The sequence below is a fragment of the Dyadobacter sp. 3J3 genome, assembly GCF_009801115.1.
In the GTDB taxonomy this organism is placed as follows: Bacteria; Bacteroidota; Bacteroidia; order Cytophagales; family Spirosomataceae; genus Dyadobacter.
Genome location: NZ_VTOL01000003.1, coordinates 403,701 through 461,371, shown reverse-complemented (window position 1 = coordinate 461,371; position 57,671 = coordinate 403,701). Strand labels below are relative to the sequence as shown.

The following is a 57,671-nucleotide window of genomic DNA, read 5'->3' as shown; positions in this document are numbered from 1 at the left end:
GATTATGCATCATCTGGAAAAAGATCATGTTGCGGATAAACACCAGAAAAAGATTAAGGAAATGCCGAAAAATAACTTTCAGCTTAGCATTTTCGAACCTACGGATCCGAGACTTGAAAAGTTAAAAGAAGACCTTGCGTTAATTGATGTAAACACATTATCACCAATTGAGGCACTTTTAAAACTGAATGAATTTCAGAAAATGTTACAAAAAAAATAATTTGACCACAGTGAAAACTGCATTTTAAGTTAATAACTCCTAATCTTTTTTATGAAAAATTTGACCCGTTATCAATTAATGGCCATGATGTTTCTCCTATATTTTATTTGGGGATCTTGGTACGGCCAGATGAGTAAATACATGTTTAATTCTTTGCATGCAACCGGTGTTCAGGTGGGCGGTGCTTATGCGGCTTTTTCTATCGCAATGATTATTGCACCGTTTTTTGTGGGGATGATTGCTGACAGGTATTTTGCGGCGCAGAAGGTGTTGGGTGTACTGAGTCTGGCGGGTGCAGCTCTTTTGTATTTGATAACAGGAATTACCGATGCTGACACATTTTTCTGGGTGATTTTGGCATATTGTATCACGTTTGCCCCGACCATGGCTTTGACAACTTCCATCGCGATGCAGCATGTAAAAGATACTGAAAAAGACTTTCCAACGATTCGTGTGATGGGAACTGTGGCCTGGATTGTGGTTTCGAATATTATCGGTTATTACGGTTTTGGTGACAGTGTGATGATTTTCAAAATTTCTATGGTTGCTGCTGCAATTTTGGGTGTATATTCTTTTTTCCTTCCAAATACGCCGCCTAAGCCAAATACAAGTACTACTTTTTCTGACATTTTAGGTTTGGATGCGTTCAAGCTTTTTAAAGATCGCTCTTTCGCTATTTTCTTTATTTCGTCTTTGCTGATCTGTATTCCTTTGTCATTTTATTACGCCATGGCCAATCCGTCTCTGACAGATTCGGGAATGACCAATGTGGAAAATAAGATGTCGCTTGGACAGGCTTCGGAGGTGATTTTTATGCTTTTGATTCCTTTTGCTTTCCGCAAATTTGGTGTGAAATGGATACTGATCGTGGGATTAATTGCCTGGATTGTTCGTTTTATAGGCTTTGGTTACGGCGATGCAAGCAGCGAATGGTTGCTTTATATGGCAATTGTTTTGCATGGTGTTTGTTATGATTTCTTCTTCGTTACAGGTCAGATTTACACGGATAGCAAGGCAGGGGAGAAATACAGATCTTCGGCTCAAGGTTTAATTACTATCGCTACTTACGGTATCGGAATGGGAATTGGATCCTGGATTGCAGGTATTGTAGCTGACAAATATACGGTGAATGGCATTAAAGACTGGACGAGTATCTGGATGGTTCCGGCTGCTATTGCTGCTTTGGTTCTGGTTTTATTTGTATTGTTCTTTAAGGATAATAAGGTTAAGGCTGAGAGTTAATTTCTTTTAAGATTTCACGCAGAGCCAAAAAGTTTTAAAAAGGAAAGGTCGCAAAGTTTGATTTGCGGCCTTTCCTTTTTATTTTAGATATAGCTATTTTTTTGTAAAGGTAAATTTTAGATTAATTAAGTCTTGAATTGTCAATAATCCCGATGGTGGAGCCATCTCCTGTTTATAGAAAAATAGTGAATTCCAATTCTCCCGACTCCTTCGGAGTCTCCTGATTTATGCCAGATAAGAATTTGATTGAAATGCGAGGAGGCTCCGAAGGAGCCTGGAAGATTGTCGATGATTCAAATTTCTATAAACAGGAGGCTCTGATGGAGCCGGCGCGATTTGCCCCCTTGTTTTTATGATATGGAATGTTTTTGAGCGTATTGTTTTGTAGAATTTATAAATTAGAAAAGGTCATCAGGTTCGAAAACCTGATGACCTTTTGCACTAATTATATTTCATCTATTGAGCTCCACGCTCAACCATTTCTCACCAATCGTCTCTGTCTCTGGAATCACCTCTTTTGGATCCGCCGCCTTTTTTGTAATCTCCGCCATCTCTTCCGCTGCGGCCGTAATCAGATTTTGGTTTTCCGCCATATCCGCTTCCGCCTCCGCTGTAACCTCCACCGCCACCGGCAGGTTTGTTTCTTCCGAAATTAGCACTTCTGTCACTTCCTCCCGTATTATTGCTGCCACCACTTCCTCCTGAATTGCTGCTACTGCTGCTTCTATCCGTTCTTGGCTGGTCTCCGGGTGTTCTTTCTTTTTTCTGCGATTCGTTTACTACCAACGGTCTGCCGTACATTTCAATCCCGTTCAACTCACTTATGGCTAGTTTAGCCTGCTCTTCATCAGGCATTTCTACAAACCCAAACCCCTTGCTTTGACGTGTAATTTTGTCAATAATAATTTTTGCGGAGCTTACCTCACCAAATTTTTCGAAAGCTTCACGCAACTCGCTTTCTTTTAACTTAAAAGAAAGACTCCCAACAAAAATGTCCATAGAAATGCCTGTTTTTTAAAATTCTGTTTTGTTATGATAAATATATTATTTTAACTGATAAGCTACTACACTATTTTTCAAAAATGTTGGAACATATACAATCTTTTTCTTGGCGTCGTACCCAATATCAGCTGTATTGCTACCCGCTGCCTTTGTATCCAGCATCAATTCTTTAGATCCGTCCGACTTTACGTAATAGATAACCCCAGCCCAGCAAGACACAATATATTCTCCGGGTTTTACTTCCACAATGCCATCCGTACTTTTATCCATACCCTCCGCTATGGTCGTTGGTTTCTTACTTGTGTCCAGTTTTATCAGTGATCCGCTGTCAAGTATGAGTAAATCATTACCTATGGCCAATAGTCCATTTGGACGTGTTAATGTTTCATAATAGGTCGACACTTTCCCATTTTTCAGAAGATGAACTTTATGTGTGTCCGAATCAGATACATAAATATTTCCTTTTGAGTCAATGGTCAGGTCATTCAGGAATTTGGAATCTTCAACCGGGTATTTCTGTAATATCTTTCCTGATTTAAAATCAATTTCAACGATATCGGTGACATCGGCAACATAAAATTTAGACCCTAATTTTCCCATTCCTTTGGGCGCATTCAGGCCAGTAACCCAGTTTAAATCAATAATTTTACCATCCAGCCCAACTTTTCCAATACCACCTTTTCCATCTTTTTCTCCCGACTTTCCGTCAATTTGTGCTACATACAAAATTTTATCTCCTTCGCTGTAAAACACAGATTCTGGCACAGGAATTGTTCCTTCCGTGGCCCAGATTTCTGTCAAGGTATTTTGTGCCTGAACAGATAAAAGAGGAGCTATGAATAAGGCGGTAAATAATAGATGTTTGATTTTCATCGGGCTAAGGTTTGTTAGAAATTTAGGTTGGAATGTTTAGAAAGCATTATTATATCAAAGCTAAATAAAAAAAGACAAAAAAAGTCCGGTCGGAAGTGACCGGACTTTTTAAATTTTTTACAAAAATATTTTCACTTCTTTTTCTTAGCTTTTTTCTTTCCTGTTGCAACAGGCTCTTCCATTACTTTGGATAAATCCTTGATGCGGATATTTCTAAATTTTAGGGGAGCGCCGTGTCCAAGAAAACCAAGATGGCCTGTTGTGTTTTTAAGTCCCGGATGATCTCTGTGATCAGGAGTTCCGTCTTTACTGGATTCTGCAAGATCGCCTTCTGTGATCACGGTACCATTCAGCGTTACTTTGATTTTTGAGCCTTTAAGATAGACCTCTTCGTAGTTCCATTCGCCCAGTGGTTTCAGATATCCGCGTTTTGCAGGAATAATTCCATAGGCAGAACCGTGATACTGATATTCTTTCAAATTTTTATAAATGTCGGCATCATTATCAAGGATTTGTATTTCTGTTCCAACATAAGCGGCGTCACCTTCCATAGGCGTACGAACTCCCAGACCATTATTTGCGCCTGGCGTTAATTGGAATTCAAAACGGAAAACAAAGTCGCTGTATTCGTCTTTTGAATATAGATTTCCTTTTCCGCCACCATTTGGATTGCAAACCATATCACCATTTTCACTGGTGTAGTCGATTGTATTTCCAACCCATTCGTGCATGTTTGTTCCGTCGAAAAGAACTTTATAACCTTCTTTTTTCTCTTCGTCAGAAAGCATGAAAGGTTCCGGACGAGCGATTTCACGAACATAAATATCACGATAGTAAACGATGTTTCCATGAGCCTGCAATTCAAGCTGCTCTTTTACAAAAATCGGTAGTTTACGATCCCAATAGTTTTCAAGAATAACATTATCAACCACTTTCTCTCCGTTCAGTTCAACTGTAACACGGTCGCCGATCATTGTAATGTGGAAATTATTCCAGTCGCCAATGGCGTTATCAGCAAGTTTAGTAGGGTTTTTGGGATTTTTTGCATTGTTGTACAATCCTCCTGAACCTACCTGAGCACCAACATCTACGCGGGAAGTATCCCAGATCTGCACCTGAGGCGTACCGCGAAGATAAATCCCTGCATCACCTTTTGATTCAATTTTCCAATCAACATACATTTCAAAATCTCCGTATTGTTTAATCGTACAAAGGTTGTCACCATGACCGGAGAAAACCAGATCTCCGTCTTTTGCAGCCCAACCGGTTTTCATAATTTCGTCCGCTTTTTTCTGTTTAAGTGCCAGAGTATCGGCGCTCATTTTGCCACGTGCAATCGGGTTTTCTACTAAACCTTTCCAGCCTGTAAGATCTTTTCCGTTAAATAAAGAGACAAAACCATCACCAGCCGGTATTTCAGCTAAATATTTACGGATAGATTCCTTTTGATATTCGCTATCCTGACCTGTCAAAACCGAAGACGTTTTTGACATCAATTCACGAACTTCCGCACCGCTGAAATTCTTGTTAGCCAAACCGATATTCATCACAGCCTGAGCCGCAGCCTGCTGAACAGCGCCAGAATTGTCAAGATATTTTCCTGCCAAAAGCATGGCGTTGAATGTCTTGTATCTTTGCAATTCTTTCAATATCAATTCTTTTTGCGCATCCGTTTTTGCAATGTCAATGGCATTATGAAGCATCAAAACTTTGTTAACAGGTGTTTTCGGAGACTTTGTGATTCCTGAAACATAACCAGTCAACGCAAGATTGAAATCTTCTGCATCCGTTGATTTTTTTGCAATAGCCAAAAGTTCATTCGCTGCACTGGCGTCGGTCCAGTTTGAAAGCGCTGAAATCGCTGCTTTTTTCGAAACTGCGTCTCCATTGGTGTAAGAAGAAACAACCGAAGTCAACGCTTTATTTCCACCGATACTGGCTAAAACTGCTAAATAACGAGATTGTTTATCAGCAGGAGAAGCAGTGATTTGTTTCAAAATAAGATCACTTTGCGCCGAAGCGTTGCCTGATCCTTTCACACCTGTGATGATCGCATTTTGAACGGCAGTGATCTCGTCCGCATTACTTACGGAATTTAAAAGTGTAAATAATTGAGGAAGATCAGTTGAAGTTGCCAGCGATTTTAAGGCATTAAAAGCCGTCGTTTTTACTTCCGGATTTGTACTTGTAAGCTGAGCGGACACAATACTCATTTTGGAACTGGCAGCTCTCGCAGCCAATACGTCAATGACCGCTGGCTGTGCAGTAGCAGGCAAAGTTGGTAAAGCCGCAGCAAGCTGATCCACAACCGAATTTCCTTTTAAAGTCAAAAGCGTATTTTTTACGGCTTTAATTTCATCCGCATTCCCTTTTTTCAAAATTGGAAGTAAGGCAGGAAGACTGCTTTCTCCTCCGATTTTACCGGCTGCCCAGATAGCCGCCGTTTTCACTTTGGCATCTTTTGAAGTAAGAGATTTGGTAATAGTTGGTAATGCATCTTTTGATTCAGCGCGGCCCAGCATATAAATGATTTCAGCCTGAACTTCCGGTTTTGCCTTTTTCAAAGCATTTAACCAGGGCGTTGTTCCATCGGCCATTGTATATTTTTGTCCCAATTTCAATGCTGCTGCGCGGTATTCAGGATCAGTACTATCCAGCGCTTTCACCAAAACGGGAACACTTTCACGTTTTTTGCTATCCGCATATATCTTCAAAGCAGATGAACGCGTATCGGTTTGTTTTGCATCAACCAAAGAAGAAGTAAGCATCAAAGCTGCTTTTTCGGCAGTCGGAGCATTTCCTGTTAATGACAAACGTGACAAATAATTCAGGTAAGCAGCAGTCGAATTTGCTTCATCATAAAGATAATTTGCTTTCGTTGCAGCAGCAGCCAGAATCGATTCCGAAGAAGGTGAAGCGATTTCTGAAAGAGCGAACAAACTCACTTTACGTAAATTCAAATCTTCGCTGGTAGCGGTTTTTTCAATGGTGCCGGCAGCTTCTTTGAAACGGCTCATGCCCAATGCTTCTGTAATGGAAATCTGAGGTTTGCCTTTTGCGGAAGCCAAAGCTTGTAAAAGCGCTTTTCCGGCACTTTCTGTTCCGATTCTTGCCAAAGTTCTCGCAGCCGGTCCTGATAAATATTCATCTGAAAGGTAAGTAGCTACGGTTGGGACTGCCTCATCTTTACCAATTGTTTGTAACTGATAAATTAAAAACTGCTTGCTTTCCGGCGATTGTGCCATTGGCAAAGCTTCAACATAAGCTTCGGCGGCATTTTTGCGCCATGCTTCTTTTCCAGCCTGAGATGAGTAATAAGTAAAGCCACCCAGCGCATACTGAGCTTTGGCATCGTTTCCTTTGCCTGGTGCTACCAGCATCGATGCGATTTGAACCAATCCCGGCTTTCCAAGATCGGCCAGTTCGTCCATGCTTTTCTTTAATTGAGCGGCATTGTCAGCCGGAAGTTGCGCGAGTAAATCGGCAACCCGCGTCGATAGTGTTCTGTTTTTATCCAATTGAGCTATTGCACCCGTATGAAGCATACAGCAGGCAAGCAGCGCATATATAATTTTTTTCATGATCTGTTTTAAATGAATGAAACGTTTTTTGCATTTCTCTTTTTCACAATTTGAATAAAGATCAATACAGAAATTACTGTGTAAGCACGGGTTTGGGCTATTTCCAATTCCGCAACGAAAAGTTTACATAGTCCATGGGCCACGCATTGGCTGGTCAATAAGACGGTTTGCACCTTCGTCGTCTATAAATTCCTGTTTAACAGGATCATATTTTAACGAACGGCCCAGACGCAAAGCGATCAGCCCCATGTTCACAATGGTACAGGAACGATGTCCGTTTTCTTCATTTAAAGCAAATTTCTGACGACTTTTTACCGCGTCAACGAAATTCGTAACCTGTGGTTCCGGATCCGGGAATGCGGCCAGTTTCTTTTCAAGATCCTGAATGTCCGATTTGAAATTTGGGTAAAGTTTTCCTTTGGGTCCTTCAATATAAGCCACATTTTCATCCTTGCCTTCTCCATCCAGAACAATCTGGCAGCCATCAGCATAGGTATACGTAATCCGTCTCCAGGTACCAACCGCTTCCGTGTGCTGTTGCGGAGCATCCACTTCCACACTCACCGGACTGGTATCATCTTTTCCCAGGAAATATTGAATCGGATCAATATAATGTTGTCCCATATCACCTAATCCGCCGCCATCATAATCCCAGTATCCACGGAAAGTCTGATGCACACGGTGTTCGCTATATGGTTTGTACGGAGCCGGGCCGAGCCACATGTCATAATCCAGTTCTGCCGGTACGGGCATTGGCTGGTTATCTGTTTTTCCTACCCAGTAAAACTTCCAGTCAAACCCGGTATGTTTGCTCACTGTAACTTTCAAAGGCCATCCAAGCAATCCACTCTGAACCAATTTCTTGATCGGTTTCACGGTCGTTTTCATACCATAAAAATTATCTTCGAAACGGAACCAGGTATTCAGACGGAAAATTCTTCCATGCTGCTGAACTGCTTCAACCAAACGTTTTCCTTCTCCGATCGTCCGTGTCATCGGTTTTTCACACCATACATCTTTTCCTGCACGCGCAGCATCCGCGGCAATGATCCCATGCCAGTGCGGAGGCGTTGCCACGTGAACGATATCTACTTCGGGCAATTGAATTAATTCGCGATAATCAGAAAAAGTCTTAACACCTTTATCCACAAGTGCTACCGCTTTTTGAAGGTGCGTTTTATCAACATCACAAAGAGCGACAACTTTGGTTCCAGCATAGGGAATGTGGCCGCGGCCCATAGAACCTACGCCGACAATTGCTTTGGTAAGCTGGTCACTTGGTGCAATAAAACCTTTACCCAGTACGTGACGGGGTACAATGGAAAATGTGGCGAGCGTCGCCAGCGAACCTTTGATAAAGTTACGCCTGGACGAAGAAGTGCCTTTCTTTTCTTTCATTAGTTAAGGGATAATTTAGGAATTGAAAACTTTGGGATCGTAAATAATATTATTAAATACTTGTGAAATTATGACATTATTTATAATGGAACAATTGGAGTTGTCTTATTCGAAGTTTTATTTCACATTAACTTCTTATGCCACAATTATTTGGTGTATTTAATTATCTGCAACTTTTCAAATGGGTGTTTGTTTCAGATACGGAATAAAATAAAAGCTGCAATCCGGTTTATGGATTGCAGCTTTTATTTTATAATCCAAAAATGTCAAATCTATTTTTTCAAATCAGCAGACAAATTATCCACAAAACTTTTTTGTGCCGCTACTTTTTCTACATCTTCCGTTTTTCTTGGCGCGGAGGATGAAAGGATTTCCAATTTATCTTTTTTGATTAAAACGTCGTCTTCAACCCTTACCGCAATTCCCCACCATTTTTTATCGCATTTGCTGCCTTCCGGAATGTAAATTCCCGGCTCAACGGTAACGATCATGTTTTCAAGCAGTTTGTCATAAATTCCTTTGTCATGCACATCAAGCCCGAGGAAATGTGAGCATCCGTGAGGAAAATAAGTCCGGCTTTCGGATTCATCTTTAAGAATACCAAGTTTCACTAAACCTTTTGCAACAACATCACGCGCTGCTTTTTCAATTTCCTCGAACGATGTCCCTTCTTTACAAATTTTGAAAACGGCTTCCTGTGCGTCTATTACAATATCATATATCTGTTTTTGCTCTGGGGTGAATTTTCCGTTAGACGGGAAAGTTCTGGTTATATCGGCAGAATATCCGTGGTATTCAGCGCCGATATCCATTAGTATCATTTTGTTGTTTCCAATACTGGTTGCGTTGTTTTCAATATAATGCAGTACACAGCCATTGGCACCAGCTCCTGCGATGGAAGGATATCCAACATATTCAGCACCGAGTTTTTTATGGATAAATTCCTGAACACCTTGCAATTCAAGTTCTGACATATCGGGCTTTATAGCCTTCATCGCTTCACGATGCGCCAATGCGGAAATTTCAATGGTTTTTCGCATCAAAACCAACTCTTCGGCAGTTTTTATTTGCCTTAGTTGTTTCGTATAAAGACTGTAAAGAGCAGGATTGTATTTCATCGCATCCATTTCTGCCAGCAGCTTCGTCACTTCTGCGGAGTCTTTTACCTGAATGATTTTTGTAACAAGCGAATTCTTTTTATAACGTTCGCTTTTTTCAGCCATAGCCTTATAATAGGAGGTAAGTCTTGGAATAGAAGCTAGCAATTTAGGATATTGACGGAGTGACATTAAATCGCCAAGTACTTCATCATCAAAATCTTCCGATATTGCCGATTTATTTTTAAAGATTTTTACCAAATCATAAATGTCATCCGGCTCGTTAATTCTGTCAGAAATATCCAGTGGGAATTCAAAAATAACTTTGTCAAATTTTGAAAGATCTGGTGCATAACGATCAAAGTCCTATGCATTGTAGGCATGCGAAAAACCCGATGCTTTCACACCTTCAATACCAAGTCGTTTGCCGGTCCATTGCTCTCTTCGCGCATCTTTTTTCTGTACAAAAAACAGCTCGTTATAAGACTGGCTAGCAGAATCTTTCTGGTTTTCTTTAAAAATCAGCAGTACCGAATTCGGTTCTGTATATCCGCTGAAATAATACAGATCGGGATTTGGATGATATTTATAATCAACGTCGTTGGAGAAATTCCGGACCGGATAAGCAAAAATGGCCATTACGGAATTTGCGGGAAGTAATTTCCTGAGTGCATCTCTTCTCCCTTTGTGAAAGTCTTTGGTAAGATAATCCGCAGGAACTGGTCCTTGGGCGAAGCAGACCGTAATACAAACGGATAAAAACAGGAAGGTGATTTTCGTTTTGATCAAAGCCTTTTGGAGGTGTAATTTTTTCAATGTTTCTGGTATATTTATATTGAATAGACTGAAATACAAATTGTTGTGATTTTATTCGGGTTGAACTTCGAATTGTTTCAGCATTTGATAAGATCGAAAATACTGAATTGTTTTCTTTTTTCCTTTTTTTACGACTATCCGGTTGATCATCAGTAAATTTATTTATCATGGGAAATTTTAAATCAACGGCAGAACTGGATTTTCAAAATTTGATCAAATCGGAATATTTCCCCTCGCCGGATGCCTGGGAAGATCAGGTTCTATATTTTTTGCTGCTTGACCGTTTTTCTGATGGACAAGAAAAGGGATTTGTTGATAACGATGGTCATGTTGTAAACGTCGGGAATACTGCCAAATATCTGCCAACAGATTTTGAAAATGCAATTCAAACCACTCAGGATGCGGAAATTTGGAGTGAAGCCGGACAGAAATTTGTCGGAGGAAATCTTTCAGGTTTAAAAAGTAAAATCGGATATCTGAAACGCTTGGGGATTTCGGCAATCTGGATCAGTCCGGTGTTCAAACAAGTAAGGTCGCAGGAAACTTATCATGGATACGGAATTCAGGATTTTCTGGATATTGAACCACGTTTTGGTTCTACGGAAGATCTGGTGGATGTTATTAAAACTGCTCACGATCACGGAATTTATGTGATCCTCGATATTATACTAAATCATAGCGGAGATGTTTTTGGTTACGTAAATGGTCAGCCGGACTATCAAAACGGAAAAACCTTTCCGGTTGAAGGATTTAGAAATGCCGCAGGAACTCCGGATCTGCCACTTGATTTTGTTGGAGACGATAAATATCCCGACGCTGCGATATGGCCAAAAGAACTGCAAACCACTGAAAGTTTTACCCAAAAAGGAAAAATAATTCACTGGGATGATAGCCCGGAATTTCTGGAAGGTGATTTTGAAGTGCTAAAAGATTTGCATCATGGTTCCGGGCCTGTTGATAATTATAGTCCATCAGAAACATTGAAAGCGCTAACCCAGGCATATAAGTACTGGATCGCTGTTACGGATATTGACGGTTTTCGGATTGATACCGTAAAACATATGGATCCGGGAGCGACCCGATATTTTGCCTCGGTGATAAAAGAATTTACAATGTCGATCGGAAAAGAAAATTTTTACCTGATCGGAGAAATAACCGGTGGGCGTCAACGTGCTTTTGACACGCTTGAAATAACAGGATTGAATGCTGCGCTGGGTATTGACGATATTCCTGACAAAATGGAATATATGGTAAAAGGCTACCGTAACCCGACGGATTACTTCAATCTATTTAGAAATTCAGAACTCGTTCACAAAGAATCACATATCTGGTTTCGAAACAAAGTGGTAACACTTTTTGACGATCATGATCAGGTAAGAAAAGGCCAGAATAAAGCACGTTTTTGTGCCAATGATTCGGGTACGCTATCGCTTGTTGCGGTTATTGGGTTAAATCTTACTTCTCTCGGTATTCCATGTCTTTATTATGGAACTGAACAAGGTTTTGACGGAAAGGGCGGCAATGACCGTTACATCCGGGAATCTATGTTTGGAAAAGATTTTGGTGCTTTCAGAAGTAAAGATGTTCATTTTTTCAATGAAGAAACTCCATGGTTTCCAGAAATTGCAAAGATTGCTGCAATAAGAAAAGAGCACCTTGCTTTAAGAAGAGGTCGTCAGTATTTAAGACAGATTTCAGGTAACGGAACAGATTTTGGTTATCCAGTTTTAATGGGTGACCGGATGAGTTCAATCGTGGCGTGGTCACGGATTTGTAATGATCGGGAGATTTTATGCGCATTCAATACTGACCAGCGAAATGAAACGATTGCCTATGTCACCATTGATGAAAGTCTGCATGAAATTGATTCTAACCTGAAATGTCTATATGCCTCTGCTCCAAGTCCGGTCCAGCTTAATGTTGAAACAAGAAATGGCAAGGCGGTTCGCCTCACCATTCCTCCTGCCGGTTTTGTAATTTATGGTTGATGATGAAAATGCAGACAATCAATAAGTTAGTTTGAAAACTTTGGATAAGGCCAACGAAACATAGTAATAGGTTTTATCGCCTGTTCTTTCCAGATCTGTTGGCATCATTAATCCGCCTGTGATCACGGTTCTGTCGTCACTTTGTATTTGCCCTGTAAAAGGAGCAAAATTCGGAGGTGTTGTTGCAAAAGAAAATTCAGCGAAGGAAACAACAAGTGGCTTGTTTCCTGGTGTAAGAACAATGTCGACCAAAGTAGTAAATCCTGATTTGTAAGGCGATATTTCCCCGCTTGTGCTAACCTGTTTAATTGTAGCCAAACCCTTAATAAATGGCCCGCCGCTAAGCGAAGTGACAAGGAATTTGGATCCGTCATAAACAATGCCGGTTGGTACAAAATCGATGGTATCCGTTGGTGTGTAATAGGGCTCGAATTCAGCAAAAATAGTTAATGATTTGTCCGCAGCACGATGTACTATGGCATTAGCAGCCGCATCTGTAATATAAAGATCGCCTTCCGGTCCCCAGGTCATGTTGAATAAATTAGACTCATGCTTGGGGATTTTGAAGTTAGAACCCAAAACAAATGCACCTATGGATTCAGATGCCAATGTGCTTGCATCAATAGCAGGATCGGTTCCTGGTTTGAATTTGGAAATATCTGCGATGAATAATTTACCATCGGCCCCATGTAAAATATAAAGTTTTCCATCTTTATAAGTCAAATGAGTCAGTCCACTTGGAGCCATTTCAGGACTGATAACAGAATTAAAGCCCGTGATGCCGGGGTGAACTTTTCCATCAGGAGTAATTACAGAAATTTTGCCGGTTTTTCCTGAACCAGTTCCCTGCTCTGTTATCCATAAATTATTACTGGCGTCATGGGTTATTCCAAGAGGTGCCGCAAATCCACTTGCAACTTCATCGGATTTGAATTGTGTAGGTTCCTGAAATATATCATGATCCGTACAACTGGCGGCAAGAAAAGTAAGGAAAAGGAAATTGCGTAGAAATGGTAAGGTTTTCATAGACAATATTTATTTGGTGGATAAACAATAATTTAAGTTTATTATCAAAAGTGGGTTTTATGAAATTGGTTTACCGCAGACCGTGCAGATAGGTATAAATTGCATCTAGTTCTTCATGTGTGTAGGTGAAGGATTTCCATGGCATTGCAGGACTTAACTGCTTTCCATCTGGCCTTTTTCCGGTTTGAAGCGTGGTAACAAAACCTTCGGAATTCCATTTTCCTAAATTTCCTGTCGAACTTATATCCGGAATGTTGGGCTCATCGGGACCATGCGCTTTTGCTCCTTTAAAACTGGCTGTATGGCAGCCAGTACATGTTATTGCCAGATATTTTCCATATTCCGGTGTAACAGAAGCTTTAACGACATCGACAGGAACGGCATTATGATCAATTTTTTCAGCGGGAAAAAGTGGAAACTGATTAAAAAAAGTAAGTACTCTGCCTAGTGGTTTTAGAGATTTTTTTCGATTTATTTTATTAATGGGAGGGCGTGATTTCACATAACTGATCAGTGAAGCCATATCTTGATTTGATATCTGGTAGATCTCATGCGATGGCATAAACCAGAGTGAGCGGTTATCTTTTCCAAGCCCATGACGCAAAGTCCTGATCCAGTCTGAATCCTTATAATCAATGCCGCCTTTTCCCTTGGTAATATTGGGACTATACAGAATTCCAATAGGAGACTTGTCATCAGCAAAGGCCAGTCCTCCTGATAAATCCGTTCCGTGACAACCCGTACAAGCCCGGATTTCTGCCAAATGTTTCCCTTTTATAAGCGATATGCTGTCCGTAGGAATAACCAAATCCTGAACTTTAACTTCATAGACTTTATTGACCCGTGATTCTATATTGAAATAGATGTAGATGTAAAAGGCAAAAAGTAAGACAAGAAGTCCACCAATGACAACACCTGCCCATTTTAGAATTTTAGTGATCATAGCCTTAAAGAAGTTTGCGATTCAATCAATCCAAAAAACCTTTCAATTGTAGATAGTCAGCGTTTTGAAAAAGAATAAATCAAATAAATGGTTTTGATTAGTATGTTGAAATATAGGAATATAATTGATTGTCAGTCAAGTAAGTATGAGTAATCGGTAGGTGTTTTGATTTAACGGTTTGCTGAAATCTATTTTTCTGACAAAGACATTATAATTTGAGACACAAACCAAAAGCCCTGTTATTTCTCTTAGTTGAGAAGATAACAGGGCTTCCTTATTTGGAATATTTTAAATTATTTTTATTTGAAAAGCATTCTTATAAAGGAATGTTTCCATGTTTTTTTCGGGGCAATGTAGCGACTTTATTTTCCAGCATACCAAATGCACGGATTAATTTTTCCCTGGTTTGTTCAGGATAAATAACCTCATCAATATATCCCCGATGAGCTGCGCGATATGGATTGGCAAACTTTTTGGTATAAGCATCAATTTTCTCCTGCAATTTTTTAGCCGGGTTTTCTGATTCTGCGATTTCTCTTTTGAAAATAATTTCAGCGGCACCGCTTGCACCCATAACGGCAATTTCAGCAGTTGGCCAGGCAAAATTCATATCGGCACCAATATGTTTGGAATTCATAACGTCATACGCGCCGCCATATGCTTTTCGGGTAATGACCGTGATGCGCGGAACGGTAGCTTCGCAGAATGCATATAATAATTTGGCTCCGTTGGTAATGATTCCGTTCCATTCCTGGTCGGTACCAGGCAAAAATCCGGGAACATCTTCCAATACGAGCAATGGAATATTGAAACAGTCACAAAAACGGACAAATCGCGCAGCTTTTTGACTTGCATTAATGTCCAGAACGCCCGCTAAAACAGCAGGCTGATTGGCTACTATTCCAACACTTCTGCCTGCAATTCTTGCAAAACCGACAACGATATTTTCAGCAAAGTTTTTGTGTACTTCAAAAAAAGTTGCTGTGTCCGTCAGTTCCTCAATCACTTCACGGATATCGTAAGGTTGGTTTGGATTTTCCGGAATAATATTATTTAAACCTGGCCGGGATTCACTTGCTGGCTCATAAGCTAATGCGGGTGCGTCATCTTCACAGTTTTGGGGAAGGTAACTTAGTAATTTTTTAATATTCAGCAGACATTCAACTTCATTAGGTGCTACAAAATGGGTAACGCCGGATTTCGTAGCGTGGGTCATGGCACCACCTAGTTCCTCGGAAGTAACGTCCTCATGTGTAACTGTTTTGACAACGTTTGGTCCGGTCACAAACATATAACTGCTATTCTCTACCATCATGATAAAATCCGTAATGGCAGGGGAATAAACAGCTCCGCCAGCGCATGGGCCCATAATGGCTGAAATTTGAGGAATAACGCCGGAAGCTAAGGTATTTTTATAAAAGATATCGGCATAGCCGGCCAGCGAAAGCACACCTTCCTGAATTCGTGCTCCGCCCGAATCATTCAGACCAATAACAGGTGCGCCGTTTTTCATGGCAAGATCCATGATCTTACAAATTTTCTCCGCATGTGTTTCAGAAAGAGAACCGCCGAAAACCGTAAAATCCTGGGCAAAAATGTAGACTAATCTTCCGTTGATTTTACCATAACCGGTGATGACACCATCACCCAGATAATGCTCTTTGTCCAGGCCAAAATCCCGGCTTCTGTGCATAACGAATTTACCTATTTCTTCAAAAGAACCCTCGTCGAGCAGGATAGAAACTCTTTCACGGGCTGTTAATTTTCCTTTTGCATGTTGCGTTTTAATTCGGTGTTCGCCGCCTCCAAGGTCAGCTTCTGCGTTTTTTTTATCTAATTGATCTTTTTTCGAAACTGCGGCAGACGTTGATTCCATGTAATACAGACGATATGGTTACATTTGTTTTTGAACAGATTCATAAATATAATGTCATTTTAACGGATTCAGGAAATTTTTGCATTTCTATGAGGCAGATTGGTACGGGCTTATCTTTTTTACCGGTTTTTATTTTCCTGATTTTGGGAAAAAGCATCGCGCAAACAACCGGTGGGGAAAGCGGGCTCAACTTCTTGCAACTTCCGTCGCAGGCAAAAAGTACAGCGCTTGGGTCAAATCATATGACGATTTCCGGAAATGATCCTGCATTATTTTTGCAAAATCCGGCTTTGCTTGACTCATCCAAAGAAGATCAGGTTTCTGTTAATGTGATGCCATATCTGGCGGATACCAAATTTCTAAATCTTGCTTTTGGCAACAAAGTGAAACGAACATCCGGAACCTGGGCCGTAGGTTTGCAGTATCTGAATTATGGTACCATTACAGAAACGGATGCTTCGGGTAACATAATTGGAGAATTTCGGGCTGCGGATTATGGGTTATCTGCCGGTTATGGACAAACCGTTGGTGCTTTTACGCTTGGCGGTTCGGCCAAATTTGTCGGTTCTTCCATTGAATCCTATCATGTATATGGATTGGCTTTTGACTGGGGAGGCGTTTTCAAACACCCGAATCAGGACTTAACAATAGGTTTCGTCGTAAAAAACCTTGGATTTTTAAAACAGAACTTCACGGGAGCGAATACACCGGTTTTACCTTTGGATCTCAGAATGGGAATAACGTTCAAACCAAAATACATGCCGGTTAGATTTTCAGGAACAATCCATCATCTCAATCGTTTCGACATGGTTTATAATGATCCGAATTTGTTTTTTACTTATGACATTAATGGAGCCAGAATCCCCAGAAAAGTGGGCGTTACAGAAAAATTGGCACGTCATTTATCCATCGGAGCAGAATTATTGCTGGATAAAAACTTTAAAATTTTGCTGGGTTATGATCATTTAAAAAGACAGGAGTTGAAATTATACAACGCAGGCGGATTGGCTGGATTTTCATTTGGCGCCTGGCTTCGTGTAAAACGATTTGAAATCAGTTATGGACGGGCGCAGTATACGCCTGGATTTGGGAGCAGTTCTTTGTCAATTTTGATGAATTTGAAGAAGTCCTAGCTGAATGTTAAAATCGCTCGCTGAGTCTTATTTTGATTGTATTATAAGTTTATACAACTCTTCTGTTGTTATAAACTTATTCCACTTTTTCTTTTGCAATCCTTTCAATAATTCTTTGTCGCCACTCCATAATTTTGCCTTGGAGTGCTCTGTTAAAGCAATGAATTCTGTGTCATCTTTATCAATATCATGCGTTAATCTTTCAGATTTTAGGTAAACTTCCTTTGAAATGAGCCTGACATTAATAAATCGGATCCGTCCTGTAATTAGTTGAATTATTCTGACAAGCTCCTCTTCTGAATATCCGGAAATCTTTTTGATTTTATCTCTGTGTTCACCAATTTCACTCAGTAATTGCTCCGTTGAATAAAAGTTTAGTCTGGATTTAGGTGAAAGTAATATTTGTGCTATCCTGCTATTTGTGTTAAGAATTGCACTGAATGCAATATTAGTGTCCACAACAATCCTCATAAACCAATCTTAGACTTGGTTTTAGCCCACCTATCTATTTTTATTTTTTTAACCAAATCATCAACTTCCTGCTGAGTAGCTGCTGAATTTTTAGATAATTCTTTAAATTCAAATAAATCTGCCATATCCTGTAAATCATCTAAATTAGTGTTGACTGGTAAACGGAAGATTACCTCGTCCTTTGTTCTTTCTATGATCATGGTTTTTTATTTAAATATACAAAAAAAGTAGTGCGTCGTCAGGGCCAAAATCTAATGGTAATTAATATATAATCGAAGTTATATCATTTTAACGAAATTATGAAAGGCTATTATGTAGATATGCGATCTTTGCATAAAGATTTGTCAACCAGTATTTAATAAGTGTTTTTCTTGTAAAATTAAGTGGATTTTTGAAAAGACTTATTGGATAATCAGGAGATGAGTTTATAGTCGAATGGAGAACTGCTCTAATTTAAAAAGAGAGGTTATCAATTTTCGCTTAGTAAATTATGTTTTACATTGACAATTGTCTGATACTGATAAACGAGTTTTCTCTGTTTATTAATTGAGCCTCTAAAATATGGATTTTTAATTGCTTGTTCTTCTAACAGATCAATGGGTCTTTCTAAAATATGTTGAAGAGAAAATTTTAAATCAAAATAATTATCTGCATATTCCTCAGTTTCAATCTCTTCAAAATCTACAATCAAATCAATATCGCTTTCACTATTAAAATTATCTGTCAAAACTGAGCCAAAAGCGTATAAGCTTTTAACCTTGTGAGTTTCACAAAGTTTAATAATAGCAGAGGAATATAATTCGAGCCTTTCCATATTTCAGCATGATCTTGAACGTGTTACAAAAATACCTATTTGTTTGTTCTCAATCGTTAACAAAGGTACTACCTGTTTTCAACCACTTCCCCCTTCTCCAACTTCAAAAACTTCGTCACGCAGGAAGGAATCTCATTCACATAATGTGAAACATAGATCAAAGTCCTTTCCGGTGTGTCGCAAATTGCATCAACGACTGATTTGAAATATTCAATTGAAATGTTATCCAATCCCTGGCAAGGTTCGTCGAGAATTAATAGGGGTGGGTTTTTTACCAAAGCTCTTGCCAATAAAACCAAGCGTTGTTCTCCTTTGGAAAGCTGGGAAAAATCCTTTTCTATTAAAGAATGTACGTGAAGAAGTTCAGCAACTTCATGAACCCGTTCAATTTGTATTTCAGTGAGTTTTTTGAAAAATACACCCGTTGCGTCAAAAAAACCGGATGCTATGGTTTTGAAAACAGTTGTGTTTTTTGGGAAATAAAGATGAAGTTCAGGAGAAACGTGACCAATTTTCTGTTTGATGTCCCAAATCGAAGCCCCAATTCCACCGCGTTTTTTATCAAATAAATCAAAATCATTTGCAAAACGCTGCGGATTATCTGCTGTGATAATACTTAGCAAAGTGGATTTGCCTGAACCGTTTGCGCCAGATAAAGCCCACTTTTCTCCTTTGCTGATTTTCCAGTTTATACCTTTCAAAATCGTATCCTGACCATAAGTAACCTGAATGTTTCTCAGATCAAACGCAACTTCAAAATCCTTGAAATTCGGTTCTCCGAAGCTTGCCAGTTTTTGCGGATCAGGTTTTGGAAAAGCATCAGCGATATAGTTTGTTATCTTAAAATCATCAACCGAAATCAATTTTGCGATTTTGCCATGATTTATTTCAAGAATATTGGTAACACAGGGAGGAATCTCTGTGGCGGACGTTGCAATGATAATGGTGACGCCCGACTGCGCCAATTCACTTAATGCATTTCTCAAAACCTCACGGGAATGAACATCCAAACCACTGAACGGATGATCAAGAAGTAATATTTTTGGATGTTTTAAAAGTGATTTTGCCAATAGCATCCGCCGTGTTTCGCCATTTGATAAAGTAACAAAAGGATGATCCAGCAAATGAGAAATTGATAATAATTCACTTACTTTTTTTAATTGTTCTTCATTCACTTTGGACGGGGCAAGATGCACGGAATTTTCATTAACCGTACCAACAGGTTTCAGCTGATCAGTTAAAATCGCCCGAACCGAAGGTGCTCTTTCTGCTTCATAAGCGTGAAAACGCTGCTGATAATATTCTGCTCCGGCACTTACGATGCGGTTGAAAGAATAATCGTTCGGTACAAACTCAATAATTTCACGAACCGGCTGATCAAATCCATAACTTAATTTTCCTTTTGAAACCGGCCACTTCCCAGAGATAATATCCAATAATGTTGTTTTTCCAGATCCGTTTTGGCCAATTATGGCCCAATGTTCTCCGGTCTCTATTTTCCAGTTAAAATCTGTTAATACGGTTGTGTCGTACTTTTTTACAAAAATATTTTCTAGTGATAGCTGAGTCATATGGAAGTATTCAAATCAAAATTAGTCTTTCGGGTAGCTGCTATATTTAGCCGGTTACATTTATTGAACAAAGATTGTGAAGTTTGATAAGAATCAAAAGGTGAAAGTGCCTATAAAAAAGAACACCCGACTCGGCTTGGGCAGAATCAGGTGTTTGGAAAAAAGCTATTATTGAGTTCCAGAAATTACTATTGATGTAGTTCCATATTGAATTCTTTCATCATTTGATTGATAAAAGCGGGTAAATCATCCGTTCTTCTACTAGTAACCAGACCGTTGTCTGATACTACACTTTTGTCAGTCCAAATTGCTCCTGCATTTTCCAGATCGTTTTTAATGGCTTCATTGGAAGTTAAAGTTCTACCTAAAACGACATCTGCATTAATCAGAATCTGAGGGCCATGGCATATGGCTGCCACCGGCTTGTGATTCATAAAAAACGATCTTACGAATTCAACTGCTTTGGAATTTATTCTTAACGCATCCAGACCCATCACGCCGCCAGGTATCACCAAGGCGTCATAATAATCTGCTCTTGCGTTGTCCAGGGGCACATCTACTTTATGTGTTCCGCCCCAATCAACATGATTCCAGCCTTTTACCGAATCCTTATTAGGTGATATAATATGGGTTGTCGCACCATTTTTGTCCAGAGCTGCCCTTGGACAAGTCATTTCTACCTGTTCAAATCCGTCGGCTACCAAAATAGCAACCTTGATTACATTTGATGTCGAGTCCATAATTATATTTATTTGAATTATTGCATGAAATTTTTTGATAAAATAATGATCACAAATAATATGCCAAGACAAAACGGGAATAATTGAGGATTTTTCATTTCAAGATCGGAAAGATCTTTCACAACGGAGTCTAACTTACTAAGTGTTAAGTTACAATAAATCAGGGATAAGTAAAAGAAATAGCGCAACAAAATTTGCTGCGCTATTAAATAATCTAAAATTGACTGAAATTATATTTCTACACCACCAACATTTTCAAAAATAAGCTCTCCGTTGGCATTTAGTTCCATCATGATCACAGAATCTCTGGCAACCTGGCCGCTCAAAATTCCCTTTGAAAGCTCATTCAGAATTTTGCGCTGCAACACTCTTTTCAAAGGTCGCGCTCCAAAGGCAGGATCAAAACCTTCTTCTCCAAGTTTGGTCAATGCTTCTTCGCTGGAATCTAACGTCACACCTTGTTCAAGCAACATTTTCTGAATTCCTTTAAATTGTATATCAACAATTTTCCGGATATTTTTCATCGATAGCGGTTCAAACAAAACAATCTCATCGATCCGGTTTAAAAACTCGGGACGAACCGAAGCTTTCAACAAATCAAGAACACCTTGTTTGGCTTCTTCTACGATCAATGCGTGGTTCCAGCCTTCATCTTCTGCAAATTTTTCCTGAATAATATGGCTTCCAATATTGGAAGTCATGATGATGATCGTGTTTTTAAAATTGGCAACACGGCCTTTATTATCAGTCAAACGACCTTCATCCAAAACCTGCAAAAGTATATTCCAAACATCCGGATGGGCTTTTTCAATCTCATCCAAAAGAATAACACTGTAAGGTTTCCGACGAACTGCTTCTGTTAATTGTCCGCCTTCATCATAACCCACATAACCAGGAGGGGCTCCAACCAGACGACTTACCGCATGGCGTTCCTGATATTCACTCATGTCGATACGAACCATCGAATTTTCGTCATTGAACAAATATTCAGCAAGCGTTTTTGCCAATTCAGTTTTACCCACACCTGTTGGCCCAAGGAAAAGGAAACTTCCCAAAGGACGTTTCGAATCCTGCAAACCAGCACGGCTCCTACGAACTGCGTCAGATACCAAAGTAATGGCTTCATCCTGTCCTGCAACACGTTGATGCAAATGATCTTCCAGATGCAAGAGTTTTTCCTTATCACTTTGCAGCATTTTCACCACCGGGATTCCTGTCCATTTGGCTACAACTTCTGCAATTTCTTCCGGAGTCACTTCTTCCTGCATCAGGCTTTCTGCGCTTTCTGATGCCTTTAAAGCCTCCAGTCGACTATTTGCCTCAGGAATTCGGCCATATCGGATCTCTGCTACTTTCCCAAAATCACCGCTTCTTTCGGCTTGTTCAGCCTCCAGACGTAGCTGTTCAAGCTGCTCTTTAAGTGTACGAACCTCGTTAACTTTTCCTTTTTCATTTTCCCAAAGTGCTTTCAGACTATTCCGTCTTTCACTCAGGTCAGCGATTTCTTTGTTTAAAATCGTTTCTTTTTCTTTATTATTTTCACGGCGAATTGCTTCACGCTCTATTTCGAGCTGCATCACTTTACGGTTCAGCTCATCAAGCTCTTCGGGAACGCTATCCATTTCCAGACGGAGTTTCGACGCAGCTTCGTCCATTAAGTCGATTGCTTTATCTGGTAAAAAACGGTCACTGATGTAACGGGTCGAAAGTTCAACCGCCGCAATCACAGCGTCATCCTGAATTCTCACGCCGTGGTGTAATTCATATTTTTCTTTAATACCACGAAGGATACTGATGGCATCAGGAATGCTGGGCTCGTCCACCATCACAGCCTGGAAACGGCGTTCCAGTGCTTTATCCTTTTCCATGTATTTCTGATATTCTTTCAGCGTTGTCGCACCAATCGCATGCAATTCACCACGGGCCAAAGCCGGTTTTAGTAAATTTGCTGCGTCCATAGCTCCTTCACCGCCACCACCGGCACCGATCAGTGTATGAATTTCATCAATAAACAATACGATTTCACCTTCCGAATCGGTAACTTCTTTGATAACAGCTTTCAGACGTTCTTCAAATTCTCCTTTGTATTTGGCACCTGCGATAAGCAAGCCCATATCCAGAGAAGCGATAATTTTGGATTTTAAATTTTCAGGTACATCACCCTGAACAATCCTTTGGGCAAGTCCTTCCACAATCGCCGTTTTCCCAACTCCGGGTTCTCCCAGAAGGATCGGATTGTTTTTAGTACGGCGACTTAATATTTGTAAAACCCGCCTGATTTCTTCATCACGGCCTATAACCGGGTCAATTTTACCCGCTTTGGCAAGTTCATTGAGGTTTTTGCTGTAACGTTCAAGGGAACGGTATTTGGCTTCTGCGTTTTGATCTTTCACGGGATTATTTTTTCCTCTAAGTTCTTTAATGGCGTTTATAAGCTCTTTTTCTGTAAAACCCACTTCTTTTAACATGGTGGCTGTGGAATCTTTTCCACTAACAATTCCCAGTAAAAGAAGCTCGATACTTATGAATTCGTCTCCAAATTCTTTCAAGTAATTTTGTGCTTTCGCAGTAGCAGCTGCCAGGTCATTTCCTAAAAAAGACTGACTGGTTCCGCTTACGCGAGGATAACTATCAAGTATTTTTTGCAGACGGTTGTTTAAAACATCTACACTAATATTTAATTGATTAAGGATAAACTGAGACGTGTTTGGATCTTCCTCCAAAATGGATTTGACAACATGTCCTGTTTCTATAGCCTGCTGCTGGTTACCCTGAGCCATTTGTGCGGCGTGTTGTATGATTTCCTGCGCCTTGATGGTATATTGGTTAAAATTCATGGCGGTATTTAGTTGATTAATTGATAACATTATAATCTGATCAAACAGTGTGCCGGGACAAGAAATCGGAAATAATGTCGTGTTTTTTAAATTTTAATGTGAATATACGTCAAAAAGTCATGCTTGATAGTTTCCTCCGTTTATTGGTCATATTTCATTTCAAATCTTTTATTATTTCTTAATTTTAAAGCAATATTGAGCCTTAAGCCCTGGCAATAATTAATCTGTTATTTTTAATGAAAATCGGTCTTTTAGAATGTGATCATGTCCGTGACGAATTTTTGCCCATCGCCGGAGATTACCGTCAGATGTTTCCTGCATTGTTTGCTTCCGTTACGTCTCACTGGCAATTCGAATTTTTTGATGTTTGTAATGGAAATTTTCCTTCTTCGGTTGATGCTTGTGATGTCTACATTTGTACCGGATCAAAGTCTTCTGTATATGACGGTGACGACTGGATCGAGAATCTAAAAGCATTTGTCAGGGAAATATTTCATGCAGGAAAAATATATATAGGCGTTTGTTTCGGGCATCAGATTTTGGGTGAAGCGTTGGGTGGCGAAGTAAGAAAATCAGATGTGGGCTGGTGTGTTGGCGTTCATTCTTTTGAAATACTGCAAATCCAAAATTGGATGAAACCTCAGTTATCATCTTTCAATCTATTGATGATGTGCCAGGATCAGGTTTTGAAATTGCCTCCCGAAAGTATTTTATTGGCACAAACTCCCGATTGTCCGTATGCCATGTTTCAGGTTGGCGAAACGATGCTTGGAATACAGGCACATCCTGAATTTCCCAAAGCTTATGACAAGGCATTGATGGAATTAAGAGTGGAACGAATCGGAGAACAAAAAGTTGAAATGGGAATAATGAGCCTTGAATTACCAACATCGGAAAAACAATTTGCTCAATGGATCGTCAATTTTGCGGAGGTTGATAAGATCAAGAAATAGCTATTATTTAGTTTAATTTTTTGTTCTCAGAAGATTATAAGATTTTTACAAAAAAAAAGACAAGCAGTATAAGTTGAAGAAAACCCGAATATTTTGAACGACATTAAAATGGAAATTACAAATATAGATACACACCGACAAATATTGACTTCTCTGCAAACCCGTCAAAAAATCCGGCGGATCGCTTTTGAGATCTATGAACAAAATTTTGAAGAAAGTGCTATCATCCTGGCTGGTATAGCAGGAGAGGGATATCAGTTTGCAAAAATCCTTACAGAAGAGTTAAAGTGCATTTCACCGCTTGATGTGAAACTGGTTGAACTTCGTTTCGACAAAACAATTCACTGGCAAAGTGAAATCCATTTTGACGATGACTCAGTTTTGCTGGAAAACCAGGTTGCAGTAGTTGTGGATGATGTTTTAAACACCGGACGTACCCTGGCATTCGCTCTTGAACCGTTTCTTAAAGTGAGAATGAAAAAAGTGCAAGTTGCCGTGATCGTAGATCGTGAGCATCATTTATTCCCGGTATCTGCCAATTATGTAGGATATTCATTAAGCACAACCATCAGTGAAAGAGTAGAAGTAATCCTGAGTCGTCCCTCCGAAGAAGGTGTGTACCTCAGGTAGGGGCGACCCTTGTGGTCGCCCGTTTGAGCCCAAAATTATTTATAATTTTGGGCTCAAACACAATTTGCAAAATATGTTAATGGTTATAGTTATCCAAACGACGGATTATTTATTCCGTTTGATTTGCGTTGGAATAAATTACCATGGTTATTTATTCCAACGGGCGACCACAAGGGTCGCCCCTACGGCACCATCACAATCTCTACCACCACACTCGTTCTCCTCGCATTCACGACCGGGTTAAATCCAACTGTCATCAAATATTCACCTGAATAAATCTGGTCTTCCTTCAAGGCAGATTTCGTTTCCGGATATAAATTCAATTCCTTCACTTTGTAATTTTTAGAAGCGTCCAAACCTTCCAGGCGGAAAGGCGTGTCTGAGCCATCGCCATTTCTGTTACCGACTAAATAGGAAAATAAAATCGCTTTGGATTTGTTTTTTGCAGCAAACATCAAAGCCGCGTAGTCATTTTTCTTAGGATCAACCAACCGGAACAAATCGCCCTGGAAAATTACGTCCTTCACCCTATTATAAGTTGAAACCACCTCCTGACTGAATTTTAAATCTTTTTCACTCAAATGACTTACTACAATATCATAACCTAAACGGCCCATCATCGCCACATCCGTACGGAATTTTAAAGGTTGTTTTCCCCAATCCGTTACGTGTGCACTTTGTGCGATAGCAGGGAAAAAGTAAGAATATTCCCATTGCATAAAAATCCTTTCCAGAGGATCCGTATTATCACTAGGCCAGAATTCTGTGAAATATTTCAATGCTTCGTAATCCACCCGACCTCCGCCACCTGAGCAGAGCATCATCGGGACTTTTGGATATTTTGCACGCAATTTTTCCAAAACTTTATATAAGCCTTTTACATAATCAACATAAAATTGAGATTGTTTTTGCTTGGTTTTTTCGAGATAAGGCGAGTAAGCATTAAAAGTAATCGCGTTACAATCCCATTTTATATAAGCGATATCTGGATTTTCCGTGAACAGTTTGTTTAAAATTCCATAGACAAAATCCTGAACCTCTGGATTTGACAAGTCCAACGGAAGCTGGTTGCGCATATAATGTTCCGGGCGCTGCGGTTGTTTGATCACCCAGTCAGGATGTTTTTCATACAATTCACTTTTAGGGTTTACCATTTCAGGCTCCACCCAAATACCAAATTTTATCCCTGTTTTCTGTGCTTCCTTGACAAGATAACCGATTCCATGGGGCAATTTCTTGACATTTTCCTGCCAGTCGCCTAAGCCAGCTTTATCATTATTTCTTGGATATTTGTTGGCAAACCAGCCATCATCCAATAAAAATAGATCGACGCCAAGCTTTTTGCCATCTTTGAAAAGTTCTGAAAGTTTGTCTTCATTAAAATCAAAATATGTAGCTTCCCAATTGTTTAAAAGTGTCATTCTTGTTCCTTCGCCATCCAGAATTCTATATTTCCTGGCCCAGTTGTGCAAATTGCGGCTTGCCTCGCCTTTTCCATTTTCCGAAAAAGTATAAATGAAAGATGGCGTTTTGAATTCCTGTTTGGAAGCAAGCGGATATTCGGAAGCGTAAGGATTAATACCAGCAATAAGACGCAAATTATGATAGGAATCTACTTCAAAATCCATCTTGAAGTTTCCTGACCATGCTAATGTTCCCAACAATACTTTACCTTCCGTTTCCGTAGCAGGTTTATCAAATGATAAAGAAAAACTTGGCGGTTGGAAAAGATTGGCACGTGTACCCAGTTTTGAATCCAATACGCGAATCCCTGCTGTCAGCAGTTCTTCTTCAGGATTCATTTCCTTGGCCCAGGTTCCGTTATAATGCGTCAGGTAGTAATCTTTTGCTATGAAATAAAGATTGGCAGAGGCATATTTTTGAAGCGTTACCGGATTTTTTTCTTCGCTTTTAATCACATTCCATTGTTCAACGACGTTTTCCTGAAAGTAGGTTTTGTAAAAAAGTGTCACCTCAACAGGATAAACCGGGTCCTTTAAAATGATGCTTGTAATACTTACATTATCATTTTCTTTTGTTGTTTTATGACTAACATAAACAAGATCCAGTGATTTATTTCCATCACCATGCGTAAGCTGAAGCGCAGGTTCTGATATATTCCAGGTACCGGCAGGCGTGTAAGCGGAATTGTAGATACCGGCGTTTCCATCATGCTGCCGACTTTGAGAAGGAATGGATTTATACTCGGCAGATTGACTTAATTTCTTTCCAAAATAAATAATGCCGAGATGGTTTTCAGTATCCGTTTGGAGTACCAGCGCATTTTGTCGGGTTTCAATCGGAATAGTGGTGGGTTGAATTTGGGCAAAGGAACCAGTTCCCACAACGATCAAAAGTAGGGAGTGGATAATTTTTTTATACACAACTGACAAGATTTAAAAATTGATTAATTAAATATCAAAAGGATCAATACCCCTCAATCATACTGAGTAATATTGATCCTTTAAAAATAATAGTAATGATTTAATCTAAACGTAAACTCTTCTCAGTTTTACATTTTCAACCGGACGGATAATCAGAGGGACTTTTTCTATTTTCACAGAACTGCTATCCAGGCCAAACCATTTATCTTCCGGCGTTGTAAAATCTTTCACGAAAAAGTAAGTTTTCATAACCATTTGTTCGATAAAAGGCAGATCGTTCTCAAAGGATAGGAACCGTTCTAAAACGACAAAACGAAAATCTCCGGTAACATTCTGACGACTCAATGATTCGTAACGACTGGTAATATCTACTTCTTTGTTCATTACCATATCTTCCACAACTTTACGGAAAAACAGGTTAATGCGTTGTTCAACCCTGAATCCAAGTTTGAAATTTACCTTGATAACCGTTTCATCATCATCAATGGTATTAACCTTGTATTCCATTGTGTACGGATCATCTGTTGTGTCTACGTGTATAAACCAATAAATATCAGCACGTTTCGGTCGCTTTTGAAAAATGGAATAAATCACTTTTGTTTCAATTTCTGAAACTCGGGAAGCATTCGTCATGAAAACCAAATGCGTTGTATATTTAGGAATACTGATATCCCGGCTCAATTCCTTTAGGGCAGGCAAATAGGATTCGAGTTTGGTATATTCGGTTAAACGCAATTTGATATAAAAGGCGCGAAGCCAAACCGACATCAATCCGGCAACCAGAACGCCCACCAGAATTGTAAACCAGCCTCCATGCGTAAATTTCAATAGATTGGCACCAAGGAAAAGTCCTTCAATGGAGAGATAAAGCAGCATGAATACGATTACAATCCACAGATTCACTCTTTTCAGGTATAGGTAATAAGAGAAGAGGATTGTGGTCATAATCATTGTCATCGTAATGGCAAGTCCATAGGCAGCTTCCATATTGGAAGATTCCTTGAAATAAAATACCACTACCATGCAGCCCAGCCACAGAAGCCAGTTTACGCTCGGCACATATAGTTGGCCTTTCTGGTCGCTTGGGTACACCAAACGTACTTTTGGCCAGAAATTCAGACGGATAGCCTCCGAAATCAAAGTGAAAGAACCTGAGATTAAAGCCTGACTTGCAATAATGGCAGCCGAAGTCGCAATGACAATTCCTGGGAGCAACCACCAATCCGGCATTACTTCGTAAAAAGGTTTGCGTTCATTGAGCATATTTCCAACTTCAGAAAGTAGCCATGCACCTTGTCCAAAATAATTCAGCACAAGACAAATTTTGACAAATACCCAGCTCACACGAATGTTGGCCCGGCCACAATGTCCAAGATCTGTATATAATGCTTCTGCTCCTGTTGTACAAAGAAAAACAGCTCCAAGCATCCAGAAGCCACCTGGATGTTTCGTCAGCAATTCATAGCCATACATTGGATTTAATGCTTTGAATATTTCCGGATGGTCCATTACCTGATACAATCCCAAAACACCGAGCATTGAAAACCATGTGATCATAATGGGTCCGAATGCGCGTCCAACGATTTTCGTTCCAAAAGCCTGAATCAGGAAGATTCCCGTTAGGATGGCAATAACAATCGGAATGGTTTGAATATTTGGATAAAGGATCCGGAGTCCTTCAACGGCAGAGGAAACGGAAATGGGTGGCGTAATAATTCCGTCAGCCAGCAGCGTACTTCCTCCAATAATGGCAGGAACAGTAAGCCAGCGTGCATGTTTCCGCACCAGCGCATACAAAGCAAAAATCCCGCCTTCGCCACGGTTATCGGCTCGAAGTATCAGGATTACGTATTTTACTGTGGTTTGTAATGTCAAAGTCCATACGATGCAGGAGAGGGCACCGTAAATGATTTCGTCTGAGATAACTTCTTTGCCAATAATGGCCTGCATTACATAAAGCGGCGATGTACCTATGTCTCCATAAATAATTCCGAATGCAATAAGAATACCGGCAGCAGAAATTTTATCAAAATTGTGTTTGGGTTCCATTCATTTTTGCTCTAAAAACGGCGAAAGTTAGGAAACCGCAGGCAAAGAAGGTACTCGTAAGCCAAAATTTAATTTCTTGGTCCTTATGTACATTTAAAAAAGAGTACGGAATAGCAGATAACCATTTAATAAAATGATGATTAGTGTCACAACCCAACTAAGAATTGTAATTCCTCCTGAATTGGCAAAATTGCCCATAATTTTCCGATTGGCAGTAAAAAGTACCAAAGGCACCACAGCAAAACTTAACTGAAGGGAAAGAATAACCTGACTGAAAACAAGCAATTCTGCCATGCCTTTTTCACCATAAAGCGTTGTTACGATTAATGCGGGAATAATGGCAATGGCTCTTGTAATCAACCGGCGTATCCACGGTTTCAGCCGAATATTTAAAAATCCTTCCATTACAATTTGTCCTGCCAATGTACCGGTTAGTGTTGAACTTTGTCCGGATGCAAGCAGTGCCAAAGCAAAGAAAATACCGGCCATACTTACACCAAGTAACGGGTCAAGCAAATGATAAGCATCTGTGATATCGGCCACTTCGCGATGTCCATTTTGATGAAATGCAGCAGCAGCAAGGATTAAAATAGAAGCATTAATAAAAAATGCAAGTCCCAGAGAAATCGTAGAATCGATGGTAGCAAATTTAATTGCCATCTTTTTCCCTTCTTCGTCTCTTTTGAAATTTCTTGTTTGTACAATGCTGGAATGCAGGTATAAATTATGAGGCATCACTGTTGCTCCCAAAATTCCGATTGCGATATAAAGCATTCCCGGATTGGTAATGATCTCTGTTTTTGGAAGAAGTCCACCCAGTATACCGGAAACCGATGGTTGGGAAACAATCATTTCATACATAAAGCTCAGCAAAATGATTCCCATTAATGCACCAACAATACTCTCAATAATTCTGAACCCTTTTTGCTGGAAATATAAAACAAGCAGTACATCCAGTGAAGTAAAAATAATGCCGACTGTCAGGGGAAGGCCAAATAATAAATTTAATGCAATGGCAGATCCTATCACTTCCGCAAGATCGGTTGCTGCAATGGCTATCTCCGATAAAATCCAAAGTACAAAAGAAACCGGTTTGGAATAATAATCCCGGCACGCCTGAGCCAGATCCCGGCCTGATGCAATACCCAGCTTTAAAGCCAGATGTTGTAACAACATGGCAAATAAATTGGAAACCAGAATAACCGTAAGTAAGGTATAACCAAAGCGTGAACCGCCTTCGATATCCGTTGCCCAGTTGCCAGGATCGATATATCCAACGGCCACCATGAGCCCCGGGCCCGTAAAAGCGAGCAGTTTTTTCCAAAAGCCAGCGCCTTCCGGAATATTTATTGAAGCGTGAACTTCCGACAACGAAGCAAGTTTATTGGTATCGTCTGTGATGTTTTTAAGCAATGAATCCCTGGTAGTTAAATTGTCAAACATTTTTCGAATGTCTAAAATAAACAATTTGGTTTATTGAAAACAAAGGTAAGGAAATCTTTAAATCAATTTTTAGGTTAATCTAAATTTTTTTAAATCCGATTAGTAAATTGTACTTTTGCTGACATATTGAGGTTTTGGGATAAACATACGATGCAGAACTCGTTCACAGAAGAAAATTATTTGAAAATTATTCATGCTCTTTCCGGGCGTGAAGGGCTTGAGGTAAGTACCAATGCTTTGGCAGAAAGTACTTCCACACGTGCTGCGTCCGTTACAGATATGCTGCGCAAGCTTGCAGAGAAAGGATTGATACATTACAAAAAGTATCAGGGAGTAAGACTGACCGAATCCGGTGAAAAAGTTGCAATCAATGTAATTCGTAAACATCGCCTTTGGGAAGTGTTTTTGGTCGAAAAACTTGGTTTTGGCTGGGATGAGGTACATGATATTGCCGAAGAGCTTGAACATATTCCATCGGATCATCTGGTAGAACGTCTGGATTCATTTCTGGGACATCCCCGTTTTGATCCGCACGGCGACCCGATTCCGGATGCAAAAGGAAATCTTACCGAGCCCGATTATCTGATTTTAACCGATGTTGAAATCGGAGAAAAAGTACGGATGATGGGCGTTCTGGATCACGCGCCTTCGTTTTTACAGCATCTGGACAGAGCCGGGATTACGCTTGGATGTACTTTGGAAATAAAGGAAATTAATGAATATGATAAATCGGCATCTGTACAGATTGAGGATAAACAAACGTTATTTATAAGTCTTGAGGTTTCTAAAAATTTATTAGTACAACGCCGATGAGACTTTCCCAGCCATGAGATTGAAAATATTAGATCGTTATCTGATCAAGAATTTCCTGATTACTTATTTTTTCGTAGCCTTTGTGATCGTACTGATCATTTGTATGATCGATTATACAGAAAAGGTGGACGATTTTCTTGAAAAGAAAGCGCCAATTAATGAAATCCTGGTTGATTATTACCTCAATCTGATTCCTTACTGGATTAATTACATCAGTCCGCTGATGGTTTTTATTGCCACGGTTTTCTTCACATCCAGAATTGCGGCACGGACAGAAATTGTGGCTATGCTAAGCAGTGGAATCAGTTTTGGGAGAATTTTATTTCCGTATCTGGTCGGTGCTGCTGTACTTGGCGCTGTTACATTTGTGCAGGTGGGCTGGATTTTACCAAAAGCGAATAAGATCAGGAATACGTTTGAAAAAACCTATGTCAAAAATGAGTTTACTTTTAGTGGACGCAATGTCCATATAACAATTGCCCCCGATGTATATGCCTATCTGGAAAGTTATAATAACGCGACCAAGACTGGCAATAAATTTACGATGGAAACGATCAAAGGGAATAAACTTCTTCAGAAACTTTCCGCTGATAAGATTGTATGGCAGCAAAAAAGTCAAAAATGGCAGCTCCAGAACATTCAGGTGAGAACTATTGACAGTCTGAGTGAAAAGCTGAGCTATCCCAAGGATATGGATACGACGATAAATCTTTCTCCAAAGGACTTTGAGAGTGATTTTAATCTTTACGAAACCTTCACACTGCCGGAATTAAATAACTATATTGAATTACTTCGAAGCAGGGGAGCGGATGGGCTGGAAGTTTATCTTATTGAAAAATATGTCCGTTTTACCCAGCCTTTTGCCATTTTAATTCTTACTTCCATTGGTGTAATCGTTTCTGCCCGTAAAAGTAGACGTGGTGTGGGCTGGCAAATTGCACTCGGGTTTATGCTGGCGTTTATTTATATCCTCTTTTTCCTGTTATCAAAAGGAGTTGCAGAGGCCGGAACGGTAAGTACATTATTTGCGGTTTGGCTGCCTAATATTGTGTTTTCCTTCATTGGATTGCTGCTTTATAAAACATTACCAAGATAACTTTATGTTCACATCCACAACGTTCAGGTCGTATTTGCATCTGCATTTTTTGGTGCTGATCTGGGGTTTTACAGCCATCGTCGGCCTGATGGTTTCCGTATCTCCCATAGCGCTGGTTTTTTACAGAACCTTTTTGGCGGGTCTGGGTTTGGCTGTTGTTATGCTTGTTAAAAAAAAGAAGTTTGATGTGACAGGAGCAGATCTTCGCAGAATGTTTTTTGTAGGATGCATTTTATCATCGCACTGGATACTTTTCTTCGCCGCTGCACGGGTTTCTACGGCATCAGTTTGCTTGGCCGGAATGGCTACAACTTCGCTCTGGACCAGTTTAATTGAACCTTTGGTTAACCGTCGTCCTGTAAAACCGCTGGAAGTTGGTCTGGGGATTTTGGCTTTTGCAGGTTTGTATGTTGTTTTTCGGTTTGAGTTTGATCATGCGTTAGGATTGGGGCTGGCACTGGCATCGGCGTTACTGGCAGCTATGTTCACGGTTGCAAACAGTCGATTAGTTCAAAGAATTGATGCTTTTACAATCACTTTTTATGAAATGGTTGGAGCCAGTTTATTTTCTTTATTGTTTCTGATTATTGCAGAATCGCAGGGTTGGACAAATAATATGCCGGTTTGGCCAAAAGGACAGGACTGGATCTGGATTTTATTTCTTGCGTGGATATGCACGGTTTATGCGAGTACAATGGCTACGCAGCTCATGAAACAGTTTTCGGCTTACCTTATTAATCTGACCATCAACCTGGAACCGGTTTATGGAATTGCACTTGCTTTTTTCTATTTCGGAGAAAAGGAAAGAATGACGCAGGGCTTTTACATGGGAACAATTTTAATCCTGCTCGCAGTACTTTTGTACCCCATATTGAACGGCAAAACTTTTCAAAAAAGGACAAAAACTACTTAATTAACATATTACTACTATTTTTGTCCCATCAACAAATTTAAACACATGAATTTATCCCGTTTACTTTTAGTAGTACCATGTTACAATGAGGAGGCGATTTTGAATCTTACCTATTCAACGCTGAAAGCTTATTACGCTGGTATTAAGGAACGGGGACTAATTGCTGCAGACAGCAAAATCTGTTTTGTGAACGATGGCAGCCGGGATAAAACCTGGGATATTATTGAAGAATTGTGCCATCAGGATGATACCATTATCGGTGTCAAACTTTCCCGGAATTTTGGCCATCAAAGTGCTATCATGGCCGGTTTGGAAAAATATATTGACGATTTTGACTGCTTCATTACCATCGACGCAGATTTACAAGATGACATTAATGCCATAACTTCCATGATTGAAAAACACCGGGAAGGCGCTATGGTTGTGTACGGTGTACGCGGTGACAGAAGTTCTGATAGCTGGTTCAAGCGCTTTTCAGCCGAAAGTTTTTATGTAGTGATGCAGAAAATGGGTGTCCCTGTTGTTTTCAACCACGCTGATTTCCGTTTGATGGATCGTCGGGTTCTTCAGGAGCTGGGCAACTTTAAGGAAATTAATATGTTCCTTCGCGGCATTGTTCCACTGATCGGTTTCAGAAATGACAAGGTGGTTTACAACCGTCTGGAACGCGCTGCCGGCGAGACTAAATATCCGTTAAGTAAAATGTTGCTTTTTGCCTGGAATGGTATCACTTCATTTTCTACCTTTCCCATGCGGCTCGTACTTTACTTCGGTGTTTTTAATTTTATGGTCGCCATGGTCATTGTGGCTTATATTTTCTTTTCCTATATCATCGGTCATACCGTTCCGGGCTGGACTTCGACGATGCTACCGCTTACTTTTTTCAGCGGTTCCAATATGATGGCGCTGGGATTGATCGGCGAATACATCGGCAAAATATATGAAGAAGTAAAAGGTCGTCCACGCTACATTATTGAAAAAACAGTTAATGAATAGATTTTATAAGAAATACCGGACCGTTGGCAATTTGATTAACATGCTTCTAGTTTTGAGCGTGCTTTTACCCTTGCTGGCATTGTCTTATTTTAACCATCCATCTCCTGCCGACGATTACTGTTATATCGATACGGTTTTCAAATACAGCTGGTGGGAAGCGATGAATTTTTATTATTCAGGATGGACAGGACGTTATTTTGGTATTTTGCTGAATCATTCCAATCCGCTGTTATTTCATTCCATAACTGGATTTAAGGTGATTCCGGTGGTTTTGTTTATGGCTATGTTGTTCGCCTTTTACAATTTATTCCGTCATCTTACGCCCACTTTATCGCGGGCAGCGCATCTTGGTTTTGCCGGTGTTGTCTTCTTTCTGTATATACTCAAAATGGCCAGTATCGTTGAAGGTTTCTACTGGATGGCTGCATTTGTTACCTATACGGTTCCAAATATTCTCACTTTATTATGGGTTGCCGTTGTACTGGACTGGTATCGTCAGGATACCAGGAAAACTTTATTGGCTATTTTAGCCAATCTGATGGTTTTCGCAATTATCGGATGTAGTGAAACCAATCTGGTTATTCTTGTAATGCTATTGGGTGCATTATGGTTTTACCGTCTTGTTTTTCACAAAAAAGTGGATAGCTTAATGATCAGTATGCTGATTATTGGAGTTTTGTCCGTTTATATTTTCCTGTCTGCTCCCGGAAATTCGGCTCGCCTGGATGGCAATCCAATGAGCAGAAATATCGGCTTTTCAATCATTTCATCTTTTAAGCAACTGGCGATTTTAAGTTTCCCGTGGATATTTAAAACACCATTACTTATCTTTTCTCTGGCCTGGGTCATTGTGCTTTCCAAAATATCGGTCGGTGCGCGCAATTACTTTTCGATGCCGGTATGGTTTGCCATTTTGCTTTATATTGGTGTGTTGGCAGGTCAGATATTCCCTTCGTATTATGGAATAGGAATTGAGCCTTCATTACGTGCAGTGAACTGTGTTTATCTGTTTTTCCTGATCGGGTGGTTTTATGTGATCGGGGTAATTTTCCATTATTTCCATAAACGGTATACACCGAATTTCCCGTTATCGTTTTTGCGTTATGGCGTGCTTTATTCGCTCCTGGTCATTTCCATTGCTTTTTCTTTCTTCCGAAGCGCGAATGTGAAAATGATTTATTCTGATTTATTAAGAGGAAAAGCGGCTGCATTCAGCAGAGAAACGGATGAGCGATATGCTTTGATCCAAAATTCAAAAACGCGGATCGTCTATTTGCCTCCAATCAAAACCAGGCCAATGTCTCTTTATTTTGACGATATCTCCACAAATAGAGATCATTGGTGGAATAAATGCATGGCAGGTTATTTCGGAAAAGAGGCTATCATTATGATTGAAACAAAGTGAATAAAAACAAATTAATACTTGCCGGTTTAGTAGCAATACCTATTGTTTTTTGGGTATTTGTCATTCTAAATAATTCTGTAAATGTACCATGGTACGATGATTTTGATCCTTTTCCGGATTTTCTTCGTCAATGGATCAACAGTGCTACTTTATCGGACCATTTGCGGCTGCTTTTTCAGCCAAACAACGAACACCGGATGGTGATTGGGAAGTTGGTCACTTTATTTTATTATGGCATTACCGGGCATCTTAATTTTACATTCCTTCACATTGCCGGAGCTTGTTTTACACTCGGGACTTTGTTCCTTTTCTGGACTTCTTTCAAAGACAGTAAATTAAAATGGTGGTATTTTCTACCGGTTCCGTTTTTATTATTTCAGCTTCAATATCATCTGGTTTTTCTTTGGGCGATTTGTAGTCTTCAGCATCAGCCAGTCATTTTCTTTGTAAGTCTTTCGATGTTATTGCTGGCCAGGAATCGTTTCGGCTGGGCGCTTTTTGCCGCGGTCTGTGCAACCTATTCTATGAGCAATGGTATTTTTGTTTGGGTTTCCGGAGCCGTGATTTTGATATTGAGATCTAATTATAAACTACTCGGAATTTGGTGCATTACCGGCGCCGCTGCCATTGGATTTTATTTTTTCGGGTTAACAACCCAGGGAAATGAATCCAGTATCGCCTATTTTAAACAATATCCACATCTATCTTTTCTAGGATTTTTTGCTTTTCTGGGCGGTTTGTTCGACTTTTTTCCTGAAAAAACAATTGTGACCAGATCCGTTCTTCCCGTCATTATGGGGCTGGCTATGATGGTATGGATTGGAATCTGGCTTTTGACGCTTGTGTTATCATGGTTTAAAAAGACTTTCAACAACGCGCAAAAATTACCTGAATTTGTGAACTCGTTTTCTGTGCATGAAATTGGGCGTAAATCGTTTCAGGAATTCCTTTTGGGAATACTTGTCTTTTTGCTGATGAATGCGCTGGTTATCGGGTTGTTGAGGCCTCGATTTGGTTTTTTTGTAATGATCGTAAGTAATTACAAAATGTATCCAGCCCTGTTCCTGATAATTGCTTATCTGTCATTTATTTCATCAACGGTCAAAATCAATTTGCAGGAAAGAGGGTTTCAGCTTGCTATATTTCTAAGTCTTTTGATCTGGTGTTTCTCCATTTACAGCTATTTGCCCGTCATTCAGGAACGGAAGAAATATCTTTCTGTAAATGGATATAATCAGGAATTTAACGGATATGGACTCGGGCATGTACCATTTTCCGGGGCTGCCAAATACGTTGATATTTTGATGAAAGAAATGGTAGCAATGGATATTTACAAGTATCCGACAGGGCCAGACCACTTGGCGGCCGAGATTAAAAAGATACAAACACCCGTTCCGGCCAATTTTGATGTGTCGGCCAAAATGTTGGATGGGAAAATCCTGATTCAGGATTCTACTGCCAAATTAAGTTCAAATACGGGACAGTATGCCTTTGTGAAAAATAAAGAGCAAGTGTATCTGTTTAAACTGGAACAGAATAAATATACCGGAAAAAACATATTCAGGCAGTATTTTAATGGTTCCAATGTGGAAGTACCAATGACCTCGCTGCTTCCCGGATCCTATGATTTGGGTGTGGTAAAAGTGAATGGAAATGAAGTTACCGGTGGCATTTTACAAAGCATAACGGTACCTTAAATAAATCAATGATTCCAAATTTCGTTTAAAGGCGTATTTTTGCGACCGTTGTCTAATCGTTTAAAAAAAGCATATTGAAAACCCCGCAAATATCTATTGTTGCTCCGTTGTACAATGAGTCAGAGTCTTTTCCACAGCTGATTCAGCGTCTCAGCGCATTAATGGATTCCAGTCCGTTAACGATTGAGGTGGTGTTGATTGATGACGGGAGCAGGGATGATACCGCTTTAAGAATGCGTCAACTGGCTTTGACGGACGAGCGTTATCATGGCGTATTTTTATCGAGAAACCATGGGCATCAGCTTGCACTAACGGCTGGCATTGCATCGGCACGAGGTAGTGAAGCCGTATTTGTGATCGACGGAGATTTACAGGATCCACCCGAACTGCTGCCAGATTTTTACAAATTGTTGCAGGAAGGCAATGATGTGGTATATGCGGTCCGGAAAAAACGGAAGGAAAGTTTTATCAAAAAAACCGGATATCATTTATTTTACCGCTTGCTGCGTTCGATTTCTTATGTTGAAATTCCGCTTGATTCAGGAGATTTTGCATTGATCAGCCGCCGTGTTGTGGATGTCATGAATAAAATGCCGGAAGAAAGCCGGTATCTCCGTGGAATGCGGTCGTGGATCGGATTCAACCAAACCGGTTTTGAATACGAAAGAGATGCACGGGTAGCAGGCGAATCAAAATATTCCTTCAAGCAATTATTCGGATTAGCCTACAACGGAATATTTAATTTTAGTGAATTTCCAATCAAGTTCATGAGCAGAATGGGCGTTTTGGCCATTCTTATTTCCCTGGTTTATTTCATCATTGTCGTTGTTAAAAAACTCTTTTTTGTCCAGGTAATAGAGGGGTTCACAGCATTGCTTTTTGTGATCATTCTTTTCAGCGGCGTGCAGCTTCTGGCACTTGGGATTATTGGTGAATATGTGCTCAGGATATTTTTTCAGTCAAAAAACCGTCCTTTGTACATAGTTAAAGAAGAGATTATAAACCGCGAGTATATTTAACAAATGCTTTTCAATTCCATACAGTTTCTGATATTTTTCATTGTAGTCACGCTGGCTTATTTCAGCCTGTCATGGCGTGGACGATGGATTCTGCTGCTGGCGGCGAGTTGTTATTTTTACATGGTTTTCAAACCGGTTTTTATTCTGATCCTGTTTGGTACCATTGTCATTGACTATTACGCCGGGATCTGGATTGCAAAAACGAAAGATCAGAAGCAGAAAAAACTATTACTGATTATCAGTCTGATATCGAATATCGGTATTCTCTGTTTTTTTAAATATTACGATTTTCTTGAAAATTCAGTAAACCATGCACTGCAAATAATTGGTTTCCGACCAGTAATTCCGCATCTGGAAAGAGTTATTCCGGAAGTTATTCTGACATGGATGGTTAATAATGCAGGCCACGTTTTATTGCCGATCGGTCTGTCTTTTCACACTTTCCAGGCCATGAGTTATACGATTGAAGTATACCGTGGGAATCAGGAACCGGAAAGAAATTTTGGTATTTACGCCCTGTATGTGATGTTTTACCCGCAGCTTGTGGCCGGGCCAATCGAGCGTCCGCAGAATATGCTGTATCAGTTTCATTCTTATTTTAAGTATGATTTTGAACAGGTAAAATCCGGTTTGGTACAAATGGCTTTTGGCTTTTTTAAGAAAATCGTCATTGCAGACAGGCTTTCCCAGGTGGTTGATTTTGCTTATATCAATCCCGCAGAACAAAACGGATTGACAATCGTTACGGCGATGGTTTTCTATTCCTTCCAGATTTATTGTGACTTCTCAGGATATTCCGATATAGCTATTGGCGCTGCGCGTGTGATGGGCTTCACATTAATGGACAATTTTCGTTCGCCTTACGAAGCCAGGTCGGTGGCAGAATTCTGGGGGAGATGGCATATTTCCTTATCAACCTGGTTTAGGGATTATCTGTATATTCCTTTAGGAGGAAACAGAAAAGGAGAATTTAATAAATACCGCAATCAGTTCATCGTATTTTTGGTCAGCGGACTATGGCACGGCGCGAGCTGGCAATTTGTGATTTGGGGCGGTCTGCATGGTACTTATCAGGTTACAGCAGCTTTGCGTGATAAGTGGATGAAAAAGGCTGGAATTTCGTTTCCGGACAACGCAGTTTCCAGATTTCTGGGTATTCTTGTAACATTCGTTCTGGTAACGATAGCCTGGATATTTTTCCGGAATAACCTCAGAAACTCACTTGTTATCCTGAAAAAAATTCCAACTTTATCTTTTGCTGATAAAATCAATACACCTTTTAATCAGGTTGAGATGTGGTTTTGTGTTTTTTTGATGTTGTTTCTTTTGGTTAAAGAACATTATTACCAAAACATCCCAACTAAAAACACAACCGGATTTTTTATCCTTTTTATTACGCTTTCATTCCTGACCTACTTCCTGGGAGTCGTTACAACAAATCAATTTATTTACTTCCAGTTTTAATTTCCAGCTGAATTTTAATTGACAGATTTTCAATGCAATTTTTGAAAGTTTGACTATTTGTGTCTTTAATTTCTGCCAAGCTGACAGAAAAAGGGTCTAGTACTATTTTTTACAATGCACTTTACTAATTAAAAACTAACGTCGCACCACGACAGATTTATAGATATGTACGAAGTTACAGCAGACAACCGGTTAAGAAGATTAATTATCGTTGGAGATCGTGTTTTGATAAAACCAAAAAGTCCTACGGACCGCACGAACAGCGGTTTGTATTTACCTCCGACAATTACCGAAAGAGAACAGGTTCAAAGTGGTTACGTGATTAAGGTTGGTCCGGGATATCCAATTCCAACGCCGTCCGAAGATGAGCCGTGGAAAGAATCGGAAGAAAAATTGAAATATATGCCTTTGCAGGCCAAGGAAGGTGATATTGCTATTTACCTGCAAAGAAATGCGATTGATCTGGAATATGATGGAGAGAAATATGTAATCGTTCCACAAGGGTCGATTTTGATGCTGGATAGGTCTGAGGATTTGTTTGAGTAACAACACAGTATCCTGAATCTTAATCAGGTATTATTAATATTTTAAAGCTCCAACGTTGAAATGAATATCAACATTGGAGCTTCTTAATTTTTGCCAAAAGAAGACAATACCGTGCTCAACGGGAAAATATCATATTCAGGACCTATGGTAAAAAGATCATCATCAATTGCCATTTCTGTAACACTTTCGGCAGTTAGGTGGTATAAAATATCGTTTTCTTCGTAGTAGAACTGTAACGGAGTTCCATCTAGTTTCAAGTATTCAGGAAAGAAAAAACCAAACGAAGTTTTTATATCCTCAGCTAACGCTAGTTCAAGGGTTTCATTTTTTTCTTTTTCAATTCGATACATCTTTTTAACAGGAATGTTTAGAAGAGTATATTTTTGTGAACTGGTTTTAAAAGTAAATTCTCGAATTTTTCCCTTAAATCCCAACTCTGCTCTTCCTTGTTTGATGTCATCAATCGTTAGAAGAACAGCAAGTTTTTTTACAAGCTCTCCTAATTGAGGATCATATAAAAAATACTTTCCTTTCTCGTTGATGATTTCTGAAAATGTATTAAAATTCTCGGGATTCTTTGGTTGTACTGTGGTAACATCTGCCCTAAACAGATTGTTTTTTTTGAACAGCTTTATTTCGCTTAGGGTAATATCTATGGAATCTTTTGGCTTGCCAGTTAGAACAGAATCAACTTTATAGATGATTACTCCTTGTGTAAATTTAATTTGAGCGTTAACAGTTATCCTGGTTAGAGTTACAATCAATATACCAAGTAGCAACTTCGAAAGCGTCCCAAAGCAGGATGTCAAAGAAAAATTCTTCATACTGTTAAATCATTAAAGTGTATGTATCGGATTTGAAATTAAACTCTTTATCTCAAATACAATCAAAAATCTGCGTTTTGATGTCATTTAATCAAACTTTGATTAAATGAAGTTGTATTTGGTTCGTAATATTTGGTCAGATCATTTCAAACATTTGTTCAAACAATAACATTACCCTCCTGAAATAAACCTTAATTTTAAGGGCAGTAATCGTGTTCATTCAAAAACAGACTATCATGAAATATAAGTTTTTAGGGAACACCGGTGTTCTGGTTTCGGAATTATGTTTCGGTACCATGACTTTTGGTGGTGATGGATATTGGGAAGCCATTGGTAAACTTCAACAGGAAGAAGGTAGTGCTTTGGTAAAAACGGCGTTCGACAGTGGAATAAATTTCTTTGACACCGCTAACGTTTATTCTTACGGTAAGTCTGAAGAAATACTTGGAAAGTCATTCAAGGATCTGGGAATCAGCAGGAGTGAAGTGGTGGTTGCGACAAAAGCCAGAGGCAGAATGGCACCAGGCGCTAACCAGATCGGCTTGTCAAGATTGCATATTATGGACTCAGTAAATGACAGTTTGCGCCGTCTGGACATGGACCATATCGATCTTTTCTACATCCACGGTGTTGATGCTTATACGCCGTTGGAAGAAACGATGCGAGGCTTGGAAGATATCGTTCGTTCCGGAAAAGTGCGTTATCTGGGTGTGAGTAACCATGCTGCTTGGCAAATTATGAAGGCAAATGGTATTGCAGAAAAAAATGGCTGGACAAAATTTGTTGCCTGCCAGCATTATTATACCATCGCTGGCCGTGATCTGGAACGTGAATTAATTCCGATGATGGAAGATCAAAACCTGGCTTTAATGCCTTGGAGCCCATTAGCGGGCGGCTTTCTTTCCGGAAAATATACAAGAAATAATGAAACCTCAGGGGACAACCGTCGTGATAATTTTGATTTTCCCCCAATTGATAAGGAAAAAGCGTATGATATTATCGACGTCATTCAACCTATTGCAGAATCGCACGGCGTGTCAGTTGCGCAAATTGCTTTGGCTTGGTTATTACATCAAAAAAGCGTGACAAGTGTAATAATCGGAGCTAAAAAACCGGAACAATTAAAAGATAACATCGCATCAACGACCGTTTCATTGTCTCAGTCGGATCTTGCGCAATTATATGATATCAGTATGCTCAACACGGAATATCCGCAGTGGATGTTTGAGCGTCAGGGAAGAGACAGACTTCCGCAATAGATTTTTTTAATATGAAAAGTAAAGGCAGCTGGACGTCCGGCTGCTTTACTTTTTCCAACCTCTCTAATCAGTTTATAAATGATTTACCTTTTATGGTCTTTGTTTAATATAGGAATGCTTGTCTGGTTTCTTTTAATCGCATTCGGTGCTTTAAAATTGTTTTTGAAAGAAATGGGCATGGTTTCGACTATCATTTTTGTCATTGGCATTTTTTCTTTCATAAAAGGATCGGTGGTGAGTAACCAGGACAAGGGATATCAAATGAAACAGAATGAAGCCGTTGGGATGCAGAATCTGGAAAATGCAATTTCCTATCATTTGGATCTCAGTTATATTTACACAAAAGACTCAACCTACACCGGACAATTATCCTCAAAGATCCTGGTAAACGGGCTGATTTCCGGACATGGATGGAATCCCGGATTGACTTCTGCCGTAATGGAAAATGGGATTGTCAACTATCATGTAAGGGGAGATCATCAATGGAAACTACTCGGGCTGGTATTGTACAATCAGGATCAGGAGTTTAAGGGTACTATCAAAGTGAAATAATGATAACTATACGGATTTAGCGGAAGAACAAAGTACCTTTGCATTATGTCAAATAAGGAAAATTTAGAAACCACGCTATCAGGGCTGGGAATCGCTGCGTTAAATGAAATGCAGCAAGAGGCAAATACTGCGATTCAGGAAAATTCAGAAATACTTTTGTTATCCCCGACAGGTTCAGGTAAAACACTTGCGTTTTTACTTCCGATCATGTCGGTTTTGCAAAAGGATATATCAGATGTTCAATGCATTATCATTGTACCAACAAGAGAATTGGCATTGCAAATTGAATCTGTTTGGAGAAAAATGTCAACCGGTTTTAAAGTGACCTGCTGTTATGGCGGACATGATATGCAAACTGAAATAAGAAGCCTTAGTGAAGCTCCTGCACTTTTAATTGGAACGCCGGGAAGATTAATGGATCATATTTTCAGAAAGACTTTCACGACCAGAAAAATTACAACGCTAATTCTGGATGAATTTGATAAGTCTCTGGAAATGGGTTTTCAGGATGAAATGTCTGAGATCATGGGCAACTTACGTGGACTAAAAAAGAGAATTTTAGTATCTGCCACGGAAGGGTCCAAAGTACCTTCTTTTACAGGTGTTAAAAATCCTGTTGTGCTGGATTTTATCGCGAATAAAAATCAGGAAAGCGGCCTGACAGTAAAACTTGTTTTGTCTGAGAATAAAGATAAAACAGAAAAACTGGTTCAGCTTTTAAGTTTTCTGGGTTCAGAATCAACATTGATTTTCTGCAATCTTCGCGAATCTGTGGAGCGGCTAAGTACTATTTTAAAAGAAGAAGGAATCGATTGTGCCTATTTCCATGGCAAACTTGAACAGGAAGACAGAGAGCGTACCTTAATTCGTTTCAGAAACGGATCTACTTTATATCTAGCTGCTACCGACTTAGCGGCTCGGGGTCTGGATATTCCTGACATGAAGCATGTTATACATTTTGAGCTTCCGTTAAAAGCAGATGAATTCAGACACCGTAACGGTCGTACCGCGCGTATGCTGACGGAAGGAACGGCTTATATTTTGTTAAATTCTGACGAAACTTTACCTGAATATATTGTAAGAAAACCTCAGGTTTTGGATCTTCCAGCAAAATATACATTGCCAGCTCCATCCGAATGGACCACCATTTATATCAGCGGAGGAAAGAAAAACAAGCTGAATAAAATGGATATTGTTGGCTTTTTAATTCAAAAAGGAAAACTGGAAAAACAGGATCTTGGATTGATTGAAGTGAAAGATAATATCTCCTTTGCTGCTGTCAGAAAAAGTCAGGTTAAATCCATGCTGAGCCTTATTTCGGAGGAAAAAATGAAAGGGAAAAAGTTTAAAATTGAAGTTGCGAGATAGAAAATTAAATACAGATTATTCAAACGGATACGACCTTTATTGATCGTGTCCGTTTTTTTTTATGTAAATAAATATGGAGGCAATCTTGGTTTAATGATTTTAAATTGATTTACTTTGCAATTCAAAGTACTTTTAAAATATATCAATTATGATCAAGATTCGTACTTACCTGCTCTGGATTGCGCTTACGGCTTTGCACACGTATCTATTTTATCACCATGATGTGGGCGTCAATGCACTTTTATTTTCTATTTTAACTGTTGGCGTGACAACCTGGTATCACAAGCTTGGAAGTGAAAAATTGTGGTGGATGGCGGCTTCCGGTCATCTTATTTCTGCTTTGGCTGTTTCCTTACATTCTTATTTTAGTAGTGCCGCTACCTACAATCTGTCGTTTTATGTTTTAGCCGGATATGTTATTTCGATGCGTAGCAGCTTGCCGGTAGCTTTTATCAATGGCATGTACAGAAGTATATTTTACAGCTTTTTTATTACCATTTATTCAGCGTTTCTGGATTTGCTTGATGTTATTACCCATTCAAATAAATCTTATTTTTCTCTGAGAAAAACAACACTTTATATTGCACCAATCTCGGTAACGGCCATTTTTTATGTTTTATACGGTACTGTAAACCCTGATTTTTTTCTTTCCATAAACTTTCCTGAATGGCAGTTCAACTACGAATTGATTTTTTACACTTTGTTTGGAAGCGCTATTATTTGTCCGCTGTTTTTTCCGGGTCCAACGGGCAGACTGGCAGAATGGGATTTAACAAATCCTGATCTTCTTAAAAGAATGGAGGGTAAAAAGAGTGGCAGAAGGTTTACTACAATGGGTTTATTCTATGAAAACAGACAGGGTGTCATTATGTTTATAATGCTTAATACCTTAATAGCTATTTTTCTGGCTTTTAGTATTTTACAAATATTTTTCCCGTCGCTCAATCATCATCCGGCTGGCCATTCGGATCAGGTGCACCAGGGATTTGAAGTGCTTGTTTTGAGTATTATCATAGCTATTTTACTGATTATGTACTACTTCCGAAAAAACGAAAATTTTTATGATAAGAAAGTCAAGCTTGTCAAACTGGCAACAATCTGGATCATACTGAATGGTATTCTTATACTTTTCACCTGTTATAAAAATGTACTTTACATTGATGCTTTTGGTTTGACATACAAGCGGATATGGGTTTTTATAGGAATGATGTTAACAGGAATAGGCTTATATCTAACGATTATTAAAATATACAAAGTCAGAACAAACTGGTATTTGCTGCGCCAGAATGCCTGGGTGCTTTATTTTACGGTCGCGTCATTTGGCGTTGTAGATTGGGATCGCCTGATTACCTGGTATAATCCTAACTATGCTGAATTTCTGGATGTGAAATATATTTTAAACCTGGGCAATACCCAGATTCCCTATATGAGTGAATTGCTGGATGCAAATGATCCGAGAATTATACCTTTCAAAACTGACATAGAGAGGAAAATGGTTAATCAGCGTTTACCAGCAGATTGGCAATCCCAAACCGCTGATACACAATGGATGCTCAGAGAATATAAAAAATAAAAAAAATGCCGGGTGAATTAATCTATTAGCCATGATAATTAATTCCCCGGTTTTTTATGCTTTTAAGAAAACCATAGTATTTTGCGAACTCCATCTTATACTGATTTCATAGATAGAATGACTGGTATTTTTTTAAATGAACAATCTGGACACAAAAAAAGCCTGGTATCGCGATACCAGGCTTTCCAAATGATATTATGATTAAACTTAGATAACTTTAACGTTAACCGCGTTTAGACCTTTTTTGCCATTTTCTACTTCGTAAGACACTTTGTCATTTTCACGGATATCGTCTTGAAGACCTGAAACGTGAACGAAAATGTCTTGGTCTCCATTAGATGGAGAAATGAAACCAAATCCTTTGGAATCATTGAAAAATTTTACTGTACCTTCTGCCATTAGTATTGTTCTTATATATTTTGAAGCCCAAATATACGAACGTCTTTTGGATATGCAAGAGAAAAGTATTTTTAATTTAGAAAAATTAATATTTAATTATTTTCGATAGAATTGGTAGACTGTAAATTCAGCGTACCAAATTCTTCAAAAACGATTGCTAATTTAAATAATTCCTAAATTTTTGGCTTACGAAACATTTAACTGGTTTCTTTGTTTCCTTATTGATTCATCCGGAGTGTAAGCATGCCAGTTATCCGAAATTCTCATCATAATCCTCCTTTTTGGCTCCCCAACGGCCATTTGCAAACCATTTATCCCGCACTTTTCAGAACCATTAACTCGGTTGATTACCAACGTGAACGCATTGCTACACCAGATCAGGATTTTCTGGATCTGGATTGGTCGCTGGCGACTAAAGAATCCGGTTTTCATGACAAAAATAAACTTGTAATTCTTTCGCACGGACTGGAAGGAAATAGTACCCGGCAATATATTTTGGGCATGGTAAGGTTTCTAAGTGCAGAAGGATACGACTGTCTTGCCTGGAACTTTCGGAGTTGCAGTGGTGAAATGAATAAAACTTCCCGATTTTATCACAGCGGTGCTACCGAAGATCTGGATCTTGTTATTCAACATGTTTTTGAAAAAGGATATACTCACGTTGATTTGTTGGGTTTCAGCCTTGGTGGAAATCTGACACTTAAATATTTGGGAGAAAAAGCTTTCAATATTGATCCAAGGATAAAAAAAACCGTTGTTTTTAGTGTTCCAATGGATTTGAAAGCATGCAGTCTGGAAATTGTTAAGCCTCAAAACCGGATATATCAATCGAGATTTCTAAAAACCCTAAAACCCAAAGTTGATCAAAAAGCAGTTCACTTTCCCGGAGATATCAATCCTGCTGATTTCAAATTTGTAAATACATTATATGACTTCGATGATATTTTCACCGCGCCGCTCCACGGGTTTCAAAATGCAGACCATTATTATGAAATGAGCAGCGCAATGTTTTTTGTCAAAAATATAACCATTCCTACCTTAATTGTAAATGCCGCCAATGATCCGATTGTTCCCGAAAATAGCCTTCCAGTAAGCCTGATCGATACTCTATCAAATGTTTTATTAGAGATTTCTGATTTTGGAGGTCATTGCGGATTTCGTCCTTCGGGTTTATTTCAAATCAATTACTGGTCAGAGTTGCGTGCACTGGAATTTCTTCGCGATAAATCATTGTTGTAGGCTTATGTACGCTAGCCTATATTTTCTTTAAGTTATTTTTTTGTTTAAGTGAACGTAACTAATTGATATTCAATAATATTTTCGTGAATATACATTTTTTATGAGCTTTATAAAGTTCTCAAAACAATAATAAAAAGCGTCAGATTAACATTTTTTTAGGGTCATAGAAAACAGATTCGTAATTTTGTGACAAAATTGGGAATCCAACCAAATTTCACCGTTTGAAACGTTCACATTTTAATTTGATACTTATTCAGTTATCTCCTGCTTCATGCCGACATTAACACTCAATCCCCCGCATATCATTATCGATTTTGACAGTACTTTCACCAAAGTAGAAGGACTGGACGAACTTGCTGCCATTGCTTTGACAGGGCATCCGCAACGTGAAAAAATTGTTCAGGAAATTGCTGACCTGACGAATATGGGTATGAACGGGGAAATGTCTTTTTCGGAAGGACTTCACAAGCGAATTGATCTTTTGAAGGCTACCCGTGCCAATATTGAGGAACTGGTTTCTTTTCTGAAAACCAAGGTTTCCGATTCTTTCAAGCGCAACAAACAGTTTTTAACTGAAAATGCAGACCATATTTTTATCGTTTCAAGCGGATTTAAAGAATTTATTATTCCAGTTGTAACGGAATTTGGTCTTCGCGCGGATCATGTATATGCTAATGAGTTCCGGTTTGATGAAGAAGGAAATATCATTGGAATTGATGAAGAAAATGTTTTGTCGACAGACGGAGGAAAAATAAAATTACTTTCTTCTCTGAAACTGGAAGGTGAAGTTTACGCGATTGGTGATGGTTATACCGATTATCAAATAAAAGAAGCAGGTTTTGCAAACCGTTTCTATGCATTTACAGAAAACGTGGAACGTCCGAAAGTCGTAGCCGTTGCAGATCATATCGCTACTTCCTTTGACGATTTCTTGTATGACAATAAATTGAGCAGAAGCCAGTCTTATCCAAAAAGCCGGATAAAGGTTCTTTTGCTTGAAAATGTTCACCCGGTTGCTTTGCGTGCTTTTGAAGAGCAGGGTTTTAATGTTGAGTTTGTAAAAGGTGCGCTTGATGAAGACGAACTTTGCGAGCGTATCAAGGATGTATCCATTATTGGTATTCGTTCCAAAACAAATATTACAAAAAGAGTTCTTGAAAATGCCAATCGTTTGATGGCAATCGGTGCGTTTTGTATTGGTACAAACCAGATCGATCTGGAAGCTGCGGCTGAAAAAGGTATTGCCGTTTTCAATGCGCCATATAGCAACACGCGTTCTGTGGTTGAATTGGCGGTTGGCGAGATGATTTTGCTGATCAGAAATATAGTTACAAAAACTAACCAGATGCATGCCGGAATCTGGGATAAATCTGCGAACGGAAGTTTTGAAGTTCGTGGCAAAAAACTGGGCATGGTAGGTTACGGAAGTATCGGTACACAGCTTTCTGTTGTGGCTGAGGCGTTGGGAATGGAAGTGTATTTTTATGATGAAGTTGAAAAACTATCTCTTGGAAATGCCCGTAAACTTAATTCTCTGGATGAGCTGCTTTCCGTTGCGGACGTAATCAGTATGCACGTGGATGGTCGCAAGGAAAATGCAAACCTTATTAGCACGCGTGAATTCAGCCTGATGAAAGATGGTGTGATTTTCATGAATCTTTCCCGTGGGCATGTGGTCGATATTGAAGCTTTGGCAGCAGCCGTAAAAAGTGGAAAAGTAGCAGGAGCAAGCGTTGACGTTTTCCCGAAAGAGCCGAAAACAAATGATGAATCTTTTGAAAGCGCATTACGCGGATTGCCAAATGTAATTCTGACGCCGCATATCGGAGGAAGTACCGAAGAAGCCCAGGCAAATATTGGTCATTTTGTTCCTTCCAAATTGCTGGAATTTATGAACAATGGTAGCTCTTACGGAAGTGTTAATTTCCCGGAAGTGCAATTGCCAAAACTAAAAGATTCTCACCGTTTGCTTCACATTCACGCAAACGTACCGGGTGTATTAGCCAAACTGAATAATATTTTCGCGAAAAATAATATCAACATCACAGGCCAATATCTGAAAACGAACGAGAAAATCGGCTACGTAATCGTTGATATCGCCAAAGGATATACAGAGGAATTTATTCAGGAAGTAAAAGAAGTAGAAGGTACAATTCGTTTTAGAATGTTGTACTAGTATTATAGTCAGGAATTATTATTTGATGATCAGTGATTGTCAATTATAGTCAAGGATTGTCAGGTTTAGTCACGTGTTGTTTGGCGACACTTGACAATAAATGACAATACTTGACAAAACCTGACAATGAATGACCATTGAAAATTGATCCCACTTTCTAGCAATATTAAAATGTCACTAACTTTTTTCACTCCAGGTCCCGCGCAGCTTTACCCGACATTTGAAAAACATTTACAGACTTTTGTAAGTGAGCAGTTGGGTTCAATTTCGCATCGCAGCCAGCAGTATCGTGATTTGCATAAATTTACGGTTGACCAGCTTCGTACGCTTTTGAATGTTCCTGATTCACACGCTATTTTGTTTCTTGGGTCTGCGTCAGAGGCTTGGGAGCGTATTTTATTTAGCTGTGTAGAACTTGAAAGTTTTCATTTGGTAAATGGATCTTTCTCGAAAAAATTCTATGATTATTCCCTTGGCTTGTGCAAATATGCGCACAGCCAGGAAAAGCCGATGGGTGAAGGTTTCAGTGCTTCCGAAATCGTGGTTCCTGAATATGCAGAGTTGATCTGTACAACCCATAACGAGACAAGTTCTGGGGTACAAATGCCGGTTTCTGAAATTCATAAACTGAAACAAAAATATCCGGACAAACTGATCGCGGTGGACATTGTTTCATCAGCGCCATATCCTGAGCTGGATTTTAATTTAATTGACACGGCATTTTTCTCCGTTCAAAAAGCATTTGGCTTGCCAGCCGGACTTGGTGTCTGGATTGTGAACGAAAAATGTTTGAAAAAATCGGAAGAAATTAAAAAGCAATATTCCATCGGTGCGCACAATGATTTGCCGACGCTTTGGAAAAACGCTCAAAATAACGAAACACCAGCGACTCCCAACGTGATGGGAATTTACTTATTAGGTAAAATCGCAGAGGATTTTAATAAAATTGGTGTAAAAAATATCCGTAAAGAAACCGAACAAAAGGCGGATCTTCTTTATAAATTTATAGAAAGCACAAACGGTTTTTCTTCTTTTGTAAAAGATAAAAAATACAAATCTCAAACCGTTATCGTTGCCAATACAGAGCAACCGTCAGCGGATATTATTAAAGCTGTCAAAGCAAAGGGAATGGTAATCGGCAGCGGTTATGGACAATTTAAATCTTCCCAGCTGCGCATTGCTAATTTTCCTGCTACTTCTCTGGAACAAATTCAGTCTTTAATTCAGGAATTGAAGGCATTGTAAAATAAAATATTTAATGTGTTTAAAGCGCAAAATCGTAATCGGTTTTGCGCTTTTTTAGTTTTGAAATTTTGGAGGATCGATAGTAATTTTTCTTTGATTTGTGAAGAGGAAATTGGGTGAGTATCAAATACAAAATTACTCCTCATTCAATATTTGCTCTAATATTGAATCATAAACACCTTTCAGCTCAGCTTCTATTCTATTAGTAGAAAAATCGTAGCAGATCATAGTATCGTGGTTGGGCTGGAACCGTTAAGTCGTTTTGAAACGGATATGGTAAATACCGTTGATCAGGCGCTTTCCATTGTGAACGAAGTGGCCAGCCTTAACCTGAAAATTGTTCCCGATACCTTTCATTCCAATATTGAAGAAAAAGATATTCCGGCTTCGATCAGGAAAATTGGCAAAAAAATGCTTTGTCATGTACAGGGAAGTGAAATCGATCGCGAAACTTCCGGAACCTGACATTTGGAATGGGATGGGGTCAGTGAAGCGTTCAAAGAAATTGGTTATGACGGAGCTTTTGGCATTGAAACTTTTGGACAGCCGTCAAAAGAACTGCCAAAATAGGTCTGTATCTGGCGACCGTTAGCAAACAGTGTCCTGAAAATTCCCCTGGTAAAATCGATACGTTACCATCTTTTGTCAAAAACAGTATGCGTTTTTAAATTAATAAATTCGTTATGAGAAATCCGGTTCTATTCCTTTTGCTTACAATTTGTACGTCTGCGTTTGGACAAGTACCGGTTGATCTTCAAAGTTTTGATAAGAAAAGTAAGGTTCAGGTTGCAGTTAAGGACAATATGCTTCATATCAGCTGGCCAACCGGAACAACTGAAAATGGTAAAATCTCTTTTGATTTGAGAGATGAGAAACCGCTTTTAAATACGATTCAGGTTATTGAAAACAATATTTCCCACACCGTTTCCAAAGATCTTGATCCGGCATTTATCGTTAACGTGGGAAAAAGGGATTTAATATCTCAAAATGGCTGGAACATCTTTTTTGATAAAACCGCCTATTTGCCTTATGAAACTTACACGGTGAAACTTGTGAAAACCGGCGTAAAGGTAATTTCATCGGGCTCGCATACGCAGATAAAAGTGGATGGTGCTACGGCTGGCCCATTTTCCGGATCGATTGATATTACTTTATACAATGGAAGTCCGCTGTTAAATATCGCAGCCGCTTTAACCACAAAACGTGATTCTGTCGCCATTATTTATGACGCAGGATTGGTAAGCAAACAATCGCCATGGGAAAAAATATTCTGGTCGGATACGCAGCAATATGTTCAGGATAAAAAACTGGATGGAAAAGAAGAAGGGCAGGAGCTTGAAGTTAAATACCGTACGATTATTGGTCAGAGTAACGAAGGAAGTATTGCTATTTTTCCTGCGCCGCATCAATATTTTTATCCGCTCGACAATTGCTATAATCTGAATTTTACCTGGTTTGGAAATAATTACAGAAAGCTGATTCCAGGTTATGGAATAGGGATCAGGAATGATATGCTTGGCGACAGGCGTTGGGTTCCCTGGTTCAATGCTCCTCCAGGAACGGAACAGAAACTTAATTTTTTCTGTCTGATCAGTGCTGAAAAAGATGGGAAAGTTTTGGAAAAAGTGAAAGCCTTTACGCATCAGGATACTTACAAACCGTTGGAAGGTTACTACACAATGGCAAGTCATTTCCACCAGGAACATGTGGATGACGTTTTGACGCACAAACCGATGCCGGATGTTCCCGGATTTGTAAAAGCATTTAGAAATACCGGCGTTAATATTGTACACCTCGGAGAATTCCACGGACCGGGAAGTCCAAAAGGGCCGGAGGTCAAAAGATGGCTGGAACAAAAAACACTTTTTGAAGAATGCGCCCGATTATCCGGCGGTAATTTTCTCCTTTTACCCGGTGAAGAACCAAACAATTTCTTTGGAGGACACTGGATGAATATTTTTCCAAAACCTGTGTATTGGGTTATGGCAAGAGGAAAGGACGAACCATTTGTAGAAGATCATCCGGAATATGGAAAACTTTATAGAATTGGCAGCAAGGAAGATATGTTGAAATTGCTGGAAATTGAAAAAGGGCTGGCATGGACGGCTCATGCCAGAACAAAAGGTTCAACAGGTTTTCCTGACAAATATAAAAATGAGTCATTTTTCAAATCAGACCGGTTTTTAGGGGCTGCATGGAAGGCGATACCTGCGGATTTATCACAGGATAAATTGGGGAAACGCGCTTTTGATCTGATGGACGATATGGCCAATTGGGGCCAAAAAAAGTATGTAATCGCCGAAGCCGATTTGTTCAGGATCGAACCTGAATATGAACTTTACGGTCATTTGAACATCAACTATCTGCAACTTGACGAAATGCCGGAATTTGAAAAAGGCTGGCAGCCCGTTTTAACAGCGATGGAATCTGGTAAATTCTTCTCGACGACAGGTGAAATTCTGTTGCCGGTTTTTAAAGTCAACAATAAGAAGTCTGGCGAAACTGTCAAACTGGATGCAAAAGGTACTACGGATATCATTTTGGAAACAAGCTGGACTTTCCCATTAAACAAAGCGGAGATAATTTCCGGTGACGGAAAAGAAGTATTTCGGGAAGTGATCAATTTGAACGATACGCAGGCATTTGGACAAAAAACGTTTCATTTTTCACCCAATCTTAAAAATAGAAAATGGGTGAGACTGGAAGTTTGGGACGTAGCGGCCAATGGAGCATTTACACAAACTGTCTGGCTTGAATAAAAGATATTTTCAATTAAAAATGATATGAAATTAGTAGTAACAATTCTGACTTTTTTAACTGTTATAACAGGGAATGTTTTCTGTCAAACGGTTGATATTCAGTCGAAAAAATCGTTGATAAAAGCAAATCCTACCAGATACCACAATCCGGTTTTCGAACCAATCCTGGCCGATCCGTCTGTGATCCGGGCGGATGATGGCTGGTTTTATGCTTACGGAACCCAGGATAATTGGGGTGACGGAAATCCCGGTCATTTGGTAGCGGTAGTTCGTTCTAAAAATTTAACCAACTGGACTTTTGTAAAAGATGCTTTTCTGACAAAACCGGAATGGAAAGAAAAAGGCGGAATCTGGGCTCCGGATGTTGTGAAAGTGAATGGCAAATATCATTTATATTATGCCTTTTCAACCTGGGGTGATTCAAATCCTGGAATCGGACTCGCTACTGCGGATTCACCAGCCGGTCCTTTTAACGATGAAGGAAAAATACTTTTAAGCTCGGAAGTAAATGTTCCAAATTCAATCGATCCATTTTTTATTGAAGATAAGGGTAGCAAATATCTTTTTTGGGGAAGTTATAGCGATGCACCAACACAGGGAACTTATGGCGTGAAAATGTCTGAAAATGGAAAATCTATTCCAGATCTTGGTGAAAAAATAAAGGTTGCTGCCGGAGATTTTGAAGCAGTCATGATCCATAAACGCGGTGAATATTATTACTTTTTCGGATCAAGGGAAAATTGCTGTGACGGCGCAAAAAGCAGATATAATATTCGTGTTGGCAGGTCGAAAAACCTTTTCGGGCCTTATCTGGATAAAGAGGAAAAGGATTTACGGGAGCGAGGTTCGGGGACTGTATTGGTTCACAGAACCGAGCAAATCGCAGGCCCAGGACATAATTCCCGAATTATAACAGATTCAAATGGAGCTGATTGGATGTTGTATCACGCCATAGATGTTAAAAATCCAACTGTTTCAACCGGAGCCAATCGTCGGTTTTTAATGCTTGATAAAGTAACCTGGAAAGATGGCTGGCCGGAAATTTTAAACACAGAACCAAGTATGGAAGAACATGAAGGGCCTTTTTTTAAATAGTGAGGTTTCACGCGAAGCAAAAAAGCGAACGCCGCGCGGTTTAAGCGCAGAGTACGCAAAGAATAAGCTTAGCGATCTTAGCGTTTTATCTTCGCTGCTTTGTGTGAAACCCTTAAAACTCTTAAATCTTTATAAATGAAATTATTGAAAACGACAGTTTGGGCATTACTTATTGGACTTTCCTTCCAAAACTGTGCGAAAAAGGCAGAAGAAAAAAAGGAAGAATCCACAACAGAGGAAAAGTCAGCATCCAGGGAAATCTGGACAAAAGAGCAAGCCAAAGATTGGTATGGTAAAAAAGATTGGATCGTTGGTGCCGACTTTTTGCCAAGTACCGCTATCAATCAGCTGGAAATGTTTCAGGAAGCTTCTTTTGATACGGCTACAATTAACAGAGAATTAGGCTGGGCGGAAGGAATCGGCATGAATACGATGCGTGTTTATCTTCACGATTTATTATGGCAGCAGGATTCAACAGGTTTTTTGAAAAGACTGGATACTTTTCTTTCCATCGCAGACAAACATAAAATTAAACCCGTTTTTGTAATCTTCGATTCCTGCTGGGATCCTTTTCCGAAATTAGGAACTCAGCGAGCGCCGAAACCAGGTGTGCATAATTCCGGTTGGGTACAAAGTCCTGGTTACAATGCCTTAAAAGACAGTACGCAATATCCTCGTTTGGAACAATATGTAAAGGGTGTTGTGAAAGAATTTGCGGACGACGACCGCGTGCTGGCCTGGGATATCTGGAACGAGCCGGACAATACAAATAACAGTTCGTATGGAAAAGTTGAACTTCCAAACAAAGTAGATTATGTATTGCCACTGATGAAAAAAGCTTTTGGCTGGGCAAGATCGGTTAATCCTGAGCAGCCGTTAACAGCCGGGGTTTGGGCAGGCGACTGGACTTCACACGAAACTTTGAAACCAATAGAAAAAGCAAGTATCGACGAATCCGATGTGATTTCTTTTCATAATTATGACAATGCAAACGAGTTTGAAAAGCGAATCAAACAATTGCAGCAATACGATCGCCCGATGATTTGTACCGAATACATGTCGCGTGGAAATGGCAGTTTCTTTGAAGGATCTTTGCCAATTGCGAAGAAGTATAATGTAGGCGCAATCAACTGGGGATTGGTTGATGGTAAATCACAGACAAGATATCCGTGGGACAGCTGGAAAAAAACATACACCAGCGAACCGACGCTTTGGTTCCACGATATTTTCAGAAAAGACGGAAAGCCTTACAAACAAGCAGAAGTTGACCTGATAAAACAACTTACTGCGCGCAAATAATTTTTGGAAAGTAATGAACTCCCGTGATGGCTAAAACCTGTCACGGGATTTATTTTTTACCTGTATATTTGACATCATGTTCCCAATCTGAAAATACCCGAACCCGATCGTTTAAAATTTGATTAACCGCATTTTATGAATTTTAGTACTCAAAAAGTTATCAGAACACTTCGACTGAAAAATGATTTAGTAACTGTTTTTACCTTTTCGTTAGCAGTTATTTCGCTCCTCCCTACTTTTGTTTTTGCACAAAAAAAACAAAAACCGAATGTCATTTTCATTTATGCGGATGATCTTGGTTATGGCGATTTGAGTTCTTATGGCGCGACTAAAATTAATACACCCAATATTGACAGGCTCGCCAAGGAAGGTTTAAAATTCACCAACGCGCACGCAACTTCGGCAACCTGCACACCTTCGCGTTATGCCTTGATGACGGGAAATTATCCATGGCGCAAAAAAGGAACGGGCGTTTTGCCTGGGAATGCATCATTGATTATTCCGGTTGATAAAATCACATTGCCGCAGGTTTTTCAAAATGCAGGTTATAAAACCGGAGCCGTTGGGAAATGGCATTTAGGATTGGGTTCGCCCAGTAGAGAGATTAACTGGAACAAACCACTTCTGGTTGGACCAAATGAAGTTGGCTTTGATTATGCTTATTTTTTTCCGGCAACATCAGATCGCGTTCCAACCGTTTTTGTTGAAAACCACAATATTGTAGGATATGAAAAAGAAGATCCGATTGAAGTTAATTATCAAGAAAAAGTTGGTAAAGAACCTACGGGACTAGAAAATCCAGAATTACTGAAATTACGATCTTCTCCAGATCACGGGCATAATAATA

At 39.5% G+C, this 57,671-nt stretch carries 47 protein-coding genes (2 of these 47 cut by a window edge); 27 read left to right on the top strand and 20 right to left on the bottom strand.

The features are described from left to right. A protein-coding gene (mutS, locus tag FZF08_RS08870) for a DNA mismatch repair protein MutS (protein WP_159468273.1) crosses the window boundary here: on the top strand, positions 1–220 show its 3' portion. The gene continues 2,402 nt to the left of window position 1, outside the view; 220 of the gene's 2,622 nt are visible here — the last part of the coding sequence; its start codon lies off the left edge, out of view; the stop codon is at positions 218–220. A 51-nt stretch (positions 221–271) separates the two neighbouring features. Then, positions 272–1,462 carry a nucleoside permease gene (locus tag FZF08_RS08865; protein ID WP_159468272.1) on the top strand — a complete coding sequence of 397 codons (1,191 nt, stop codon included), beginning with the start codon at positions 272–274 and terminating at the stop codon, positions 1,460–1,462. A gap of 483 nt (positions 1,463–1,945) precedes the next feature. Here the strand turns inward: FZF08_RS08865 and FZF08_RS08860 are convergent, their stop codons facing one another. The 6 genes from FZF08_RS08860 to FZF08_RS08835 form a co-directional block, all read right to left on the bottom strand. Further along, entirely contained in the window at positions 1,946–2,461 is a 516-nt protein-coding gene (locus FZF08_RS08860; protein ID WP_159468271.1) for an RNA-binding protein, read from the bottom strand. Between the two features lie 45 nt (positions 2,462–2,506). Further along, complete coding sequence (locus tag FZF08_RS08855; protein ID WP_159468270.1) at positions 2,507–3,337, bottom strand: ATP/GTP-binding protein; 831 nt, start codon at positions 3,335–3,337, stop codon at positions 2,507–2,509. Between the two features lie 131 nt (positions 3,338–3,468). Further along, positions 3,469–6,918: a family 16 glycoside hydrolase gene (locus tag FZF08_RS08850; protein WP_159468269.1), complete on the bottom strand. Its 3,450-nt coding sequence runs from the start codon at positions 6,916–6,918 to the stop codon at positions 3,469–3,471. 123 nt (positions 6,919–7,041) lie between these two features. Further along, positions 7,042–8,316: a Gfo/Idh/MocA family oxidoreductase gene (locus tag FZF08_RS08845; RefSeq protein WP_159468268.1), complete on the bottom strand. Its 1,275-nt coding sequence runs from the start codon at positions 8,314–8,316 to the stop codon at positions 7,042–7,044. A gap of 272 nt (positions 8,317–8,588) precedes the next feature. Continuing rightward, positions 8,589–9,674: a M24B family metallopeptidase gene (locus tag FZF08_RS08840; RefSeq protein WP_229216466.1), complete on the bottom strand. Its 1,086-nt coding sequence runs from the start codon at positions 9,672–9,674 to the stop codon at positions 8,589–8,591. A gap of 105 nt (positions 9,675–9,779) precedes the next feature. Further along, a complete protein-coding gene (locus FZF08_RS08835) occupies positions 9,780–10,229 on the bottom strand; it encodes an aminopeptidase P N-terminal domain-containing protein (RefSeq protein ID WP_159468267.1) in 450 nt (149 codons plus the stop codon). Between the two features lie 167 nt (positions 10,230–10,396). On the opposite strand from FZF08_RS08835, the gene FZF08_RS08830 reads away from it, so the two are divergent. Then, a complete protein-coding gene (locus tag FZF08_RS08830; RefSeq protein WP_159468266.1) occupies positions 10,397–12,217 on the top strand; it encodes an alpha-amylase family glycosyl hydrolase in 1,821 nt (606 codons plus the stop codon). An 18-nt stretch (positions 12,218–12,235) separates the two neighbouring features. Here FZF08_RS08830 and FZF08_RS08825 read toward each other — a convergent pair whose 3' ends face one another. The 3 genes from FZF08_RS08825 to FZF08_RS08815 all read right to left on the bottom strand — a co-directional run bounded on the left by FZF08_RS08825 (position 12,236) and on the right by FZF08_RS08815 (position 16,062). Continuing rightward, positions 12,236–13,243 (bottom strand): ScyD/ScyE family protein, encoded by a 1,008-nt coding sequence (locus FZF08_RS08825; protein ID WP_159468265.1) that lies wholly within the window; start codon positions 13,241–13,243, stop codon positions 12,236–12,238. A gap of 70 nt (positions 13,244–13,313) precedes the next feature. Then, a complete protein-coding gene (locus FZF08_RS08820) occupies positions 13,314–14,186 on the bottom strand; it encodes a cytochrome c (protein WP_159468264.1) in 873 nt (290 codons plus the stop codon). A 316-nt stretch (positions 14,187–14,502) separates the two neighbouring features. Beyond that, entirely contained in the window at positions 14,503–16,062 is a 1,560-nt protein-coding gene (locus FZF08_RS08815) for an acyl-CoA carboxylase subunit beta (RefSeq protein ID WP_159468263.1), read from the bottom strand. Positions 16,063–16,076: 14 nt separating this feature from the next. On the opposite strand from FZF08_RS08815, the gene porQ reads away from it, so the two are divergent. Further along, a complete protein-coding gene (porQ, locus tag FZF08_RS08810; protein ID WP_229216465.1) occupies positions 16,077–17,195 on the top strand; it encodes a type IX secretion system protein PorQ in 1,119 nt (372 codons plus the stop codon). Positions 17,196–17,222: 27 nt separating this feature from the next. Here the strand turns inward: porQ and FZF08_RS08805 are convergent, their stop codons facing one another. The 6 genes from FZF08_RS08805 to clpB form a co-directional block, all read right to left on the bottom strand. Then, complete coding sequence (locus FZF08_RS08805) at positions 17,223–17,666, bottom strand: putative toxin-antitoxin system toxin component, PIN family (RefSeq protein ID WP_159468262.1); 444 nt, start codon at positions 17,664–17,666, stop codon at positions 17,223–17,225. After that, complete coding sequence (locus tag FZF08_RS08800; RefSeq protein ID WP_159468261.1) at positions 17,663–17,866, bottom strand: hypothetical protein; 204 nt, start codon at positions 17,864–17,866, stop codon at positions 17,663–17,665. The genes FZF08_RS08805 and FZF08_RS08800 overlap by 4 nt, the downstream gene beginning before the upstream one ends. A gap of 269 nt (positions 17,867–18,135) precedes the next feature. Further along, positions 18,136–18,480, bottom strand: a complete 345-nt coding sequence (locus FZF08_RS08795; RefSeq protein ID WP_159468260.1) for a nucleotidyltransferase family protein — start codon at positions 18,478–18,480, stop codon at positions 18,136–18,138. Between the two features lie 68 nt (positions 18,481–18,548). Then, positions 18,549–20,051: an ATP-binding cassette domain-containing protein gene (locus FZF08_RS08790; protein WP_159468259.1), complete on the bottom strand. Its 1,503-nt coding sequence runs from the start codon at positions 20,049–20,051 to the stop codon at positions 18,549–18,551. A 188-nt stretch (positions 20,052–20,239) separates the two neighbouring features. After that, on the bottom strand, positions 20,240–20,791 hold the full coding sequence (locus FZF08_RS08785) for a type 1 glutamine amidotransferase domain-containing protein (RefSeq protein WP_159468258.1): 552 nt from the start codon (positions 20,789–20,791) through the stop codon (positions 20,240–20,242). A 230-nt stretch (positions 20,792–21,021) separates the two neighbouring features. Continuing rightward, entirely contained in the window at positions 21,022–23,628 is a 2,607-nt protein-coding gene (gene clpB, locus FZF08_RS08780; protein ID WP_159468257.1) for an ATP-dependent chaperone ClpB, read from the bottom strand. Between the two features lie 236 nt (positions 23,629–23,864). Between clpB and FZF08_RS08775 the strand changes: the two genes are divergently transcribed. Further along, the gene (locus FZF08_RS08775; RefSeq protein WP_159468256.1) at positions 23,865–24,581 is read left to right on the top strand and encodes a glutamine amidotransferase-related protein; all 717 of its coding nucleotides are present in this window, start codon (positions 23,865–23,867) and stop codon (positions 24,579–24,581) included. A gap of 108 nt (positions 24,582–24,689) precedes the next feature. After that, positions 24,690–25,211 (top strand): phosphoribosyltransferase family protein, encoded by a 522-nt coding sequence (locus tag FZF08_RS08770; RefSeq protein ID WP_200837053.1) that lies wholly within the window; start codon positions 24,690–24,692, stop codon positions 25,209–25,211. 182 nt (positions 25,212–25,393) lie between these two features. Here the strand turns inward: FZF08_RS08770 and FZF08_RS08765 are convergent, their stop codons facing one another. The 3 genes from FZF08_RS08765 to FZF08_RS08755 all read right to left on the bottom strand — a co-directional run bounded on the left by FZF08_RS08765 (position 25,394) and on the right by FZF08_RS08755 (position 31,087). Further along, positions 25,394–27,595 (bottom strand): alpha-galactosidase, encoded by a 2,202-nt coding sequence (locus FZF08_RS08765; RefSeq protein ID WP_310590587.1) that lies wholly within the window; start codon positions 27,593–27,595, stop codon positions 25,394–25,396. A gap of 105 nt (positions 27,596–27,700) precedes the next feature. Next, positions 27,701–29,644 (bottom strand): KUP/HAK/KT family potassium transporter, encoded by a 1,944-nt coding sequence (locus FZF08_RS08760; RefSeq protein ID WP_159468254.1) that lies wholly within the window; start codon positions 29,642–29,644, stop codon positions 27,701–27,703. 93 nt (positions 29,645–29,737) lie between these two features. After that, positions 29,738–31,087, bottom strand: coding sequence for an Nramp family divalent metal transporter (locus FZF08_RS08755; protein WP_159468253.1), 1,350 nt, complete (start codon positions 31,085–31,087; stop codon positions 29,738–29,740). Positions 31,088–31,237: 150 nt separating this feature from the next. Between FZF08_RS08755 and FZF08_RS08750 the strand changes: the two genes are divergently transcribed. From FZF08_RS08750 to FZF08_RS08710, 9 genes are all read left to right on the top strand, one after another. Next, entirely contained in the window at positions 31,238–31,900 is a 663-nt protein-coding gene (locus FZF08_RS08750) for a metal-dependent transcriptional regulator (RefSeq protein WP_159468252.1), read from the top strand. A gap of 19 nt (positions 31,901–31,919) precedes the next feature. After that, positions 31,920–32,996 carry an LptF/LptG family permease gene (locus FZF08_RS08745; RefSeq protein ID WP_159468403.1) on the top strand — a complete coding sequence of 359 codons (1,077 nt, stop codon included), beginning with the start codon at positions 31,920–31,922 and terminating at the stop codon, positions 32,994–32,996. A gap of 4 nt (positions 32,997–33,000) precedes the next feature. Next, on the top strand, positions 33,001–33,909 hold the full coding sequence (locus tag FZF08_RS08740) for a DMT family transporter (RefSeq protein WP_159468251.1): 909 nt from the start codon (positions 33,001–33,003) through the stop codon (positions 33,907–33,909). 45 nt (positions 33,910–33,954) lie between these two features. Next, positions 33,955–34,905, top strand: a complete 951-nt coding sequence (locus tag FZF08_RS08735) for a glycosyltransferase family 2 protein (protein ID WP_159468250.1) — start codon at positions 33,955–33,957, stop codon at positions 34,903–34,905. Further along, the gene (locus FZF08_RS08730; protein ID WP_159468249.1) at positions 34,898–36,310 is read left to right on the top strand and encodes a DUF6056 family protein; all 1,413 of its coding nucleotides are present in this window, start codon (positions 34,898–34,900) and stop codon (positions 36,308–36,310) included. The genes FZF08_RS08735 and FZF08_RS08730 overlap by 8 nt, the downstream gene beginning before the upstream one ends. After that, positions 36,307–38,007: a hypothetical protein gene (locus FZF08_RS08725; protein WP_159468248.1), complete on the top strand. Its 1,701-nt coding sequence runs from the start codon at positions 36,307–36,309 to the stop codon at positions 38,005–38,007. Before FZF08_RS08730 ends, FZF08_RS08725 begins: the two co-directional genes overlap by 4 nt. A gap of 74 nt (positions 38,008–38,081) precedes the next feature. After that, positions 38,082–39,026, top strand: a complete 945-nt coding sequence (locus FZF08_RS08720; protein WP_159468247.1) for a glycosyltransferase family 2 protein — start codon at positions 38,082–38,084, stop codon at positions 39,024–39,026. Positions 39,027–39,029: 3 nt separating this feature from the next. Continuing rightward, entirely contained in the window at positions 39,030–40,490 is a 1,461-nt protein-coding gene (locus tag FZF08_RS08715) for an MBOAT family protein (protein WP_159468246.1), read from the top strand. Positions 40,491–40,655: 165 nt separating this feature from the next. After that, positions 40,656–41,036 carry a co-chaperone GroES family protein gene (locus FZF08_RS08710; protein ID WP_159468245.1) on the top strand — a complete coding sequence of 127 codons (381 nt, stop codon included), beginning with the start codon at positions 40,656–40,658 and terminating at the stop codon, positions 41,034–41,036. 83 nt (positions 41,037–41,119) lie between these two features. Here the strand turns inward: FZF08_RS08710 and FZF08_RS08705 are convergent, their stop codons facing one another. Continuing rightward, the gene (locus tag FZF08_RS08705) at positions 41,120–41,860 is read right to left on the bottom strand and encodes a hypothetical protein (protein WP_159468244.1); all 741 of its coding nucleotides are present in this window, start codon (positions 41,858–41,860) and stop codon (positions 41,120–41,122) included. Between the two features lie 236 nt (positions 41,861–42,096). Between FZF08_RS08705 and FZF08_RS08700 the strand changes: the two genes are divergently transcribed. From FZF08_RS08700 to FZF08_RS08685, 4 genes are all read left to right on the top strand, one after another. Continuing rightward, a complete protein-coding gene (locus FZF08_RS08700) occupies positions 42,097–43,119 on the top strand; it encodes an aldo/keto reductase (RefSeq protein WP_159468243.1) in 1,023 nt (340 codons plus the stop codon). A gap of 78 nt (positions 43,120–43,197) precedes the next feature. After that, complete coding sequence (locus FZF08_RS08695; protein ID WP_159468242.1) at positions 43,198–43,671, top strand: hypothetical protein; 474 nt, start codon at positions 43,198–43,200, stop codon at positions 43,669–43,671. 45 nt (positions 43,672–43,716) lie between these two features. Next, positions 43,717–45,039: a DEAD/DEAH box helicase gene (locus tag FZF08_RS08690; RefSeq protein ID WP_159468241.1), complete on the top strand. Its 1,323-nt coding sequence runs from the start codon at positions 43,717–43,719 to the stop codon at positions 45,037–45,039. A 148-nt stretch (positions 45,040–45,187) separates the two neighbouring features. Continuing rightward, on the top strand, positions 45,188–46,612 hold the full coding sequence (locus FZF08_RS08685) for a DUF4173 domain-containing protein (RefSeq protein ID WP_159468240.1): 1,425 nt from the start codon (positions 45,188–45,190) through the stop codon (positions 46,610–46,612). A gap of 207 nt (positions 46,613–46,819) precedes the next feature. Here FZF08_RS08685 and FZF08_RS08680 read toward each other — a convergent pair whose 3' ends face one another. After that, positions 46,820–47,011 carry a cold-shock protein gene (locus tag FZF08_RS08680; RefSeq protein ID WP_090339609.1) on the bottom strand — a complete coding sequence of 64 codons (192 nt, stop codon included), beginning with the start codon at positions 47,009–47,011 and terminating at the stop codon, positions 46,820–46,822. Positions 47,012–47,254: 243 nt separating this feature from the next. On the opposite strand from FZF08_RS08680, the gene FZF08_RS08675 reads away from it, so the two are divergent. The 8 genes from FZF08_RS08675 to FZF08_RS08640 all read left to right on the top strand — a co-directional run. Next, the gene (locus FZF08_RS08675; RefSeq protein WP_159468239.1) at positions 47,255–48,250 is read left to right on the top strand and encodes a YheT family hydrolase; all 996 of its coding nucleotides are present in this window, start codon (positions 47,255–47,257) and stop codon (positions 48,248–48,250) included. Positions 48,251–48,521: 271 nt separating this feature from the next. Further along, positions 48,522–50,426 (top strand): phosphoglycerate dehydrogenase, encoded by a 1,905-nt coding sequence (serA, locus tag FZF08_RS08670; RefSeq protein ID WP_159468238.1) that lies wholly within the window; start codon positions 48,522–48,524, stop codon positions 50,424–50,426. Positions 50,427–50,597: 171 nt separating this feature from the next. Further along, positions 50,598–51,671 (top strand): aminotransferase class V-fold PLP-dependent enzyme, encoded by a 1,074-nt coding sequence (locus tag FZF08_RS08665; protein WP_159468237.1) that lies wholly within the window; start codon positions 50,598–50,600, stop codon positions 51,669–51,671. 168 nt (positions 51,672–51,839) lie between these two features. Continuing rightward, positions 51,840–52,136 (top strand): TIM barrel protein, encoded by a 297-nt coding sequence (locus tag FZF08_RS31730; protein WP_310590588.1) that lies wholly within the window; start codon positions 51,840–51,842, stop codon positions 52,134–52,136. Positions 52,137–52,354: 218 nt separating this feature from the next. Next, positions 52,355–54,430 (top strand): hypothetical protein, encoded by a 2,076-nt coding sequence (locus FZF08_RS08655; protein ID WP_159468236.1) that lies wholly within the window; start codon positions 52,355–52,357, stop codon positions 54,428–54,430. Between the two features lie 24 nt (positions 54,431–54,454). Continuing rightward, on the top strand, positions 54,455–55,525 hold the full coding sequence (locus FZF08_RS08650; RefSeq protein ID WP_159468235.1) for a family 43 glycosylhydrolase: 1,071 nt from the start codon (positions 54,455–54,457) through the stop codon (positions 55,523–55,525). Between the two features lie 135 nt (positions 55,526–55,660). After that, the gene (locus FZF08_RS08645; protein ID WP_159468234.1) at positions 55,661–56,824 is read left to right on the top strand and encodes a cellulase family glycosylhydrolase; all 1,164 of its coding nucleotides are present in this window, start codon (positions 55,661–55,663) and stop codon (positions 56,822–56,824) included. Between the two features lie 135 nt (positions 56,825–56,959). Beyond that, a protein-coding gene (locus FZF08_RS08640) for an arylsulfatase (RefSeq protein ID WP_159468233.1) crosses the window boundary here: on the top strand, positions 56,960–57,671 show its 5' end (the start). 869 nt of this gene lie beyond the right edge of the window; only the first 712 of its 1,581 coding nucleotides appear in the window; its start codon is at positions 56,960–56,962; the stop codon falls past the right edge of the window.

What these genes read in the sequence shown, in the direction of transcription:
- FZF08_RS08865 (WP_159468272.1), top strand. Translation starts at nt 272, where the DNA reads ATGAAAAATTTGACCCGTTATCAATTAATGGCCATGATGTTTCTCCTA.
- FZF08_RS08860 (WP_159468271.1), bottom strand. Translation starts at nt 2,461, where the DNA reads ATGGACATTTTTGTTGGGAGTCTTTCTTTTAAGTTAAAAGAAAGCGAG.
- FZF08_RS08855 (WP_159468270.1), bottom strand. Translation starts at nt 3,337, where the DNA reads ATGAAAATCAAACATCTATTATTTACCGCCTTATTCATAGCTCCTCTT.
- FZF08_RS08850 (WP_159468269.1), bottom strand. Translation starts at nt 6,918, where the DNA reads ATGAAAAAAATTATATATGCGCTGCTTGCCTGCTGTATGCTTCATACG.
- FZF08_RS08845 (WP_159468268.1), bottom strand. Translation starts at nt 8,316, where the DNA reads ATGAAAGAAAAGAAAGGCACTTCTTCGTCCAGGCGTAACTTTATCAAA.
- FZF08_RS08830 (WP_159468266.1), top strand. Translation starts at nt 10,397, where the DNA reads ATGGGAAATTTTAAATCAACGGCAGAACTGGATTTTCAAAATTTGATC.
- FZF08_RS08825 (WP_159468265.1), bottom strand. Translation starts at nt 13,243, where the DNA reads ATGAAAACCTTACCATTTCTACGCAATTTCCTTTTCCTTACTTTTCTT.
- FZF08_RS08820 (WP_159468264.1), bottom strand. Translation starts at nt 14,186, where the DNA reads ATGATCACTAAAATTCTAAAATGGGCAGGTGTTGTCATTGGTGGACTT.
- FZF08_RS08815 (WP_159468263.1), bottom strand. Translation starts at nt 16,062, where the DNA reads ATGGAATCAACGTCTGCCGCAGTTTCGAAAAAAGATCAATTAGATAAA.
- porQ (WP_229216465.1), top strand. Translation starts at nt 16,077, where the DNA reads ATGGTTACATTTGTTTTTGAACAGATTCATAAATATAATGTCATTTTA.
- FZF08_RS08805 (WP_159468262.1), bottom strand. Translation starts at nt 17,666, where the DNA reads ATGAGGATTGTTGTGGACACTAATATTGCATTCAGTGCAATTCTTAAC.
- FZF08_RS08800 (WP_159468261.1), bottom strand. Translation starts at nt 17,866, where the DNA reads ATGATCATAGAAAGAACAAAGGACGAGGTAATCTTCCGTTTACCAGTC.
- FZF08_RS08795 (WP_159468260.1), bottom strand. Translation starts at nt 18,480, where the DNA reads ATGGAAAGGCTCGAATTATATTCCTCTGCTATTATTAAACTTTGTGAA.
- FZF08_RS08790 (WP_159468259.1), bottom strand. Translation starts at nt 20,051, where the DNA reads ATGACTCAGCTATCACTAGAAAATATTTTTGTAAAAAAGTACGACACA.
- FZF08_RS08785 (WP_159468258.1), bottom strand. Translation starts at nt 20,791, where the DNA reads ATGGACTCGACATCAAATGTAATCAAGGTTGCTATTTTGGTAGCCGAC.
- clpB (WP_159468257.1), bottom strand. Translation starts at nt 23,628, where the DNA reads ATGAATTTTAACCAATATACCATCAAGGCGCAGGAAATCATACAACAC.
- FZF08_RS08775 (WP_159468256.1), top strand. Translation starts at nt 23,865, where the DNA reads ATGAAAATCGGTCTTTTAGAATGTGATCATGTCCGTGACGAATTTTTG.
- FZF08_RS08770 (WP_200837053.1), top strand. Translation starts at nt 24,690, where the DNA reads ATGGAAATTACAAATATAGATACACACCGACAAATATTGACTTCTCTG.
- FZF08_RS08760 (WP_159468254.1), bottom strand. Translation starts at nt 29,644, where the DNA reads ATGGAACCCAAACACAATTTTGATAAAATTTCTGCTGCCGGTATTCTT.
- FZF08_RS08755 (WP_159468253.1), bottom strand. Translation starts at nt 31,087, where the DNA reads ATGTTTGACAATTTAACTACCAGGGATTCATTGCTTAAAAACATCACA.
- FZF08_RS08750 (WP_159468252.1), top strand. Translation starts at nt 31,238, where the DNA reads ATGCAGAACTCGTTCACAGAAGAAAATTATTTGAAAATTATTCATGCT.
- FZF08_RS08740 (WP_159468251.1), top strand. Translation starts at nt 33,001, where the DNA reads ATGTTCACATCCACAACGTTCAGGTCGTATTTGCATCTGCATTTTTTG.
- FZF08_RS08735 (WP_159468250.1), top strand. Translation starts at nt 33,955, where the DNA reads ATGAATTTATCCCGTTTACTTTTAGTAGTACCATGTTACAATGAGGAG.
- FZF08_RS08730 (WP_159468249.1), top strand. Translation starts at nt 34,898, where the DNA reads ATGAATAGATTTTATAAGAAATACCGGACCGTTGGCAATTTGATTAAC.
- FZF08_RS08715 (WP_159468246.1), top strand. Translation starts at nt 39,030, where the DNA reads ATGCTTTTCAATTCCATACAGTTTCTGATATTTTTCATTGTAGTCACG.
- FZF08_RS08710 (WP_159468245.1), top strand. Translation starts at nt 40,656, where the DNA reads ATGTACGAAGTTACAGCAGACAACCGGTTAAGAAGATTAATTATCGTT.
- FZF08_RS08705 (WP_159468244.1), bottom strand. Translation starts at nt 41,860, where the DNA reads ATGAAGAATTTTTCTTTGACATCCTGCTTTGGGACGCTTTCGAAGTTG.
- FZF08_RS08700 (WP_159468243.1), top strand. Translation starts at nt 42,097, where the DNA reads ATGAAATATAAGTTTTTAGGGAACACCGGTGTTCTGGTTTCGGAATTA.
- FZF08_RS08695 (WP_159468242.1), top strand. Translation starts at nt 43,198, where the DNA reads ATGATTTACCTTTTATGGTCTTTGTTTAATATAGGAATGCTTGTCTGG.
- FZF08_RS08690 (WP_159468241.1), top strand. Translation starts at nt 43,717, where the DNA reads ATGTCAAATAAGGAAAATTTAGAAACCACGCTATCAGGGCTGGGAATC.
- FZF08_RS08685 (WP_159468240.1), top strand. Translation starts at nt 45,188, where the DNA reads ATGATCAAGATTCGTACTTACCTGCTCTGGATTGCGCTTACGGCTTTG.
- FZF08_RS08680 (WP_090339609.1), bottom strand. Translation starts at nt 47,011, where the DNA reads ATGGCAGAAGGTACAGTAAAATTTTTCAATGATTCCAAAGGATTTGGT.
- FZF08_RS08675 (WP_159468239.1), top strand. Translation starts at nt 47,255, where the DNA reads ATGCCAGTTATCCGAAATTCTCATCATAATCCTCCTTTTTGGCTCCCC.
- serA (WP_159468238.1), top strand. Translation starts at nt 48,522, where the DNA reads ATGCCGACATTAACACTCAATCCCCCGCATATCATTATCGATTTTGAC.
- FZF08_RS08665 (WP_159468237.1), top strand. Translation starts at nt 50,598, where the DNA reads ATGTCACTAACTTTTTTCACTCCAGGTCCCGCGCAGCTTTACCCGACA.
- FZF08_RS08655 (WP_159468236.1), top strand. Translation starts at nt 52,355, where the DNA reads ATGAGAAATCCGGTTCTATTCCTTTTGCTTACAATTTGTACGTCTGCG.
- FZF08_RS08650 (WP_159468235.1), top strand. Translation starts at nt 54,455, where the DNA reads ATGAAATTAGTAGTAACAATTCTGACTTTTTTAACTGTTATAACAGGG.
- FZF08_RS08645 (WP_159468234.1), top strand. Translation starts at nt 55,661, where the DNA reads ATGAAATTATTGAAAACGACAGTTTGGGCATTACTTATTGGACTTTCC.